Source organism: Janibacter sp. Soil728 (genome assembly GCF_001428305.1).
GTDB lineage: Bacteria > Actinomycetota > Actinomycetes > Actinomycetales > Dermatophilaceae > Janibacter.
On record NZ_LMRZ01000003.1, the window covers coordinates 400,380 to 456,675 of the forward strand.

Here is a 56,296-nt window from a genome sequence, read left to right on the forward strand (position 1 = left end):
CAGCGTCAGCGCGGCGCCGGCCCTCTTCCACGCCGATCGTCCAGCCGGCGCACCACGCGTCGACGTAGTGGTGCCACTGCTCGGCAGGCATGAGCTCGTGCACGTCGAGGGGGTCATTCATGCTGACCCCCTTCGCCGTCGAGGTCGACGTGGCCCACGGGCTGCAGCTGCACCAAGGCGACCGACGCCGGCACACCACGCTTGGCGGCCAGGTCGAGCGCGCGCATGGCGGCCGCGATCGTGAACACGACCTTGCGACGCACACCGCCGTTACGCAGGCCGGTGACGACGAGCAGCGCCATGTCAGACCGCTGCAGGGAAGCATCGAGTGCGCCTAGACTGGACTCAGATCGCGTTGGCCCGTTGATCTTCTGGACGTCCCCTCGGACCCACACCGGGGGGCGTTCGCTTGTCTGCTCAGGCAATGAGACCACCGGCCAGGGACCGCAGCTCGGTCTCGGCGGCAACTGCAGCCTCGGTGGCCTCGCGGGCACGACGTCGGGACTGTGCCGACTTCAGCGCCAGCCGCTTGAAGTGAGCGCTGCGCAGGCTCTTGGCCCGCTGGGGGTCTCCCCCGGCCTGCTCGAGGAACTTCGCATCGAGGGCACGGCGGGCGGGTGCAGTGCGGGCAGAACGGTCCTCGGTGTTGGCCCAGGACATGTCGGCCGCCATCGAGGCGGCCAACCTTCGTTCTGCGTCAGAAACGTCAAAGCGCACGACGGCTCTCCTAAGGGAAAGCCTGCGTGCGCTACTTCACAGGTGTGTTTCGTCGTCTTACGACGCGCTGTGCCTTCAGGGTAGCACTGCGCTCAGACGCCGGTACATCGAGACACGCCCAGACAGTCCACTCTCAGGAACCCTGTAGATCGTGCTCGAGACACTCACGGGCCGGTCCGCCAGCAGTTCGCCACGTCTGTTGCGTCGTCCGACGCCCACCACTTGGCGCGCATCGAAAATCGTGCGACAGGTGCCGCAGCCCATTGGAGCCCACGGCCCCCCAGCTCGGTGGGCATCGACACCGGGCTCAGCCTGCAACTGCTCGGACGACATCGCCCGGGCAGGCACTCTCAGTCGCGGCAATACTGCAGCTAACGCCGACAGGTCGCCATCACGTCGGGCGTTGGCTCGGCGCGTGAACTCGAGAATGGTCGCCACCGTCTCGGCATCTTCGGCCCGTGCCGCCACCTCGAAATCCTCCAACGCGGTCGAAAACACGATGTCGGCAGCGCCCGCCGGCGAATGGTCATAGCCAGCCGTCCACACCAAGACCCCGGTCTCGACTCCAATTCTGCGGCCGCAGCGGCATCGGATCGGACTCCCCGGAGGTGCCGGCTCTGACGCGATCTCTTCGCCCATGAGCTCGTCCCACAGATTCACAGCTCCCCCAGGTTCAATCGCTTGGCTTCGTCGGCGGCACGAGCGGACGCCTGCGCCTTGGTGTATCGCATGAGCATTTGCGGTGATCGCCAGCCAGCCACCGACATGAGACCGCCCTCGGACCCGCCCTTGGCCAGCCAGCGATGGGCTGCGGTGTGGCGCATGCGGTGTGGGTGGAATCCCTGCACGCCTGCGGCCTCCGCGCGCTTGCCCAGCGCGTCGTACAGCCCGGCGTATTGCAGTGGGCCACCACGGGCAGCCAGCCAGAATGTCGAGGTGGTCGAGTCCTTGTGCCTCTGGCGGGCGCGCACGTACTTGCCCAGCCGTGCGGCAGCCTGTGGGGACAGCGGGACCGTGCGGCCCTGTCGTGTCTTCGTCCTCGTAATGCTCAGGCCGGGCGGGTTGTCCTTCCAATGCACGTCGGCAACATCGAGCCCCAGCAACTCCCCCGCACGCATGCCCGTCTCTGCCAGTACATGAATCATCGCCAGGTCGCGCACGTCGATGTAGGCGCGCTCGGCCCCGGCCCCCTTCGGCGTCTGGCAGGCGGCGATCATGGCGGCGATCTGCTCATCCGTCAGCGGCTCGACAAGCTTCTCGTCAACGGCAGGCTGCGGCATGTCCACAAAAGGGTTGCTGTCGATCTCGTCCTCGTCCAGCAGCCACTTGGTGAACTGTCGAACGGCGGTCAGCCGAGATCGCGCGGTATACCCCTGCAGCCCCTGCTCGTCTCGCAGGTAGGCCAGCCAGGCGGACAGCACGCGCCGGCGGATCGGCTCATCGTGACCGTGGGTGCGGCAGAACTCGAGGAACTGGTCGACGCCGCGCCGGTAGGTCACCAGCGTGTTGTCCGACTTGCCCATGCCCCGCAGGTGCACCAACCAGAACTCCACCAGCTCGAGGGCAGCCTCGAGCGTCAGACCGGGTTCTTCAGGTTGCTTCGCCACACCCCTAGCGTACCAATATCTTCACTATGAGCGCTATGCGTGCTAGCGTTCCTCACATCAGGGCTTCACAGCCCCGGAATGACGGGCAATATCGGCTAGTTCCCCTCAGGTCACTGACCGAGGAACTTCTCGAAGCCCTTGGGCAGCTGGCTCGGGTCGAGGTCGGCAGGCGGACCCGCCGGACCGCCCGCGCCTCCCCCACCGAAGGCCGCACCCGCCGGACCGGCCGGGCCGCGACCTGCTGCCCGCTCCGCTGCCTCGTGCTCCTGCTGAGCGCGCTTGGCCGGGTTGCCGGACTTGCCCTTCTTCTTCACCTGCTTGGTCTGCTTCTTGCGACCACCGCCCATGCCGGGCATCCCGGGCATCCCCGGCATGCCACCGCCACGGGCGAGCTGCTTCATCATCTTCTGCGCCTCGCCGAAGCGCTCGAGCAGCTGGTTGATCTCGGAGACGGTCACGCCGGCGCCCTTGGCGATGCGTGAGCGGCGCGAGCCGTTGATCTGCTTGGGGTGCGTGCGCTCGAAGGGGGTCATCGAGCGCACCATCGCCTCGACCCGGTCGAACTCGCGCTCGTCGAGGTTGTCCAGCTGTGCCGACATCTGGCCCATGCCGGGCATCATCTTGAGCATCGACTTCAGCGAGCCCATGCGCTTGAGCGCTGACATCTGCTGGAGGAAGTCGTCGAAGGTGAAGTCCTCCGCCGAGAGGAACTTGCGCTGCATCTCCTCGGCCTCGCCGGCCTCGAAGGCGCGCTCGGCCTGCTCGATGAGGGTGAGGACGTCACCCATGTCGAGGATGCGGCTGGCCATCCGGTCGGGGTGGAAGACCTCGATGTCCTTGGTCTGCTCACCCGTGGAGGCGAACATGATCGGTCGACCCGTGGTCCCGGCCACCGACAGGGCCGCACCACCGCGGGCGTCACCATCGAGCTTGGACAGGACGACACCGGTGAAGTCGACACCCTCGGCGAAGGCCCTGGCCGTCTCGACCGCGGCCTGACCGATCATCGCGTCGATGACGAAGAGGACCTCGTCCGGGTTGATCGCGGCACGGATGTCCGCGGCCTGCTGCATCAGCTCGGCGTCGACCGCCAGGCGACCGGCGGTGTCGACGATGACGACGTCGTGCAGCTGGGACTGTGCGTGCGCGATGCCTGCCCGACTGACGGAGACGGGGTCTCCGAAGGAGCGGGTGCCCTCTCCTGACTCGACGACGGCGTCGTGACCGCCGGTGTTGCCGCGCTCGGGGGCGAAGACGGGGACGCCAGCGCGCTGGCCGGTCACCTCGAGCTGCGTGACGGCATTGGGGCGCTGCAGGTCGGCGGCGACGAGGATGGGCGTGTGGCCCTGCTGCTTGAGCCAGGCGCCGAGCTTGCCGGCGAAGGTCGTCTTGCCGGAGCCCTGGAGGCCGGCGAGCATGATGACGGTCGGCGGACGCTTGGCGAACTGGATGGTCCGCGTGTTGCCGCCGAGGATCGTCACGAGCTCCTCGTTGACGATCTTGATGACCTGCTGGGCCGGGTTGAGGGCCCCGCTCACCTCGGCGCCGGTGGCGCGCTCGCGCACCGCGGAGGTGAACTCCTTGACGACGGGCAGGGCGACATCGGCGTCGATGAGGGCCATCCGGATGTCGCGGACGGTCTTGTTGACGTCGGACTCGGACAGGCGCCCCTTGCCGCGAAGGTTCTTGAAGGTCGCGGTCAGACGGTCGGACAGGCTGGTGAACACCCGGCCTAGGGTACTTGCCCGCGAGCACTGCCCGTGCTCAGGCGGTGTCGCAGGCGTCGATGACGGCCGAGACGGCCCGTCCCACGGCCGCTGGGGCCAGCTCGCGCCCCTGCGCATCCGTGACGTAGAAGGTGTCGAGGGTCTGCCCGGCGAAGGTCGAGATGTGGGCCGAGCGGATCCGCAGCCCCTCCCGCGTCAGGGCCCTCCCGAGGTCGTGCAGCAGGCCAGCCCTGTCGTGCGAGCGCACCTCGAGCACGGTGGCTCCGCTGCCGGCGCTCGGCAGGACGAAGGCGCTGGTGCCGGCGGTGGCGACCGACGACATCGGGTCGTTCCGGCGTGGCGACAGCGCCGTCAGAGCGGCTCGGTCGCCGGCCTCGAGCCGGGTCAGCCCCGCCGCCAGCCGGCTGGTCTCGGGCGCGTCACCGCCCGGGGACTCGACGAACCACTCGTCCACCGCGATGCCCTCGGTGGTGGCCAGCCGGGCCCGACGCACGGTCATGCCGTGGGCGGCGAGGAGTCCGGCGGTGTCGGCGAAGAGCCCCACCCGGTCGCGGCAGTGGACGGTCACCGTCCATCCCCCCGGTCCGGGCTCGACGCGTACGTGCACCCGTCCGGCCGTGACGTCCTCGAGGGCAGTGGGGTCCATGGTCGGTGCAGGGGCCAGCGGTGGAAGGTGTGGCGCACGGCCCGTGAGGCGCTCTCGCACCAGTCCGGTCAGGGAGTCGAGCAGGCTTGCCCGCCAGTCGGTCCACGCCACGGGCCCGGCCGCGCGTGCATCGGCGATCGTCAGCGCCCGCAACAGCTCGAAGGTCTGCGGGTCCTCCCCCACCAGCCGGCACACGGAGTCCACGGTCGCCGGGTCCGACAGGTCCCGGCGGGTGGCGGTCTCGATGAGCGTCAGGTGCTCGCGGACGAGCAGGACGACGGTGGCACGCTCCTCGTCGGGCAGGCCCCATCGCCGCAGCACGAGATCGGCGATGTCGCCCCCGGTGCGTGAGTGGTCCCGGGCTCCAGCGATCTTGCCGATGTCGTGCAGGAGGGCTGCGAGGTGGAGCAGGTCGGCTCGCGCGACATCGCGCCCGACGACCGTGGCCTGCGAGACCGTCTCGAGGAGGTGTCGCTCGACGGTGTGCCGATGGATCGGGTGGTGCTGCGGCCGGCCACGCACCGCCGCCCACTCGGGCAGCCACCGCTCGACCACGCCGACCTGGTCCAGGCCCTCCCAGACGCTCGGCAGACCTCGCCCCGCGGCGAGCAGGTCCGTGAGCAGGTCCCGGTGCTGCTGGCTCCAAGGACGCGATGGGTCGGGGCAGGCAGCGAGGTTGGTGAGCGTCTGCGGCGAGAGCGGCAGCCCGGCACGGGCCGCGACCACCGCAGCACGAAGGGGGAGGGTCGGGTCGGCGCTGGCGAGCCGGGTCGAGCCGAGGACCGCTTCCCCGTCGTGGACGAAGAGTCCGTGGCCGAGCGGTGTCATCGTCGGGCGCCGGGGGCCGACCCGCAGGGTGCGTGCCCGCTGGCTCTGGCCGGCGCGTCGCATGGTCGCCTCGAGCGCCCAGGCGATGGTGCGAGCCGACGTGGAGACGGTGGTGAGCAGCTCGTCGCGATCAGCGAGGCCGAGCAGCGCCGCCACAGCGTCGTGCTCCTCACGCAGCAGACGATCACGCCCGCGTCCGGTCACGACGTGCAGGGCGTCCCGCACGTCGAGGAGCCGCTCGAGCGCCGGGCCCACCGACCCGTGGGGGCGGTCGGTCAGCCACGCCCTGGTCAGGGCGTCGAGCACCGTCACATCACGCAGGCCGCCGAGCGCCTCCTTCAGGTCCGGCTCGACCTGCTGGCTGAGCTCTCCGTGCCGGTGGTGTCGCGCGCGGACGGACTCGACGAACTGCGGCAGCCGGGTCCGTGCGCCCGACCGCCAGTCGTGGGCGACGGTCGCCCGTACCCCGGCGACCAGCTCCTCATCGCCCGCGACGAGCGACAGGTCGAGCAGACCGACCGCAGCCGACAGGTCGTGACGGGCGATGTCCCGGCACTCGCGGCTGGAGCGCACGGAGTGGTCGAGGGAGAGCCCCGAGTCCCAGATCGGGTACCAGAGGCGGTCGGCCATCTCGGTGAGGGACTCCCCCTTCGTGCTGCGACCGTCGTGGACGAGCACCAGATCGAGGTCGCTGAGCGGGCCCGACGTCCCGCGCCCGAGGGAGCCGACGGCCGCGAGCGCGATGCCCTCGTGCTCACCGACGGCACCGGCGTAGAGCTCTCCCAGCCAGGCGCGGGTCGCGTCGGCGATGGCGGCCCGCCGGGCCGGGCCGGCGCCCGGGAGGGTGAACTCCCGGGTGCCGGCGAGGTCGAGGCGGGTGGCCCGCAGGTCGTCTCCGGTCGCTGTCATGAGGCTCCGAGGCTCAGATCGCCTCGACTCCCTTCTCCCCGGTGCGCACGCGCACGACGTCCTCGATCGGGCTGACCCAGACCTTGCCGTCGCCGATGCGCCCCGTGCGGGCAGCGGTCACCACGACAGCGACGACGCCCTCGCTGTCGAGGTCCTCGACGAGGACCTCGAGACGGATCTTCGGCACGAAGTCGACGGTGTACTCCGCTCCCCGGTACACCTCGCTGTGACCACGCTGGCGGCCGAACCCGCTGGCCTCGCTCACGGTCATGCCGGTGATCCCGTACGCCTCGAGCGATTCCTTGACGTCGTCGAGCTGGTGCGGCTTGATGATGGCGGTGACGAGCTTCATGAGGTGGCTCCTTCGGTGATCTCCTCGTGGTGACGTGCATCGTGCTGCAGACCGGCGCCGGACACGCCCACGCGTCCACCTCGGGCGACGAGGTCGTACCCGGACTCCGCGTGCTCGCTGCCGTCGATGCCGGCGACCTCGACATCATCGGCGACGCGCCAACCCATGGCCGCCCTGAGGGCCAGGGCGATGACGAGTGTGAGCACACCGGAGATGATGAGCGAGGCGAGGGCGACGACGACCTGGACGAGCGTCTGGTCGAAGCCTCCTCCGTAGAAGAGCCCGGTGCCGGTCGCGAGCAGTCCGGCGCCGACGGTGCCCCACAGACCGGAGACCAGGTGGACCCCGACCACGTCGAGCGAGTCGTCGTAGCCGAAGCGGAACTTCAACCCCACCGCCAGGGCTGACAGGGCACCGGCGACGAGCCCGAGGACGATCGAGCCGACCGGTGAGAGCGCGCCACAGGCCGGAGTGATCGCCACGAGCCCGGCGACGACACCAGAGGCTGCGCCGATCGACGTCGCGTGACCGTCACGGACCCTCTCCACGGCCAACCAGCCGAGGATGCCCGCGCAGGTGGCCACCGTCGTGTTGACCCAGACGAGGCTGGCGACCCCGTCCGCTGCGAGCTCCGAGCCGGCGTTGAAGCCGAACCACCCGAACCACAGCAGTCCGGCGCCGAGCATGACGAGCGGGACGTTGTGGGGGCGCATCGCGGTGCGCCCGAAGCCGATCCGCTTGCCGACGACCAGGGCGAGGACGAGCCCGGCCATGCCGGCGTTGATGTGCACGACCGTGCCACCGGCGAAGTCGATGGGGGCGACCGTGGCCGCACCGTCGGTGACGCCGAAGAGCTTCGCGGGGATCCCCCCTTCGGCACCGGAGAGCAGGCCGCCTCCCCAGACCATGTGGGCCATGGGGAAGTAGACGACCGTCACCCAGACGGCGGCGAAGACCATCCACGTGGAGAACTTCACGCGGTCGGCGACCGCTCCGGAGATCAGCGCGACCGTGATGATCGCGAAGGTCAGCTGGAAGCCGGCAAAGAGGATCTCAGGGATGTAGACACCGCTGCCGAAGACATCGATCACCGGTGTCCCGTCGGCGCCCACGGTCTTGGTCACCCCCTCGAGGGTGCTCGCCACCCCGCGCAGGCCGAAGGCGTCGAAGGGGTTGGCCATCACCCCCGCGACGTCCGAGCCGCCGAAGGACATCGAGTATCCCCACAGGACGTAGATGACGCCGACGACGCCCATGGAGCCGAAACTCATCATCATCATGTTGAGCACGGACTTGGCGCGCGTCATCCCTCCGTAGAAGAGGGCGAGGCCGGGTGTCATCAGCAGGACGAGGGCCGCGCAGATGATCATGAAGGCAGTCGCTGAGGGGTCGATCGTGGGTGGGCTCGCCGCGAGGGGCGCGATGGCTGGACTCATGTGCCACAGACTGCGAGAGCAGCATTTCATCTCGGGGCGCTCCAGGTTACGTGGGTGTTTCGCTCCCGGGCCGTGGGTTAAGCCTCTGTGACGCGCCCGGGCTGCGGCCGCCAGCCCAGGTGGCATACGGTGAGGCCGCAGACACAACTTCCGGGGGGAACGCCTGTGCGCCCACTCCCGACGTACCAGCAGGGAGAACCATGAGCATGCCGCCCCCCGGCCCCGGGCAGCCGGGACCGCGCCCCCAGGGACCGAGCAACAACCAGCCGCCCTACGGCCAGCCCTACGGTCAGCAGCCGCCGTATGGCCAGCAGCCGTCGTATGGCCAGCAGCCGCCCGGCGGCACGCCCTACGGCGCACCGTACGGCGCACCCGGCGGCGGCGTTCCCCCGCGCAAGGGCGGGGTCCCGGTCTGGGCCTGGGTCGTGGGCGGGATCGCGCTGGTCCTCGTGCTGTGCCTCTGCGGTGGGATCGGCCTCGTCGCCCTGTCGGACGACGACTCGTCGTCATCGTCCACGACGACGTCATCCACATCGACGTCGACGACCGAGTCCCCCACCGAGTCCTCGACCTCCGAGACGACGACTCCCCCGACCTCGAGCGACTCGTCGACGTTCACCGTGCCGCCGGCCACGCCGTCCACGTCGAGTGCGCCCCCGACCCCGGCCGGGTCGAAGGCCAACACCAACACCTCGCTGAAGCTCCCCGCCGACGAGGTCGAGACGCAGATCGCCAACGGGATGAAGGCCTACGGCCACACGAAGTCCGACATCAGCTGCCCCTCCGACCTCGTGCTCGTCGCTGGCCGTAAGGCCTTCTGCACCGCCCCGGTCCCCGGCAAGAGCGGCACGACCTCGACGGTCACCGTCGAGGTCGTCTGGGCCGTCATCGTCGGCTCCGACGCCCGCTACTACCTCAACTTCAACCAGCCGCTGAACTAGTCCCTCTCAGCAGTCACGCACAGGGCCCCGACCGCGTCTGCGGTCGGGGCCCTGTGCGTGAGGCGTGCGGCCGATCAGCCGACGATCGCGTCGACGAAGGCCTCCGGGACGAAGGGAGCCAGGTCGTCCGGGCCCTCACCGAGGCCCACGAGCTTGACCGGAACCCCGAGCTGGCGCTGCACGGCCACGACGATGCCGCCCTTGGCGGTGCCGTCGAGCTTGGTCAGCACGACACCGGTGACGTCGACGGCCTCGGCGAAGACCTTGGCCTGGGCCAGACCGTTCTGCCCCGTGGTCGCGTCGAGCACGAGGAGGACCTCGTCGATCGGGGTCTGCTTCTCGATGACCCGCTTGACCTTGGCCAGCTCGTCCATGAGCCCGACCTTGTTGTGCAGCCGACCCGCGGTGTCGATGATCACCACGTCGACCTCGGCGTCCGCTGCGGCCTTGACCGCGTCGAAGGCCACGGCTGCGGGGTCGGCGCCCTCGCGGTCGCTGCGCACGGTGGGTACGCCCACGCGGGCGCCCCAGGTCTCGAGCTGGTCGGCAGCCGCCGCGCGGAAGGTGTCCGCAGCACCGAGCAGGACGTCTCGGTCGTTGGCCACGAGGACGCGTGCCAGCTTGCCGACGGTCGTCGTCTTGCCGGTGCCGTTGACCCCGACGACGAGGATGCAGGCCGGACGATCGCCGACACGTGAGGCGGCCAGGCCACGGTCCATGGTCGGGTCGACGAGTGCGAGCAGGTCGGAGTAGAGCCAGTCCTTGGCGACCTCGGGGTCCGTGGTGCCGTCGACGGACACGTGGGCACGAAGGGAGTCGACGAGCTCGGTCGTCGGCTCCATGCCGAGGTCGGCGATGAGCAGGGTGTCCTCGACCTCCTCCCAGTCCTCCTCGGAGAGCGTGCCCTGGGAGAGCAGCGCGAGCAGGCCCTTGCCGATCGCTCCGTTGGAACGGGCCAGCCGCGAGCGCAACGCCCGCATCCGGTCGCGGGTGGGAGCAGGGGTGTCGAGCTGCTGCTCCGGCTCGGTCGTGGTCTCTGGTTCGGCCGCGACCTCGGGCTCAGCGGGGGTCGCGGGCTCGGCCGGGACCTCGGCGGGCGCCTCTGCGGGGGCTTCGGCCGGCGGTGCAACAGTCCGGGCCCGCTCGGCGCCCTCGTCCGAGGCAGGCGGGGTGAAGTCCTCGTCTGCCGGCGTCGTGGCCGGCGTCGTCACCGCCTCGGGGGTGGTCTCCTGCTGCTCGGCCGGCGGCTGCTCCCCCTTCGCCTCCTGCGGCGGGGCCTGCGACTGGGTGTGCTCGCTCGGCCGGTCCAGCACGATCGTGCCGCTGCGGTGGTCGGTCGCGCCCTTGGGGCGCTCCGGGGGGCGGTGCTCCTTCGGGAGTTCCTTGGTCTTGCCGCCTCCGCCGCGTAGCAGGCCCACTGCAAGTCCTCCGAGGAGAAGCAGGAGGCCGACGGCGACGGCGATGTACTCGGTCAGTGTGTCGATGCCCATCACGGGGCCATCCTCGCAGGATCACCTGACCGCGACGAACCACCCTCAGGAGCGAAGGGAGGGCACCGGAACCTCGCGCTCGGGGTGGGCCGCGAGGGCGCGCGCCCAGGCGAGCAGCCCCACGACGTCGATGCCGTGCGGGGCTAGGGCGACGTACGGGGCGATGGCGTCGCCGCCACGGGTCGTCACGCTTGTCGCGCCCGCAGTGTTGCCGCGACGTTGGTGGGTGAGCCCGACCGCGAGCTGGGCCAGCCCCTGCCACAGGGCCCGCTCGGGCTCCGGCGCTCCCTTCCACTGCTCCTCGAGGACCTCGTGGGCGTGGAAGGGCATCTCGCGATCGAGGTAGGCCTGGGCATCGGCGATGGCCTCGTCGGGTGTGCGGTCACGGGCCTCGACCCGCTCCACGCCAGGGCTTCCGTGCGGCAGGGGCCGGCCGAGCCCGTCGCGGGGCCGGGCGTTTTCGGCCCGCCCCCGCGCGTCGCGGTCCCGCTCAGGAGTCATCGCGGACTCAGAAGAGCGAGACCCGCTGCTGCGGGTCGAGCCACATCCCGTCGCCCTCACGCGTGTCGAAGGCGGCATGGAAGGCGTCGATGTTGCGCACGGCGTTGGCGCGCACGTCCTGAGGACTGTGCGGGTCGATCGCGAGCAACCGCACGGCCTCCTCCGGGCGGGCGTCGCCGCACCAGACGCGGGCCCAGTTGCTGAAGAAGCGCTGCTCTCCGGTCAAGCCGTCCTCGTCGACCGCCTGTGCCGCCTCGCCGGCGGCGATGAGATAGGCGGCATGACCGATGGCCAGGCCACCGATGTCGCCGATGTTTTCACCCACGGTCAGGGCGCCGTTGACGGTGTGGCCGGGCGCATTGCGCGTCGTCAACCCGTCGAACTGCGCGATGAGGGCGTCGCGCCGCGCCTCGAAGGCGCTGCGGTCCTCCTCGGTCCACCAGTCGCGCAGGTTGCCCTGGCCGTCGAAGGTCGAGCCGGCGTCGTCGAAGCCGTGGCCGATCTCGTGCCCGATGACGGCGCCGATGCCGCCGTAGTTGTCGGCGTCGTCACCCTCGGCATCGAAGAAGGGTGGTTGCAGGATCGCTGCGGGGAAGACGATCTCGTTGAGCCCGGGGTTGTAGTAGGCGTTGACCGTCTGCGGCGTGAGGAACCACTCGTCGCGGTCCACCGGCCCGCCGAGCTTGGCGAGGGCCCGGTCGACCTCGAAGGCAGCCACCCGGCGGACATTGCCGACGAGGTCGTCCTCGTGGATCTCGACGGAGGAGTAGTCGCGCCAGGTGCTCGGGTGCCCCACCTTGGGGGTGAAGGCCTCGAGCTTGGCGATGGCCTGCTGCTGGGTCGCCTCGCTCATCCACTCGGCGGCGGCGAAGGAACGACGGAAGGCCTCGACGAGGTGGTCCACCAGCTCGGCCATCCGCTCGCGCGCGGCCGGCGGGAAGTGCCGAGCGACGTAGAGCTCACCGACGGCCTCACCGAGAGAGGCATCGACGAGAGAGACGCCGCGCTTCCACCGGGCGCGCTGCTGCGGTATGCCGGAGAGGGTGCGCCCGACGAAGTCGAACTCCTCGTCGACGATCCGCGCGTCGAGGTAGGCCGCGTTGGACTGGACGATGCGCAGCCGCAGCCAGTCGCGCCAGGTCGCCAGCTCAGTGGAGTCCAGGGTGCGGGAGAGGCCGCGCAGGAAGTCTGGCTGGCGCACGACGACCTCGGCGAAGGGGGCCTCGCTGCCGAGTCCGGCCGCCCAGGCTCCCCAGTCGATCGCGGGAGCGAGGTCGGTCAGCCCTGCCGCATCGACGAGCGTGTAGGTCTTGACCGGGTCCCGGTTGCTCACCCGGTCCCAGTGGTCCTTGGCGAGCGTGGTCTCGAGGTCGACGACGCGATCGGCAGTCTGCGCAGCGGACTCCTCGTCGAGACCGAGCGCCAGCGAGAAGAGGCGGGTGACGTGCTCACGGTAGGCGGTCAGCGTCGCCGCGTGCTGCTCGTCGCGGTAGTAGGACTCGTCCGGCAGGCCGAGACCGCCCTGCTCGAGATAGAGGACATAGCGCGACGAATCGCGGTCATCGGTGTTGACGAAGGGCATGACGAACCCACTGACGCCCTCGCGCGCCAGCCGGCCGGTCAGGGCGACCAGGTCGGGGACGCTCGTGGCCTCGTCGACGCCTGCGAGGAGATCAGCGATCGGTGCGGTCCCGAGCTGGTCCGCGCGGGCCTCGTCGAGGAAGGACCGGTAGAGGGCGCCGACCTTGCCGGCGACGTGGTCGGCCGCGATCTCGCCCGTCTCGACCTGCTGGGCGACGTCTTCGATGAGGGCACGCACGTCCTCCTCGGCCCGCTCACGCAGGACGTCGAAGGCCCCGTAGCGCCCCCGGTCGGCCGGGATCTCCACGGCCTCGAGCCAGTGGTTGTTGACGTGCCCGAAGAGGTCGTCCTGCGGCCGGACCCGCGGATCGACGGGGCCCTTGAAGGCGGGTGTGCGGTCGGTCACGGAACTCATGAGGCCTGTCGCTTGGTGGGCGTGACCGGCTTGTCCGTGGCGGCGCCCTTGGTGAGCGTGGCGCCCTTGTCGACCGACCGCTTGGACGTGGCGCTGGAGATCAGGTCGGACGTGCGGCTCGCTGCGCCGTCGGCCCCCTCACGCACCTTGACCACGACGCGCTCGCCGCGCGCGGTGAGGACCTCGCGGCCCTCGCGCCTGGCAGGGATGGCGACCAGACTCATGACGGCGACTGACAGGGCGAGGCACAGCAGCAGTCCTACGATCATGGCGGTCATGGCCCCATGGTCCTCTCTCAGGTCAGGCTGCTCAACTCGACCCGCCGTCCGGACCTCGACGGACTGAGGCGGTGGGAGGTCAGGCCGGCTGTGCCTGGCCCTCGGGGGCGACGTCACGCAGTCGCTGGCTGACGACGGTGGTGATGCCGTCACCGCGCATCGATACGCCGTAGAGCGCGTCGGCGACCTCCATCGTCTTCTTCTGGTGGGTGATGACGATCAGCTGACTGGAGTCGCGCAGCTCTTCGAAGAGCATGATGAGTCGGCCGAGGTTGGTGTCGTCGAGCGCTGCCTCCACCTCGTCCATGATGTAGAAGGGCGAGGGCCGCGCCTTGAAGATCGACACGAGCAGAGCCACCGCGACGAGCGAGCGCTCGCCTCCCGAGAGCAGCGAGAGGCGCTTGACCTTCTTGCCCGGCGGGCGCGCCTCGACCTCGATCCCGGTCGTCAGCATGTTGCTGGGGTCGGTGAGGATGAGCCGCCCCTCACCCCCTGGGAAGAGTCGGGAGAAGACCCCTTCGAACTGCTCGGCGGTGTCGGCGAAGGCCTCGGAGAAGACCTGCTCGACCCGCTCGTCGATCTCGGCGACGATCGACAGCAGGTCCTTCTTGGACTGGCGCAGGTCCTCCAGCTGGGTGGTGAGGAAGGTGTGCCGCTCCTCGAGCGCCGCGAACTCCTCCAGCGCCAGCGGGTTGACCCGGCCCAATGCCTTCAGCCCGCGCTCGGCGGTGCGCAGCCGCTTCTCCTGGACCTCACGCACATAGGGCTGCGGCTGCGGGAAGTCCTCGGCCTGCGGGTCCTCGTCGGGACCGGCGACGTGAGGGACGAGCTGGTGCGGGCCGTACTCCTCCATGAGGGCGTCCGGGTCGACCCCCAGCTCCTCGATCGCCTTGCTCTGCAGCTGCTCGATCCGCGCGATCTGCTGGGCCCGGGCGACCTCGTCGCGGTGCACCTCGTCGGTCAGCTCACGCAGGGAGTCCTGCTGCCCGGTCAGCTCGGTGCGCAGGCCACGCAGGGCCTCGTCGCGCTCCACACGGGCGGCCTCCCCCGTGTCGCGCTGCTGGGCAGCCACGACGGACGCAGCGGTGATGCGCTCTGCCGACCAGCGGGCAGCGGTCTCGACGGCGGCAGCCACCTCGGCCTCGCGGCGGCGACGCTCCCGGCGGGCCCGCAGTCGCTCCCGCGCGGCGATCTCGTTGCGGGCTGCGCCCTCGAGCGACTCCGCCCGACCGTGCAGCGACCGGGCTCGCTCTTCCTTGGTCCGAAGGGCGAGACGCACCTCGGTCTCCGCGGTGCGGGCAGATCTCGCCTCCAGCTCGAGACGCTCACGGTCGTCGGCCGACTCGTCGCTCTCGTCCTCCGTCGGCGCCGCGGACGCATCCTGAAGTCGTTGCTCGAGCTCGGCGAACTCGGCCCTGTCGGTCTCCAGCGCGGTGGAGACGTCGGCAATCTTGGCCCGGGTGCGCTCGGCCTCGGCTCGCGCCGTGCGGGTCGTGGTGCCCAGACCGCCCAGCTGCTCGGCGACGGCTGCCATCCGGGCATCGGACTCGTGCAGCGCCTCCATGGCGCCGTCCAGGATCTCGCGTCGCTCCGCGAGTACGTTGCGGGCCGTCGTGAGGGCGAAGGTCGACTCCTCGCTGCGCCGCGTGGCGTCCTGCAGCGTCGAGCGGGTCTCGTCGACGGCGGCCTGCAGCTCGAGCAGGCTGGGAGCGGCGCTCGACCCGCCGCGCACGAAGCCGGGTCCGTAGACGTCACCGTCGCGGGTGACCGCGGTCAGGTGGCCGACCTGGGCCAGGAGGGCCAGGGCTGCGGGTGTGTCCGCGACGATGGCGACGCGCTCGAGGACCTGGTCGACCGCGGGGCGCACCCCGTCGGGCGCCTCGACCACGTCGAGAGCCCACACCGCACCGTCCGGCAGGCCGGGCCAGGTCGACCGGTCGGAGGGTCGGGCAGTGGCCCCGACGACGAGGGTCGCCCGGCCGGAGTCGTCCGCGCGCAGCCGCTCGACCGCGCGGGCCGCAGCGTCGATGCTGCCCACGGCGAGCGCATTGCCCGCCTGGTCCAGAGCCGCGGCGACGGCGGCCTCGTGGCCACCGCTCACCGTGACGAGCTCGGCGACGGAGCCGAGGATCTCGTGCTCGCCGTCGGCTGCCTCGCGCAGCGCCTCGACCCCGTCCTTGCGGCGCAGGCTCAGCTCCAGGGCCTCGAGGCGGGCCTGTGCCGACTGACGGTCACGGTCAGCGGTGCGACCGGCCTCGACGATCCGCTCGACCTCTTCGGCGGCAGCGTCGTGCGCGTCGGTCGCGCGCTCGTAGACCTCGTCGAGGCCCTCTTCGCTCCCTTCCTCGTCGGCGATCGTGCCCTCGAGGCGGTGGAACTCGCGCTCGGCCTCGCTGGCCCGGGCGAGCGCCGTGGCGACGCTCTCCTCGAGCCGACCGACCTCGGCCTCGCGGGCCTCGATGCGCGAACGGCGGGCGCCGACCTGGCCAGCCAGCCGAGCCAGTCCTTCACGACGGTCGGCGGCACGCTGCGCCAGGGCAGCGATGCGCTGCTGCTCGGCGGTGAAGGCCTTCTCCAGTCCTTCGCGAGCGGCAACGGCCTCGGCAAGCTCCTCGGTGATCCGGGCGATCTCGGCGCGCAGCGCCTCCTCGTCCGCCCGGGCCTGGGCTGCCTGCGCCCGCAGCGCCTCGGGATCGCGGCCACTCGTCGTCTCGACCTCTTCGTCCTGCCCGAGCAGACGCACCCGCTCCGCGGCCAGGGACGCGGTCGCTGCCAGCCGGTCGGCCAGCGAGGCCAGACGCACGGCCCGCTGCTGGGCGGCCGCCAGGTCGGCGGCTGCAGCGGCGCCCGCCTCCTCGTGCTCGGTGATACGGGTACGGGCGGCAAGGACCGCCTGCTCCAAGGCCTTGCGCCGCTCGAGCATGGCCTGCTCGTCGGCGACCTCCTGCTCGAGGGCGGACGTCATCCGCACCAGGTCGTCGGCGAGCAGCCGGTAGCGCGCGTCACGGGCATCGGCCTGGATGACGACGGCCTTGCGGGCGGTCTCCGCCTGACGACCGAGCGGGCCGAGCTGGCGACGGATCTCGGTGGTCAGGTCGGCGACCCGGGAGAGGTTGGCCTCCATCCCGTCGAGCTTGCGGATCGCCTTCTCCTTGCGCTTGCGGTGCTTGAGGACACCCGCGGCCTCCTCGATGAACCCGCGCCGCTCCTCCGGGGTCGCGCGCAGGACCGCGTCGAGCTGACCCTGGCCGACGATGACGTGCATCTCGCGACCGATACCGGAGTCGGAGAGCAGCTCCTGGATGTCGAGCAGCCGGCAGGAGGTGCCGTTGATCGCGTACTCCGAACCGCCGTTGCGGAACATCGTGCGACTGATCGTCACCTCGGAGTAGTCGATCGGCAACGCCCCGTCGGTGTTGTCGATCGTCATCGTCACCTCGGCGCGTCCCAGCGCCGCCCGGCCGGTCGTCCCGGCGAAGATGACGTCCTCCATCTTGCCGCCGCGCAGGGTCTTGGCCCCCTGCTCCCCCATCACCCAGGCGAGCGCGTCCACGACATTGGACTTGCCCGAGCCGTTGGGGCCGACAATGCACGTGATCCCGGGCTCGAGCCGCATGTGGGTCGACGAGGCGAACGACTTGAAGCCCTTGAGGGTGAGGCTCTTGACGTACACGAGCGGGACGCTCCTCGGGCTGACGGCGGGCGATCCGGGCCACTCTACGGTGCCTGGCTCGCTCGGGGCCCGATGTTGCGCTGGCCGGGTGGGCTGCCGCCCGGCGACCTACCCGCAGGTGGCCGGCGCGGATCGGCGACGGAGCGGAGCTCGGGTGGGTCGGCGCGAATCAAGCCGAAGTCGAGAACGAGATCGGCACCACGGGACGACGAAGGACTTCGGCCCAGCGCCGACCCACCCGGGCTCCGCGACACCCAGCCCGACCCAGCGGGTCGTTCGGGACCCAGCCGGCCCTTCGGGACCAGGAGCGTCAGGCGGTCAGGACGATCGGGTCGCCGTCGGTGATGGCGATGGTGTGCTCGCTGTGGGCACCGCGGGAGCCGTCGGCGCTGCGCAGGGTCCAGCCGTCGGGGTCGGTGAAGATCTCGTCGGTGGTGGCGAGGAACCACGGCTCGATGGCGATCGTCAGGCCGGGCCGCAGCGGGATGCCGCGCCCGGGACGACCGTCGTTGGAGATGTGCGGATCGCCGTGCATCTCCCGGCCGACACCGTGGCCACCGAAGTCGGTGTTGATCGAGTAGCCCTCTGCGCGAGCGATGCCGGCGATGGCGGCGCCGATGTCACCGATCTTCTTGCCGGGACGCGCGATCTCGATCGCGGCAGCGAGCGCCCGTTCGGTGGTGTCGATGAGGCGCAGGTCCTCGGGGTCGGGGGTGCCGACGACGAAGGAGCGTGCGGCGTCGCAGACCCAGCCGCCGACGGACACGGCGAAGTCGACCGACAGCAGGTCGCCGTCGCGCAGGCGGTAGTCGTGCGGGAGTCCGTGCAGGACCGCGTCGTTGACCGAGGTGCACAGCACCTTGCCGAAGGGGCTCGCCCCGAAGGAGGGGTGGTAGTCGATGTAGCAGGAGCTCCCGCCGGCCGCACGGATCATGTCGTGGGCCAGTGCGTCGAGCTCGAGGAGGTTGGTGCCGACCTTCGCGGTCTCGGTGAGCCGCTGGAGGACGTCGCTCACCAGGCGTCCTGCGGGCCGCATGGCCTCGATCTCTTGGGGGGTCTTCAGCTCGATCATGGGATCACGCTATGCGATCTACTCACGTCCCCGGCAGGCCCGTCGGCAATCCGTCGATGCTCGAGGCATTGCGCTCACGGTGGTAGGCGCGCAACCCCTCCTCACCCTTCTTCTCCGCCCACCGTGGCATCAAGTCACGCTGACCCTCGAGCTCATAGAGCGGCACGCCGTATCCGCAAGACGTCTGCACGAGGTCGATGTCGACGTCGAAGATGGTCCGCGCTCCAAGCATCGGAGGGAAGAGATCCAGCAGCCGGTTCCAGTCCGGGTCGCCTTCGTGCACTGCACGAGCAGCGCCGTACAGCCGGAGAATGAGTGGCTCGCGCACGAAGGAGCAGAACATGAGCGTCATTCTCGGGTTGCTGAGCACATGAGCTGCCGACTCGTTGCCGCTGCCGGTCCCGTTCAGCCACACGACCCGGTTCGGTGACAGAACCCGCAAAGAATCGAGACCCTTGGGTGAGACATTGACCCGTCCGTCCGCTGCCGCTGTGGCCACGAAGAACATCGCTTGCTCCTCGAGAACACCGCGGAGGCGATCCGAGATCTCGGAGTACTGAGTTGCCATGGCCGCATTGTCCACGATCGACGGCTCGCGGCCTCGTCCGTACACTCCGAGCGAAACTCAGGAATCTGCGGAGCCGACCTGGCGCCCCGCGATCTGCTCGTGGTGGTGGATGACCTCGGCGATGACGAAGTTCAGGAACTTCTCCGCGAAGACCGGGTCGAGGCCCGCGTCGCGGGCCAGGTCGCGTAGCCGGGCGATCTGGCGCTCCTCGCGGGCGGGGTCGGCCGGCGGCAGGTCGATGCCGGCCTTGAGCACGCCCACGCTCTGCGTGGCCTTGAAGCGCTCGGCCAGCAGGTGGATCAGGGCCGCGTCGATGTTGTCGATGGACTGGCGCAGCCGCAGCAGCTCGGGATGTGTCTCGCTCACCCGTCAAGGCTAGGTCACGCCCGGAACTCCCCCGGTCGGGGCTGGTCGGCGGGGTCGAGCAGGCTCCCGTCCTCCCAGGCGAAGCGCCCGTCCTCGTCCGTCGAGCTCGACGAGCTCGCCCGGCACCAGGTCGCGTCCCGCGTGCACCCACCCGGACACGGCGTTGAGGACGCCGCAGGCCAGGTCGGGCGACAACCCGAAGACCAGGAGCTCCGGGTGCCCCACGCCGTGCAGCCCGGTGGTGTAGGCGAAGGGGGTCCTCTCCGTCGCCAGGTCGTCGTCACACGCATCGGCGGGCACCGCAGCACACGTGGCGCACTCGCAGTCCCCACCCACGTAGGTGTTCCACACCCCGAACTCGCGGATGGCCATCGCCATCCGTTGACGAGTCTGGTCCCTGAATGCGGTGAGCGCCGCCTCGGTGTCCATGTCTCCCCCTTCGACCGTCGACCACGGCGGTCGACCTGCTGACGACGCTATCGACGAGGGCGGTCGGCGGTCCGCGGTTTTCCACAAGGAGGCTCACCTCTCGACGAAGCCGGCGGCTGCTCCCTTCGCGCTGGAGTCCTGCCGGACCACGGTGGTGACGCTGCCGGGTCGGCGGGTGGTGGAGGGCTGCTCGCGCAACAGCTCCTCGAGGCGATCCAGTGCCGAAGGGGGGCCCTCCGCCACGACCTCGACCCTCCCGTCATCCATGTTGCGGGCATGGCCGACCAGGCCCAGCTCGAGTGCCCGGGCGCGTGTCCACCACCGAAAGCCCACCCCCTGGACCCGCCCTCGGACGAACAAGGTCGCGCGCGTCGTGCTGCTCATGCCCGCGAAACTACCGGCCCTCCGGTGCGCCTCCCCCACCGCGGTCCCCCCAGTGCATAGCGTCAACCCCGTGGGTCAGCCAACTGCCACCGCCGACATCGAGGTCACCTCGAAGCCCGCTGCGGCCACCCCCGACGCCAGCACCACACGTGCCCGGCGCACCCCTCGCGGGCACCTCGCCGGACTCGACGGCCTGCGTGCCCTCGCCGTCATCGCGGTGGTCATCTTCCACCTCGACCCCTCGTGGCTGCCCGGAGGCTTCTTGGGCGTCGACGTCTTCTTCGTCATCTCCGGCTTCCTCATCACGACGCTCCTCGTGCGGGAGAGACGCGAGAGCGGCCGCGTCGACCTGCGCGGCTTCTGGACCCGTCGGGCCCGCAGGCTGCTGCCGGCGCTCCTCGTCGTCGTCCCGGCGGCGATCCTCATCGCCCGCACCGTCGAGGCCGATCTGCTCGTCGGGGTGCGTCGCCAGGCGCTCGGTGCACTGACCTTCTCCACCAACTGGCTCGAGATCGCCCAGGGCAGCAACTACTTCGCCGCCAGCTCACCGCAGCTGTTCATGAACTTCTGGAGCCTCGCGGTCGAGGAGCAGTTCTACCTCTTCTGGCCGCTCGTGATGCTCGGTCTGCTGGCGCTCCATCGCCGCTTCGCCCTCACCGAGGGCGTGCTCGCCACGATCGTGCTGGGCGTCGGTGTCGCCTCGGCCGTCTCGATGGCCCTCACCTACGACGCCACCAACGCCACCCGCGCGTACTACGGCACCGACACCCACCTCTTCGGCCTGATGCTCGGGGCGGCCCTCGCGATCGTGTGGACCGGCCCCCTTCGCGCCTACACGACCTCGCCCCGGTGGTGCACCCACCGCCGCTGGTTCGTCGGTGGGGCGATGGCCACCATCGTGGCCCTCTTCGTCCTGGCGGGCGAGGAGCACGCGTGGACCTTCGCACTCGGCATCCCGCTCGTCTCCGTGGCCACCGCCGTCCTCCTGCTCGCCGCCGTGGAGCGGCCCGGCAGGTTGCGCGCCGTGCTCGAGCTGCCGCCCCTGGCGTGGATCGGTCAGCGCTCCTACGGCATCTACCTGTGGCACTGGCCGGTCATCCTCATCGTCGCCCAGGACATCCCGACCAACGCGGGCACCTCGGCCTTCGTGTGGACCCGGGTGTGGGCGATCGTCGTGACCCTGGCCGTGGCGGACCTGTCCTTCCGCTTCGTCGAGACACCGGTACGACGGCTCGGCTTCCGCAAGACCGGTCGCCGGATCCTCGGGGCCTTCGCCCTCCTGCACTCCGTGCGGACCCGCCGGATCGTCCTCGGCGGCGCCGTCACCGCGGCCCTGGTCCTCGGCGTCGTCCTCGTCACTGCACCGGACACCACGACGACGCAGCGGACCATCGAGCAGAACCAAGCGCGCGCAGCGGCCCCGCGCAAGACCGAGCCCGCCCCGACCTTCTCCGGCACCGCGAGCTTCACGATGCCCACGGGCAACCAGATCGACGTCTTCGGTGACTCCATGGTCGTCGGGTCGGTCCCCGCGCTCGAGTACTACTTCCCCGGCATCCAGATCGACGCCCGCTCCAACCGTCGCTGGAGCGACGGTCTGGCTGCCGTGGATGCGGCCGGCACCTCCTTGCGCCGGGCCGTGGTCCTCGCCTTCGGGACCAACGCCGGCACCGACCCCGAGACCGTCGAGAAGATCCTCGCCGAGATCGGAGACGATCACATGGTCGTCATCGTCAACCTGCACGCTGACCGTCTCTCACGCATCGACGACGACAACGCGGCGCTGAAGAAGATCGCCGCCAAGCACCCCAATGTCGCTCTCGCCGACTGGGACTCGGCCGTGGACGCCTCCGACCTGCAGGCCGACGGGATCCACCCTTCGCTCGGTGGTGCCCACACCTACGCGGCGACCATCCGTCAGGCCTTCGCCGACCTGAGCAAGAAGCACACCGGCAAGACCGTCACGCTCAAGGAGCTCCCCCGCCCCTGACGCGCTGCCTGCTCAGGAGCGCGCTGCGCGCGGCCGGACCTGGCAGCGAGGGCAGCTGGTGGAGCTGCGGTTCATGAACTGCTCCCGACGCATCGTCGTGCCGCACCGAGAGCACGGGCGACCCTCCTGCCCGTACGCGGACAGTGACCGGTCGAAGTAGCCCGAGGCACCGTTGACGTTGACGTACAACGCGTCGAAGCTCGTCCCGCCCTGGGCCAGCGCCTGCGCCATGACCTCGCGTGCGTGATCGAGCAGTCGGCCGATGGCCGGCTTCGTCAGGTCGCTCGCCAGCCGCTCACCGTGCACCGAGGCGCGCCACAGGGCTTCGTCGGCATAGATGTTGCCGATGCCCGAGACGACGGTCTGGTTGAGCAGCACCCGCTTGATCCCACTACGGCGTCGCTTGACATCGCGCACGACCGCCTCGCGGTCGTAGTCGGGGTCGAAGGGGTCGAGCGCGATGTGCGCGATGCTCGAGGGCACGCCGTCCGAGACATCGGCGAGGGCGAAGCCTCCGAAGGTGCGCTGGTCGACGAAGCGCAGCTCGCTCCCTTCGTCGGCGAAGCGGACCCGCGCGTGGGTGTGCTTGGCCAAGGGGTCGTCGCGGTCGGTGACGAGCATCTGGCCGCTCATGCCGAGATGGACGATGAGCCCCTCGTCGGGCACCGCCTCGGGTGCCTCCGCCAGGGACAGCCACAGGTACTTGCCGCGGCGGTGCGCCCCGGTGATCGTGCGACCGGCCAGACGGTCCTCGAGGTCTCGCGGGCCGGGCTCGTGACGACGGGCCACCCGGTGCCCGCTCAGGGTCAGCGTCTGGATGGTCCGCCCACTCACGTGGTCGGCCAGACCCAGGCGGACGACCTCGACCTCGGGCAGCTCAGGCATGTCGCGACCGGGTCACGTCAGGCGGAGGCGGCCGGGCGGTCAGCGGTGAGGGCGGCATAGGCGTCGGCCGCGGCCTCCTGCTCGGCGATCTTCTTGGTCCGACCGCTGCCGTGACCGCGGGGCACCTCGGCGATGACCGCCTCGGCGGTGAAGGTCTTGTCGTGGTCGGGGCCCTCGTCGCTGGTGCGGTAGTGGACGCCCCCGAGCTCTTGGGCCGCCGCGACCTCCTGGAGCGAGGTCTTCCAGTCCAGGCCTGCGCCGAGGGTCGCCGAGCTCCTCATCAGCGGTCCGAGGAGGGAGTGGACGAGCAGCTCGGCGGCGTCGAAGCCGCGAGGCCTGGGGGTGGACAGGTAGACCGCCCCGATGACCGCCTCGACGGTGTCGGCGAGGATCGAGTTCTTGTCTCGACCGCCCGTCGTCTCCTCACCACGACCGAGGCTGACGAAGGCACCCAGGTCGATCGTGCGGCCGACCTGCGCCAGCGCGCGCATGTTGACCACCGCGGCACGCAGCTTGGCCAGCTCCCCCTCGGTGAGGTCGGGGTGCGTGGTGTGCAGGTGGTCGGTGACGACGAGACCGAGCACGGAGTCCCCGAGGAACTCCAGCCGCTCGTTGTGCGGCAGACCGCCGTGCTCGTAGGAGTACGAGCGGTGTGTGAGGGCACGCGTGAGCAGCGGCTCGTCGACGGGCTCCCCTGTCACCTCGGTGAGGTATCGGGAGAGCTCCTCGACGGGCCGCTGCTGCGATGAGGTCCTGTCGCTCATTGCGACAGGAAACTCAGGCCTGGTGCTCGGTACGATCTGCGGTCGCGTAGTAGCGACCCTTGTACGTCCCACAGCTCGGGCAGGCCTGGTGGGCCGGCGCCGGCGACTTGCACTGGGGGCAGGTCGACAGCGCGGTGGGCGTCGCCTTCCAGTTCGCGCGGCGGCTACGGGTGTTGGAGCGCGACATCTTCCGCTTCGGGACGGCCACGTCAGTTCCTCTTCTCTTCGTTGTCCACATCCCCCGACGACGACGCAAGAGGCGCAAGCGCCTCGAGTGCCGCCCACCGGGGGTCGATCAGCTCATGGTGGTGGTCCGGGTCGTCCTCGAGCCTGGCTCCACACTCGGAGCACAGTCCCGGGCAGTCATCCCGGCACACCGGTTGGAACGGCAGGTTCGGCAGCACCGCGTCCCTCAGCACCGTCTCGAGGTTGATCTCCTCGTCCACGATCTGGTGCTCGTCCTGCTCGTCAGCCTCCGCATCCACCTCGCGGTGGTGCTTTGCCCGATCCGGCCACACGAACAGCTCCTGGAAGCGATTGTTGACCGGAAGGTCGAGATCGTCCAAGCACCGTACGCAGGGTCCGATTGCCGAGGCAGAGACCGTTCCTGTCACCAGCACACCCTCGTGCACGGACTCCATCCGCACCCGCAGCTCCATCATCTGGCCCTGCGGGATGGACAGCACGTCCGTACCGAAATCAGCTGGCGCCTCGGCCTGGAAGTCCACTTCGTGCATCGACCCGGGTCTGCGGCCGACGTTCTTGGCATCGAGCACCAAGGACGAGGCGGGGGCGTTGCGCTTCATGGCTCCAGTTTCCGAAGAGATCGGTCAACGACACGACGACGTAGACCGACGCCCAAGACTACCGGCGATTCCCCGTCGCCCCAAACCGGCCGGAGGGAGCCGCCTCAGGGCCGCTGCAGCCGCTCGCCCAACGCAGCGCGCACCTCGTCGGAGACGAGACCGGTGACGTCTCCGCCGAAGCGGGCGACCTCCTTGACCAGGGACGAGGAGACGTACTCGTGGCGCGGATCTCCGGGGATGAAGAGGGTCTCGACACCCGTGAGGTGACGGTTCATCAGCGCCATCGGCCACTCGTAGGAGAAGTCGGTCTCACCGCGCAGCCCCTTGAGCAGGACCTGCGCGTCGAGCTCGGTGCACACGTCGACGATCAGGCGGTTGGCGAAGGCCTCGACCCGGACGTTGTCGAGGTCGGCGACCTGGTCACGGATGAAACCGCCCCGCTCGTCGACGGTGAAGGTGCCCTGCTTGGCCGGGTTGTGCAGGATCGCGACGACGACCTCGTCGAAGAGCGCGGCGGCCCGCCGGAAGACATCGATGTGCCCGATGGTCACCGGGTCGTAGGACCCCGGGCAGACGGCGCGGGTCACTCGTCGGGCTGGTCGTCGTTGGGAAGCAGACCGTCGTCGTAGGCCTTCTTGACGATGGCCTCGACATTGTCGAGCGAACCGGCACCGCTATCGAGCAGCTCGTTGCGCTTGGCCAGCCACTTCGTGCCGAGCTCCTGACGCAGCTTGTCGGAGGCGTCCTCTCGAGCGGGGTTGAGGATCGACAGCTCCTCCTCACCGATGTGGTGGTTGAGAACCTCCGCGACGCCCTCGAGCGCGTCCTCGAACTTCTGCGTGTCCGTGCCCTTGGCCTGGAGCAGCGTGAGCAGTGCCTCGTTGGTGGCGGCGTGCTCCTCCTCGCCGTGCTCCTCCTCCTCGCCGTCGATGACCTTCTTCGACTTCAGCTTGGGGTAGACATCGCCCTCCTCGGCCTCGCTGTGGGCGACGAGCAGGTCGGCGAAGGCAGCACGGGCCGCGTCCCGGTCGGCGCTCTCGTCGCGCATCGCGCGCATGAGCTCCTCGAGGAGGCGGTGGTCGTCGGTGATCAGGTCAACGATGTCCCCAGAGGTGGGCTGCGGGATCGAGTAGTCGGTCATGGGTCATTCCTACCCGATCCCGACCTCCGCGACACCCTCTCGTCCCGAGTCAGATCTGGTAGTCGGGCCCGACCTGCGTGGCGAACCACAGGACGGTCTCCCCGTAGGACTTCGACCCCTCGGCGACGATGCCGTCGGGCCAGGTCGGCTCGGGCGACCGGGAGGACCGCTCGATGACGATCACCGGCTCCTGCGCGAGCCACTGGTGGGCCAGCAGCATCTCGAGGACGGCTGCCAGCGACTCCTCGGTCACGTCGTATGGCGGGTCGGCCAGGACGAGGTCGTATCGCAGGGAGGCGGGCCGGTTGAGCGCCTGCTCCACCGAGCACGACTGCAGTCGGGCGCCAGCCACACCGAGGTCGGAGATGTTGGCGCGGATCGTCGCCGAGGCTCCCCGGTCGGACTCGACGAGCAGCACGCTGGCCGCGCCGCGGCTGGCGGCCTCGAGCCCGAGCGCCCCGGATCCGGCGTAGAGATCCATGACGTGCGCCCCGTCGAGGACGTCGCGCGACTCGAGTGCTGAGAAGAGCGCCTCACGCACGCGGTCGGTCGTGGGCCGGGTGCCGTCGCCCGTGGGCGTGCGCAGTCGCCGCCCGCCGGCCTCGCCGCTGATGATCCGAGTCACGCGTCCATGATGCGCCATCACCTCGTGGAGGATCCACCCGGGGAGTTGCCGGCCGGAGCACGGGGCGAAGGGAGCGGTCAGCCCTTTTCGAGGTAGGCGGCCTGCTCCGCGTCGAGCCAGTGGTCGATCGTCTCGCGCAGATCGGGGTGCGCGGCGAGCTCGGGGTCCTCGGCCAGGATCGCCTGGGCGTCCTCGCGAGCCTCCTCGATGATCGCGCCGTCCTGCAGCACCGACAGATGCTGCAGCTGGCTGCGCACGCCGTGCTGGGCGGTGCCCAGCACATCCCCCTCGCGTCGCTGCTCGAGGTCGAGCTGGGCGAGGTGGAAGCCGTCCGTGGTGTCCGCGACGGCCGTCAGCCGCTCGGCGGCGCTCTCGCTCTCGGTCGCCGTCACGAGCAGGCAGATCCCCGGATCGCCGCCACGTCCGACGCGACCACGCAGCTGGTGCAGCTGGGAGACCCCGAAGCGGTCGGCGTCGAGGATGACCATCGTCGAGGCATTGGGCACGTCGACACCCACCTCGATGACCGTCGTGGAGACGAGGACGTCGACGTCGCCGGAGTGGAACCTGGCCATCACCGCGTCCTTGTCCTCCGGGGCCATCTTCCCGTGGAGCACCTCGAGGGTCAGTCCATGCAGTGCGGGGTGGGCCCGCAGGGTCTCGATGACCTCCTCGACGGCCGCCAGCGGCCGCTCGGGCCGCACGGTCTCGTCGCTCTCGAGACGCTCCCCGTCGTCGTGCTCGTCGTCGGCGACACCCTCGGTCACGAGGTCGATGCCGTCGAGGTCGTCCTCGTCGCCACCGATGCGCGGGCAGACGACATAGGCCTGCCGACCGGCGGCGACCTCCTCGGCGACTCGCTGCCAGACCCGGTCGACCCATCCGGGCCGGTACACGGGCACGACATGCGTCGTGATCGGTTGGCGTCCTCGCGGAAGCTCGCGCAGGGTCGACGTCTCCATGTCGCCGAAGACGGTCATCGCTACCGTGCGCGGGATCGGCGTGGCGGTCATGACGAGCAGGTGCGGAGGCGTGACTCCCTTGGCCCGCAAGGCGTCTCGCTGCTCGACACCGAAGCGGTGCTGCTCGTCGACGACCACCAGGGCCAGGTCGGCGAAGGTCACCTTGTCCTCGAGGAGTGCGTGCGTGCCGATGACGATGCCCGCGTCGCCGGAGGCGATCTCGAGCATCGCCTCGCGGCGGCGGGCGGTCGACATCGAGCCAGTGAGCAGGGCGACGCGGGTGGCGTGCTCGTCGCCGCCGAGCATCCCCCCTTCGGCCAGGTCACCGAGCATGGAGCGGATGGAGGTGGCGTGCTGCGACGCGAGGACCTCCGTCGGAGCGAGCAGGGCAGCCTGGCCACCCGCGTCGACGGCGGCGAGCATCGCCCGCAGCGCGACGATCGTCTTGCCGGAGCCGACCTCACCCTGCAGCAGCCGGTGCATCGGCGTGGGCCGGGCCATCTCGGCGAGGACCTCGCGGCCGACCTGCTCCTGCCCTGCGGTCAGGTCGAAGGGCAGCCGCTCGTCGAAGGCAGCGAGCAGTCCGCCCTCGCGCGGGGTCCGCCCCTGCGTGACCACGGAAGCCGCCGCGAGGCGGCGCTGGCCGAGGATGCACTGCAGGACGAAGGCCTCCTCGTACCGCAGGCGGCGCTTGCCCGAGGCGACATCACTGTCGTCCCGGGGTGCGTGGATGGCACGAAGGGCGCCGCCCCGGTCGAGCAGACCCCGGCGAGCACGCACCGCCTCGGGGATCGCGTCGGCGACGTCGTCGAGCTGACCCAGCACCAGCCTCACGCACCGCGTGATGGTCCACGGATGGACGCCCGGGACATGCCGGTAGATCGGGATGAGACCACTGTGGTCGGCGTCGCCGAGCTCGCCGAGTGCCGCCGCCTCCTCGAGCGTCGCGTAGCCGGGGTGGGCGAGCTGGCGCTGACGGTTGAACTCGGAGACCGTCCCGGCGAAGAGGAACTCACGCCCGGGGAGCAGCTTGTGCTCGTGACCCCGGGCATCGAAGAAGGTGACCCGCATCCGGGAGCTGCCGTCGGTGATGACGACCTCGAGCATCCGGCCGCGGCGCTTGGCCATCGGCCGTGCGTTGGCGGTCTCGACGCGGGCGACGGCCACGAGGAAGTCCCCGACCCGCGGGTCGCCCAGGTCGGCCTCGGCCGTGCGGTAGCGGCGTGGCCAGAAGTCGAGCAGCTCCCCGACGGTCTCGATCTGGCGGTGCTTGGCCAGCTTGCCCGCTGCCTGACCGCCGAGCAGGCCCTTGAGCCGGGTGGACTCCCCGGCCACTACTCCGCCCCGAGGAGCAGCAGGTAGTGCGGCTGCCCGCCGTCGAGGACCTCGACCTCGATGCCGGCGCGACGGGACTCGACCTGCTCGGTGATCGACTCGACCAGCCCGTCGGGTGCGCCCTCACCGACGACGAGGGTGACCAGCTCGGTGTCGGTGGAGATGATGCCGTCGAGGACCTCGAGGGTGACCTGCTCGGCGTCCGATCCGACGATGGTGATGTCACCGCTGACGACGCCCAGCACGTCGCCGACCTCGCAGAGGCCACCGCTGGTCAGGCCGGCCTTGACGGCGACGGTCACCGCGCCGTGCCGGGTGGCCGCCGCGGTGTGCGTCATCGCCAGGACGTTGTGCTGCGTGGACGCGCCCGGGTCGAAGACGGCGAGTGCGGCCAACCCCTGGACCGCCGTGCCAGAGGTGATCACGTGCACCACCTGCCCCTCCTGCTCGGCTGCGTGGGCTGCGGCGTCGGCGGCCATCCGGGTGTCCCGGTCGTTGGGCAGGAGGATGACCTCTTCGCTGCCGGCCGCCCGGACCGCAGCGAGGATCTCGCCGGCCGAGGCCCGGTGGCCCGGCCCTGACGCCAGGGTGATCGCGCCGGACTCCTGGAGGGCGGCGGCGATCCCCGGACCCGCGGCGCACGCGACGATGGTGACCCCGCTCCGTGGCCGCTGCACCAGGGTCTCGAGCAGGGTCACGGCGACACGCTGGGGTGCTGCATGCTCGAGCCCGGCCGCGAGGGCCGAGCCGATGTCGGCGGTGTGCACGTGGACGTGGCACAGGTCCTCGGCCGTGGACACCACGACGCTGTCCCCGATCTCGTCCAGGCGCAGACGCAGACGGCTCACCCCGTCGTCGCTCACGTCGTGCAGCAGGTACATGACCTCGTAGGCGGGACCCTCGTGGCTCGGTGGTGGAGCGCCCTCGGCGCGCTCACGCGACCAGTCGGCGCGTCGCTCGAGGGAGGGGTTGAGTGTGAACTCGTCGACGGCGAACCGAGAGGGCGTCCCGAGCTCGTGGACGACCTGGTCGAGCGCCTCGACGAAGAGCAGGTACCCGGCACCGCCGGCATCGACGACCCCGGCATCAGCGAGGACCTGCAGCTGCTCGGGGGTGCGGGTCAGGGCGGTGCGCGCGGCCTCGACGCCAGCGCGGGTCAGGTCACCGAGGGTGCCGTCCTCGGCTCGTACGCGCGCCATCGCCAGCGCGGTCGCGTCGGCGACGCTGAGGATCGTGCCCTCCTGCGGACGCACCACACTCTCGCGAGCGCGAATGGCCCCCTGCTGCACTGCCCGGACGACCGCGTCTGCGTCGATGACCTCGAGGTTGCCGGCCGTGACCACCTCGCTCACGCCGCGGATCATCTGGCTGAGGATGACGCCGGAGTTGCCGCGGGCGGACATCAGGGCCGACCGGGAGAGGGCGGCTGTCTCGACCGGCAGCGGCACCGTCCCGAAGATCCCCAACCGCTCCTGCTCCGTGCGGGCGGTGTCGAGGGCCTGGTCGAGGGTGAGGTACATGTTGGTACCGGTGTCGCCGTCGGGGACGGGGTAGACGTTGAGCGCGTCGATCTCAGCCCGTCGCGCGGCAAGGGCCGCTCGGGTCACGACGACCCACCGACGGACTGACTCTGCGTCGAGGACCTCCAGCACGCGCTCAGGTTAGTGGACGACGGCGACATCGCGGGCGAAGGACCTCTCTCCGGCCGAGGCACGATGGCGGTCCCGGCACCGTTTTGGCCCTGCGGCACGACCTCGGCTAGTCTGTACCGGTTGCCCGGTGACGCGCCCCCTTCGGGTGGAGCGATCGAGCGACATCATTCACTGACTGACGAACACAGGAGAAACCCGTGGCTGCCAACTGCGACGTCTGCGGCAAGGGACCGTCCTTCGGACACTCCATCTCGCACTCGCACCGCCGCACCAAGCGTCGCTGGAACCCCAACATCCAGCGCGTGCGCGCCAAGGTGGGCGATGCCGGGGTGACCCCGAAGCGTCTCAATGTCTGCACTTCGTGCCTCAAGGCCGGCAAGGTCAAGCGCTGACCCGAGCCTGACAAGAAGCCGCCGCTCCCCTTCCAGGGGACGGCGGCTTTTTCGTCCCCACGAGCCCAAGACCCTGCATTGCCCTATGGCAATGCAGGGTCCCCTGTATTGCCATAGGGGAATGCTTGCGTTCCCTGGTCTGCATTGCCATAGGGCAATGCAGACGAACGGTCATGGGGGCGAAGGGGGTCAGGGCCGGAAGTGGTCCCAGCCGGTGACCAGGGGGACCTGGCCGTCGACGACGACAGCGGGCTCCCCTTCGGCGCACACGCCCAGGACGTCCCACTCCTGCGGCACCGCACCCGCGGGGAAGGTGGCCGCGAGCGAGTGCTCCTCGCCACCGGAGAGGACCTGACGCAGGGCGTCGGCCTCCCCCAGCGCCTCGGTGAGCGCGCCGGCAGACGCTCGCGCCAGCGCCGCTCCCGACAGCTCCATCCGCACGCCGCTCGCCCGGGCGACCCGACCCAGGTCGCGCACGAGCCCGTCGGAGATGTCGATCATCGAGGTGGCCCCGGCGTCGGCCGCGAGCGGTCCCTGCTCGACGGGTGGCGCTCCCGCGGTGCGGTGCACCAGGCACAGCTCATGGACGGCCCGGTCGGCCGGCTCCGGCTCGCCGTCGGCGTGAGTGCGCCCGCGGCCCTCGAGCAGCAGCTGCAGCCCTCCCCCGGAGCGACCGAGCCCGCCGCAGACCGCCACGACGTCCCCGGGGCGGGCCCCGTCCCGGCGCACGGGCGCACGTCCCCCGAGATCACCCGTCGCCGTGATCGCCACGAGGACCGTGCCCTCGCCGGCCGACGACAGGTCGCCGCCGACCACCGGGGCGCCGGCCTCCCGGGCCGCCTCGGCGATCCCCTCGGCGAGGTCGAGGACCCACGCGAGCTCCGTGCTCGGGTCCGCCGCGAGCGCGACGAGCAGGCCGGTGGGCACGGCGCCCATGGCCGCGATGTCGGCGACATTCTGAGCGACCACCTTGCGTCCGACGTCATGACCGGACGACCAGTCGTCCCGCCAGTCGCGGTCGCGGACCATCGAGTCCGTCGTGAGCACGACCGCGCCCGAGGGTGACCCGAGCACGGCAGCGTCGTCGCCGGGCCCGAGGACGAGGCGGGCCACCCCCTTCGTCCCGTCGAAGATCGGGAAGAGGCGGGCGAGCAGATCCCCTTCGGACAGGTCGGACAGGCGGGTGGGGGCCATCGGTCACGCTCCGCTCGGACGAAGGGGGGTCAGCACCGCACGGTAGCCTCCCGGCCGTGCCCTCCTCACGCCGACCTCGTGCCGCACTCGCCGGCGTCCTGTCCCTCCCCCTGCTCCTCGCCGGCTGCGGTGGGTCCGTCGAGGTGGGAATGCCACCAGCGGCCGACAGCCCGTCGTGCGCGGCCGCGGCGAAGCACTGGCCGACCGACCTGTCCGGGCTGACGCCCCGTGAGACCAGCCCGAGCAGCCCGGCGATCAAGGCCTGGGGCGATCCTGCGGTCGTCGCCCGCTGCGGCATGCCGGCGATGCCGCCCACCAAGGAGCAGTGTGTCGTCGTCGACGGCATCGGGTGGATCGCCGAGGACCTCGGTGACGGTGCCCGCCTGACGAGCTTCGGTCGCGATCCCGCGATCGAGGTCATCGTGCCGAGCGAGCACGGACCCGGCCCGCTGCTCCTGCCCGCCTTCTCGGCGGCGGTCAAGGAGCTGCCGACCAACGACTACTCCTGCAGCTGAGGGATCAGCGCAGGCCGACGGGCCGCTCGAGAGCGAGCTGGATGAGCTCGTCGACGAGCTCGGGGTAGGACACGCCGCTGGCCTCCCACATCCGCGGGTACATCGAGTGCGGGGTGAACCCGGGCATCGTGTTGATCTCGTTGATGACCACGTCGCCGTCCTCGGTGACGAAGCAGTCGACCCGCGACAGGCCCTCGCAGGCCAGCGACTCGAAGGCCTCGGCCGCCAGGCGACGCACCTCGTCGGAGACGGCCTGGGGCAGGTCGGCCGGGCAGGACAGGACGACGGAGGCCTCGTCGAGGTACTTGGCCTCGAAGTCGTAGAAGTCGTGCCCGTGACCGGACTCGACGACGATCTCGCCCGGCATGGAGGTCCGCGGGGCGTCGAGGCCACGTCCCTGCAGGACGGCGCACTCGATCTCGCGACCGACGATGCCCGACTCGATGATGATCTTGAGGTCGTGCTCGCGCGCGGCCACGATCGCCGCCTCGAGCCCTTCGGGGCCATCGACCTTGGACACACCCATCGAGGACCCGGCGCGGCAGGGCTTGACGAAGACGGGGTATGTCAAGGCGCCGACCGCGTCCATCGCCGCCGTCTTGTCACGACGCCACTGGGTGTCGGTGATGACCGTGTAGGGCCCGACGGGCAGGCCGGCTCCCTCGAAGACGACCTTCATGTAGTGCTTGTCCATACCGGCGGCGGAGGCAAGCACCCCCGAGCCGACGTAGCGGATGTCGGTGAGCTCGAGCATGCCCTGCAGGGTGCCGTCCTCGCCGTAGGGGCCGTGCAGCAGCGGGAAGACGACATCGACCTCGCCGAGGGCCTCGAGCGCCTCGCCCGGACGGTGGACGGAGAGCGAGGACTGCCCCACGCGCGTGGGGAGGATGACCTCGGTCCCGGTGTCGGTCACCTCGGGCGTGCTGCCCGGGGTGAGCATGAGCGCATCGGGGTCGTCGGCGGCAAGGACCCAGGCACCGTCGCGCGTGATGCCCACCGGCACGACGTCGTAGGTGTTGCGGTCGATCGCCCGCAGGACGCCTGCGGCGGTGGCGCACGAGACGGCGTGCTCGGAGGACCGGCCACCGAAGACGACGGCGACGCGGGGCTTGCGGCTGGGATGGCTGCTCATCGGGGGAAGACTAACGTCTAGCCTCACAAGCATGGAGCAGCACGAGCACGACGCGCAGACCGACCTGTCCCCCCGCACCAAGGTCGTGGCCCTCGGCCGCCCGCAGCGTGCGCCCGGGGCGTCGCTGAACCCCCCGGTCACCTTCACCTCGACGTACATCCAGGACGGGCCGGTCAACTACGCGCGTGTCGACAACCCGACGTGGACCCCCTTCGAGGTGGCCGTCGGTGAGCTCGAAGGAGGGCGAGCCCTCCTCTTCGCCTCCGGCATGGCTGCCGTGCACGCCGCCCTCGCCCTCGTCCCCACGGGCGGGACGGTCGTCGCCCCTGCGGCGGCCTACAACGGCGTCGTCGTCTCTCTCACCGCGGCGCAGGCCGATGGACGCGTGACCGTGCGTTGGGTCGACGTCACCGACAGCGATGCGGTGCTCGCGGCGCTGCCGGGTGCCGACCTGCTCTGGCTCGAGTCGCCCTCCAACCCGCTGCTCGAGCTCGCCGACATCCCCGGCCTGACCGCTGCGGCCCACGAGGCAGGCGCTCTGGTCGTGGTCGACAACACCTTCGCCACGCCCCTGCTGCAGCGACCGCTGCAGGACGGTGTCGACGTGGTCGTGCACTCGGCGACGAAGTACCTCGCCGGGCATTCCGACGTCATCCTCGGGCTGACCGTCACCGCCGACACCGACGGTGGGCGCGAGCTGCACACCCGACTCACCCGCCACCGCACGCTCGCCGGGGCGATCGCCGGGCCCATGGAGGCCTGGCTGGCGCTGCGTGGGTTGCGCACCCTCTCCCTTCGCCTGGAGCGCGCGTGCGCCAATGCCGCCGACCTGGCCGAGCGGCTGGGCACGCACCCGCGGATCTCGCGCGTGCGCTACCCCGGGTGGGGGGCGATCGTCTCCGTGGAGGTCGCCGGTGACGGTGATGGCGCAGCGGCTGCCGAGGCCCTGACCGAGGGCACCCGCATCTGGTCGCCGTCGACGAGCCTGGGCGGCGTCGAGTCGCAGCTGGAGCGCCGTCGGCGTCAGCCCGGCGAGCCGGAGGCCGTGCCGGTCAACCTCGTGCGGCTGTCCGTCGGCGTCGAGGACGTCGACGACCTGTGGACCGACCTGCGCCAGGCCCTGGACGCGATCGGCTGACCCCGTCGAGAAGGGAGCGTGCGCCGAGGAGGGTCACTCCGCCTCGTGCTTGCGGGCGCGGGCGAGCAGCACGCCGACCATGTCCTGGGGCGAGACGCCTTCGTGCACCACGCGGTTGACCTGCTCGGTGATCGGCACGTCGACGCCGTGAGCCCGGGCCAGATCGAGGATCGAGGCGCACGACTTCACACCCTCGGCCGTCTGCTTGGTCTGCTCGGTGACCTCGGCGACGGACATGCCCTCGCCGAGCTTGACCCCGAAGGAGTGGTTGCGCGAGAGCGGCGACATGCACGTGGCGATGAGGTCACCGACGCCCGCCAGCCCGGACATCGTGCGCGGGTCGGCGCCCAGCGCCATCGCCAGACGCGTCGTCTCTGCCAGGCCACGCGTGATGATCGTCGCCTTGGTGTTGTCGCCGAAGCCCAGGCCCGCGGCCATGCCCACCGCGAGCGCGATGACGTTCTTGACCGCGCCGCCGAGCTCCGCACCGATGACATCGGTCGAGGTGTAGGGCCGGAAGAAGTCGGTCGAGCACGCGGCCGCGACCTTGTCGGCCGCCGCGAGGTCCGGGCAGGCGACCACGCTGGCAGCCGGCTGCCGCCGCACGATCTCCTTGGAGAGGTTGGGACCGCTCACGACCGCGATGCGCTCGATGGGGACTCCCGCGACCTCGTGGATCACCTCGCTCATCCGCTTGGTCGTCCCGAGCTCGATGCCCTTCATCAGGGAGACGACGATCTTGTCGTCACCGAGCAGGGGCGCCCAGTCGGCGAGGTTGGTGCGCAGGGACTGGGAGGGCACCGACAGGATGACCATCTCGGCGCCGTCGGTCACCTCGCCGGGGTCGGTCGACGCGCTGATACCCGGAGGGAGTTCCACCCCTGGCAGGTAGTCCTCGTTGACGCCGGAGTTGATCTGGGCGACCAGCTCAGGACGACGCCCCCACACCCGGACGTCGTTGCCGCCATGAGCGAGGATCGTGGCGAAGGCGGTGCCCCAGCTCCCGGCGCCAAAGACTGCGATGTGACTCATGTGTCGTCTCCTGATCGGTAATTGCCCGTGACCCGCAGGCCATGGGCTGCGGGGTCGAATCGTGTGGTCGGAGCGCGTTGTCCACGCAGCCCCTCGAGCTCGTGCGTGATGGCGGCCATGATGCGGTCGGTCGCGGTGGCGACGGCGGCGGGGGTCTCGGGAGCCTCGGTACCGGTCAGGTCGCCCAGCTCGACCGGCGCACCGAACCGGATCTGCATGAGGGTGCGGTGCCGGGAGAGCCGGGGTCGCCCGGCGTAGCGCGGCAGCAGGTCCTGGGGTCCCCACTGGGCGACCGGGATCACCGGGGCCCCGGACTGCAGGGCCAGGCGGGCCGCCCCGGTCTTGCCCCGCATGGGCCACAGGTCGGGGTCGCGCGTGAGCGAGCCCTCGGGGTAGACCACGACGCACTCCCCCGCCTCGAGCGCGCTCACCGCGTGGGTCAGTGCCTCGCCCGCCCGGTCGGTCTCACGATCGACGCGCACCTGCTTGGCATGACGCAGGACCCAGCCGACCACGGGGGTCTCGAAGAGGCTGCCCTTGGCCAGGAAGACCGGGCTGTAGCCGCGGTCGTACAGGACGTGCGCCCACGGGAAGGGGTCGATGTACGACAGGTGGTTGGGAGTGAGGACGAAGCCGCCCTGCGTCGGGACGTGCTCGATGCCCGTGACCTCGTAGCGCGCCACGGCCCGCATCCCCGCACGCAGGATCCCGGCTGCCACTCGGTACATGACCGGGGTGGGGGTGCGGTGGACGACCATGTCACCTCTTCTGCGCTCGCCCGTGAGTCCCTCGACTCCGGCTACCTCTGTGGGCCCTCACACTAAGCCACGGATACGCTCGGCTTCGTGCAAGCCACCGTCTTCTCCCACGCTCCGGACAGCCCCACCGTCGTCGTCACCGACGACGGTCTGCGGCTGCAGGCGCAGCCCCACGTCTTCGCCGCGAGTGGCCTGCGTTTCGTGCGCCCCGGCCAGCGGGTGAGCATCACCGTCGAGGACGGCGTGGTCACCCGGCTGTGGATCGTCGGCATCGGCGACGGCGAGACGATCGGCTGACCCTTCGAGACGGTTGCTGCGCAACCGCCTCAGGGACCGAGACAGCAAGGGGCCGGTGACCGCGATGGTCACCGGCCCCTCCTCAGGTCGACTCAGCTGTCGCTGGACTCGGCCTTCTTCGGCGTGGACTTCTTCGCCGGCGTCGACTTCTTGGCCGGGGTGGCCTTCTTGGCGCTCGACGCCTTCTTCGCCGGAGTGGCCTTCTTGGCCGTGGACGCCGCCGCGGTCGTCTTCTTGGCCGGCGTCGCCCTCGTCCCCGTCTTCTTCGCCGTCGATGCCTTCTTGGCCGTCGATGTCTTCTTCGCAGGCGCGGCCTTCGTGGCCGTGGACTTCGTGGCCGTCGACTTCTTGGCAGGAGCCTTCTTGGCCGGCGACTTCTTTGCCGGGCGCTTCTTCGCGGGAGCAGCCGCCGCCGGGGACTTCTTCGACTTCCGCCCCGGGATGGCACTCTCGGCGATGCCGAGGGCGGTCCCGGCGACAGAGGTCACGGTGCCGGCTGCGGCACGCGCGGCGGCCGGAGCGGCCTTGGGCAGCGAGCGCGGGTCTGCGACATAGCCCTTGAAGCTCGTCCCTGCCTTGAATCGCGGCACCGACGTCTTCTTGATCTTGACGACCTCACCCGTGCGCGGGTTGCGGCCGGTGCGGGCGGCCCGGGCCGCCTTCTCGAAGGTGCCGAATCCCGTGATGGCGACGCGGCCCCCCTTGGCGACCTCGCGGACGATCGTGTCGAGCACGACCTCCAACGCTTCCTGGGCGGCCTTGCGGCTACCGAGCCTCTCCTCGAGAGCCTTGACGAGTTCTGCCTTGTTCACGGTCACTCCCGTAGCGGTACGGCGCCGGTCATCCTCCGGCAAGGACAGCCGAGTCGTGCACCCGACCTGTTCTGACGGTAGGGGTGTCAGCTGGCCCCGTGTGTGATTTGGGCCTCCCCATTTCTTTGCGCCGCAAGCCCGTTCGTCGGGCCGACGTCGACCACAGCAACGCAGTGGAGCGAACTTGCTTGCGCCCCAACGGTTTTGACGATCGACCGCGCGTGCAACCGCCCACCGCACGACGAAGGGGGTGCCGCAGCACCCCCTTCGTCCTCACCGGCGCGAGGGCCGGTCGTCGCGATCACGCAGAGTGCGTGACCGGCTTCCAGCTCGGACGTGTCGACTCGAAGTCGGTGACGTCCTGCTCGTGACGCATCGTCAGACCGATGTCGTCCAGGCCCTCGAGGAGACGCCAGCGGGTGTAGTCGTCGACGACGAATGCGCAGACGATGTCACCGGCGGTGACGGTCTTGGCCGTGAGGTCGACGGTGATCTCTCCGCCGGGGGTGTTGTCCAGGTACTTCCACAGCAGCTCGACGTCGTCCTGGCTGACCTGTGCGGCGAGCAGCCCCTGCTTGCCGGAGTTGCCCCGGAAGATGTCGGCGAAGCGCGACGAGATGACGACCCTGAAGCCGTAGTCCTTCAGCGCCCAGACGGCGTGCTCGCGGGAGGAACCGGTGCCGAAGTCGGGGCCGACGACGAGCACCGAGCCGTCGCGATAGGCCGGCTGGTTGAGGACGAAGGTCTCGTCATTTCGCCAGGCGGCGAAGAGCCCGTCCTCGAAGCCGGTCCGCGAGACCCGCTTGAGGTAGACGGCCGGGATGATCTGGTCGGTGTCGACATTGCTGCGGCGCAGCGGGACTCCGATACCGGTGTGGGTGGTGAAGTTCTCCATGATTCCTCAGGCTCCTTCCATCAGCTCGAGATCGGCAGGGCTCGACAGGGTGCCGCGCACCGCGGTGGCGGCAGCGACGAGCGGGCTGACCAGGTGGGTGCGTCCGCCCTTGCCCTGACGGCCCTCGAAGTTGCGGTTGCTCGTGGACGCCGAGCGCTCCCCCGGCGCGAGCGTGTCGGGGTTCATGCCCAGACACATCGAGCAGCCGGGCAGGCGCCACTCGGCACCCGCAGCGGTGAAGACCTGGTCCAGGCCCTCGGCCTCGGCCTGCAGGCGCACGCGGGCCGAGCCGGGCACGACCAGCATGCGCACGGAGTCGGCGACCTGACGGCCCTTGATGACCTCCGCGACGGCGCGCAGGTCCTCGATGCGGCCGTTGGTGCACGAGCCGACGAAGACGGTGTCGACCGCGACCTCGCGCAGCGGGGTGCCGGCGGTCAGGCCCATGTACTCCAGCGCCTTGGCGGCGTTGGCGCGCTCGTTCTCGTCCGCCATCGCCTCGGGGTCCGGGACGGCGTCGCCGAGCGGCGAGCCCTGCGCGGGGTTGGTCCCCCACGTGACGAAGGGGGTGAGCGTCGAGGCGTCGATGTCGACCTCGGCGTCGAAGACCGCGTCGTCGTCCGAGCGCAGCGTGCGCCAGTGCTCGACGGCCGCGTCCCAGTCGGCACCTGCCGGGGCGTGGTCGCGGCCCTTGAGGTAGTCGAAGGTCGTGTCGTCGGGGGCGATCATCCCGGCGCGGGCGCCGGCCTCGATCGACATGTTGCACACGGTCATCCGGGCTTCCATCGACAGCGCCTCGATGGCCTCGCCGCGGTACTCCAGGACATAGCCCTGGCCGCCGCCGGTGCCGATCTTGGCGATGACCGCGAGGATGACGTCCTTGGCCGTGACACCGGGCTGCAGCTCACCGGTCACGTTGATCGCCATGGTCCTGAAGGGGTTGAGCGATAGCGTCTGCGTGGCGAGCACGTGCTCGACCTCGCTCGTGCCGATGCCGAAGGCGAGCGCCCCGAAGGCGCCGTGCGTGCTGGTGTGGCTGTCGCCGCAGACGACGGTCATGCCCGGCTGCGTCAGACCCAGCTGGGGGCCGACGACGTGGACGATGCCCTGCTCGGCGTCACCCATGGGGTAGAGGCGCACGCCGAACTCGGCGCAGTTGTCGCGGAGGGTCTCGACCTGGATCTTGCTCACCGGGTCGGTGATCGGCCCGGGGGTCGTCGGGACGTTGTGGTCCTCGGTCGCGAGGGTGAGGTCGGGCCGGCGGACCGGTCGGCCGGCGATGCGCAGCCCCTCGAAGGCCTGCGGACTCGTCACCTCGTGCAGGAGGTGCAGGTCGATGTAGAGGAGGTCGGGCTCCCCGTCGACGTGTCGGACGACGTGCTCGCCCCAGACCTTCTCGGCCAGCGTTCCAGCCATGTCTCTCTTCCCATCCATGCGAGGTGCCACGATGAGGGCACGGTGTGTCACCGATGACATTTCCACGTCCGGGACGCCTCGGATCTTGCGTCTCACGACATGAGATGTCAGTATCACTCCATGGACAACGGTAGTGGAGTTGGCGTTCTGGACAAGGCCGCCATCGTTTTGGGTGCCCTCGAAGCAGGCCCCTCGACCCTCGCGCAGCTCGTCGCGGCAACCGGTCTGGCGCGCCCCACGGCGCACCGACTGGCCGTGGCCCTCGAGCACCATCGGCTCGTGGCGCGTGACATGCAAGGGCGTTTCGTCCTCGGGCCACGCCTGGGCGAGCTCGCAGCGTCGGCCGGCGAGGACAAGCTGCTCGTCGCGGCCAACCCCGTGCTCGGCGCGCTGCGCGACCACACCAACGAGTCCGCCCAGCTCTTCCGCCGGCAGGGCGAGCACCGCGTCTGCGTCTCGGCCGCCGAGCGCCCCGTGGGCCTGCGCGACTCGATCCCCGTCGGCGCGACCATGACCATGCACGCGGGGTCGGCCGCCCAGGTCCTGCTCGCGTGGGAGGAGCCCGACCGCCTCCACCGCGGCCTGCAGGAGGCCGCCTTCACCGCGACCATGCTCTCGGGCGTGCGGCGTCGCGGGTGGGCGCAGAGCGTCGGCGAGCGCGAGGCCGGCGTGGCATCCGTCTCGGCCCCGGTCCGCTCCCCCAGCGGCCGGGTCATCGCGGCCGTGTCCATCTCGGGCCCGATCGAGCGCCTGTCCCGTCAGCCCGGCCGCCTGCACGCCGCGACCGTCATCGCCGGCGCCAACAAGCTCACCGAGGTCCTGGCCAAGCATGCCAAGGCCGCCGAGGCCGCGGACCGCGACACCGAGTGACGAAGGGGGGCTCCCCCCTTCGCCGAGCCGCTCGCCACCACCCCTCCCGTGCACCCACGGCACTCAGGCCATGTGGGACCCGGCGTCCGCCGACCAAGCCGTGGCCAACGGCACGAGGTCGGCGATCTCGACGCTGCGCAGACCCGCGCGGGTCGGCAGGATGACGCGGATGCCCGGGTAGTGGTCGAAGAGCACCTGACGGTCCCGACCGCAGGGGCCCACGGGACCACGACCCCGTGGTTGCCGACGGCCACGATGTGCGTGATCTGCGTGGCGCCGCCGGCCCTGGCTGACCCGAGGGCCACCAGCTCGGCGCAGGGCCCGCCGGTGAAGTGGAAGAGGTTGACCCCCACGAAGCTGCGGCCGTCCGCGGCGAGCACGGCGGCACCCATGGTGTGGACGCCGTCCTCGTCGGGGCCTGCGTCAGTCGTGGCGTCGATGGTCCGACGGGCCAGGTCGACCAGCTCGACCTCGGGCTCCGTCAGCTCACGGGCGGAAGGGCAAGCAGGCAGCGACATGGGGCGAGCGTAGAGGGCGAGCCCCCTTCGTTCGGCTGTCCTGGCGAGCGCCCGGCGTCGAACTGCGCACCCGGCGTCGAAGCGCTGGGTTGGCTGGCGTTCTGTTGTCGGCCAACCCAGCGCAACGACGCCGGGCATGTAGACGGACCGGGCTGGGACACGACAAAGGCCCCCGTTCCGAAGAACGGGGGCCTTGCTCGATGTAGCCCCGACGGGATTCGAACCCGCGCTACCGCCGTGAGAGGGCGGCGTGCTAGGCCGCTACACAACGGGGCCCTATGCACTTCCCAGACCGGCGAACCGGCTGGGCAACGGAGAGAACCTTACCCGGAGGAAGGTCACTTTCCTAAATCGAGTGGCGAACCACTTGATTCGCTGGGGTACCAGGACTCGAACCTAGAACAACTGAACCAGAATCAGCCGTGTTGCCAATTACACCATACCCCAAGGGGGTATCACGGCCCCTTCGGAGCGAACTCCGCGCGGGCTGTGAACCGAGTGATGATGCTACCCGTCATCACCCGCCACCCCAAATCGTGCTCAGCCGATCGACGCACGCAGCGACCGCAGCCGCGCCAGGGTCGCGGGCTGACCCAGGATCTCCATCGACTCGAAGAGCGGCGGGCTGATCCGCGCGCCCGACACCGCGGTACGAAGGGGGCCGAAGGCCAGCTTGGGCTTGATCCCCAGGCCCTCGACGATCGCCGCGCGCAGCGTCGCCTCGATCTGCTCGGCATGCCACTCGTTGCCGTCGCGGCTCTCCTGCGAGAGCACCCCGGCGGGCACGTGCAGACCCTCGAGCGTGGTGATCGCCGCGTCGAGCACCTCGCCGGCGTTGTCCTTGAGCCCGGCGCGCGCGTCGTCGTCGATCCGAAGCGACGCGTCCTCGGTGTAGAAGGGACGCACCATGGCCGAGGCCTCGGTGAGCAGGACGATCCGGGTCTGGATGAGCTCGGCGACCGACTTCAGCCGGGCCAGCTCCCCCAGCGAGGGGTTGTCACCGAGCACGCCGTCGGCCTGCAGGTACGGCAGGAGCCGCGACGTGAAGTCCTCGAGCTCCAGACCGCGGATCCAGGCGCCGTTGAGCCACTCGAGCTTCTTGAGGTCGAAGATCGGGCCGACGGTGTTGACCTTGCTCCAGGCGAAGTCGCGGCTGAACTCCTCGACGGTGAACTTCTCGACGTCCTGGCCGTCCTCCCCCTTCGCCGGCGGGTAGGCCAGCAGGCCCAGGAAGTTGACGACGGCCTCGGGCAGGAAACCCTGTTCCTTGAACCAGGTCAGGCGCGCCTCGGGGTTCTTGCGCTTGGAGATCTTGGACTTGTTCTGGTTGCGCAGCAGGGGCATGTGGGCGAACTTCGGCGCCTGCAGACCCAGCCACTGGTAGAGCAGCACGTGCTTGGGCGTGGAGGAGATCCACTCCTCGCCGCGCACGACGTGGGTGATGCCCATCTCGTGATCGTCGACGACGACGGCCATGTGATAGGTCGGGAAGCCGTCGGCCTTGAGGATCACCTGGTCGTCGGGACGCGGCGCGGAGACGGTGCCGCGGATGACGTCCTCGAAGGTCGTCGGGGCGTCGTCGGGCACGAGCATCCGCACGACCGGCGTCTCGTTGTAGCCCTCGAGCTGGGCCCGCTCCTCCTGCGTCTTGCCGACGCACAGGCGGTCGTAGCCGGTGGGCAGCTTGAGCTTCTGCTGCTTCTCGCGCATCGCCGTGAGGCGCTCGGTGGAGCACCAGCAGTAGTAGGCGTGGCCGTCCTCGACGAGCTTGTCGACGTAGGGACGGTAGGTCTCCAGCCGCTCGCTCTGGCGGTACGGCGCGAAGGGGCCACCGACGTCCGGGCCCTCGTCCCAGGTCAGCCCGAGCCACCCGAGGGTGTCGTAGAGCTGCTGCTCGCTCGTCTCGTTGAACCGCACCCGGTCGGTGTCCTCGATGCGCAGGATGAAGCTGCCACCCTGCTGCCGGGCGAAGGCGAGGTTGAACAGCGCCATGTAGGCGGTGCCGACGTGCGGGTCACCGGTGGGTGACGGCGCGACGCGCAGGCGAGGGGCGGAGGCGGGTGCGGGGGTGTCTGCGGAGGGGCTGCTCATGATGGCTCGATGCTATCGCTCGCCCTTCCGCCGGCAGGAACCCTCTGCGATGCTGCACCGATGGCCACCCCACTCGTCACGGTCGAGACCGCCGACACCGTCACCACCATCACCATCGAGCAGCCCCAGACGCGCAACGCCCTGTCGCTGCCCGTCATGGAGGCCGTCATCGAGGCCCTCGAGGAGGTGGCGAGTCGCACCGACGTCCACGCGGTCGTCCTCGCGACGGCAGGTCACGTCTTCTCGTCGGGTCACAACCTCGCCGAGGTCCATGCCGCGGACGTGCAGGAGCAACAGCGGATCTTCTCGGTCTGCTCGCGGATGATGCTCCTGATCCAGCAGATCCCCCAACCGGTCATCGCCCGCGTCCAGGGCGTCGCCACCGCCGCCGGGTGCCAGCTCGTGGCCTCGTGCGACCTGGCCGTGGCCGCTGAGTCCGCGCGCTTTGCCACCCCCGGCGTGCGCATCGGGCTCTTCTGCTCCACCCCCATGGTCGCCCTCTCCCGCGCCGTCCCTCGCAAGCAGGCCATGCGCATGCTGCTGACCGGGGAGATGGTCCCGGCCGACCGGGCCCTGACGATGGGTCTGGTCTCGGACGTCGTCCCGGACGAGGACCTGGTCACCGCGACCGACGAGCTGGCCCGCACCGTCGCCGGCGCGTCATCGGCCACCGTGGCCATCGGCAAGCGCGCCTTCTACGACCAGATCGAGCTGCCGATCGAGGCGGCCTACGAGCAGATGACCCAGGTCATGGTCGACAACTCCTTCACCCCCGACGCCCGCGAGGGCATCGGGGCCTTCCTCGACAAGCGCCAGCCCCGGTGGCAGCACCGCACGCAGTGAGCTGAACCGGCCGCGCGCAGCAGGCGGGGGCTGCCCCCTTCGCCCTCAGGTCGTGCGCGGGGCGTACATGATCAGGGCGACACCCACGAGGCAGACGAGGGCGCCCGAGACATCCCAGCGGTCGGGCCGGAAGCCGTCGACGACCATGCCCCACAGCAAGGAACCGGCGACGAAGACCCCGCCGTAGGCCGCGAGGATGCGACCGAAGTTGGCGTCGGGCTGCAACGTCGCGACCGCGCCGTAGAGGCCGAGCGCGATGACACCGGCGCCGATCCACAGCCAGCCGCGGTGCTCGCGGATGCCCTGCCAGATCAACCACGCGCCGCCGATCTCGAGCAGCGCCGCGAGGACGAAGAGCGGGACCGAGCGGGCGACGTCCACGACTACCCCGCGTTGACGAAGGGGTTGGACAACGTGCCGATCGCGTCGATCTCGATGTCGACGCGCTGGCCGGCCACGACCGGGCCGACGCCCGCCGGGGTGCCGGTGAGGATGACATCGCCGGGCAGCAGGGTGAAGGCCTTGGAGCAGTGGCTGATGAGGTGGGCGACGCCGTGGACCATGTCGGACGTGTGGCCGTCCTGGACGACCTCGCCGTCGCGGCGGGTGACGAGCGAGACGTCCTGCGGGTCGAGGTCGGTCTCGATCCACGGGCCGAGCGGGCAGAAGGTGTCCATGCCCTTGGCCCGCGCCCACTGGCCGTCGCCGCGCTGCAGGTCGCGGGCGGAGACGTCGTTGGCGATCGTGTAGCCGAAGATGACCTTCTTGGCCTCCTCCGGCTCGATGTCCTTGCACATCCGGCCGATGATGACCGCGAGCTCGCCCTCGTAGTGGACCTCGGAGGTGAGCGTGGTCGGGATGACGACCGGGTCGCCGGGCCCGATGACCGCGGTGTTGGGGATGAGGAACATCATCGGCTCGTCGGGGACGTCGTTGCCCATCTCGGCGGCGTGGTCGGCGTAGTTGCGGCCGATGCCGATGACCTTGCTGCGGGGGATGACGGGAGCCAGCAGACGCACCTCGTCGATGGTCGTGACCTTGCCGGTCAGCTCGATGCGTTGGTAGAACGGGTCCCCGCTCACCTCGGCGATCTTCTTGCCGTCTGCGTCGACGAGCCCGTAGACCGGGTCGTCACCTTCGGTATATCTCGCGATGCGCACGAACCCCACACTAGGCGACTGCCTACGCTGTCTGCGATGCCCTCCACGACCCTCACTCGCGATGAGTGGATGACGCGTGCGCGTGCCCACGAGGACGCGGTCGACGAGCTGACCGCCGGTCACCGTGATCGTCGCTCCCGCGGCGAGCGCCACCCGGTCGAGGACTTCCTCTTCGAGTACTACGCCCACCGCCCCACCCACCTGCGACGGTGGCACCCCGGCCCCGGGGTCGTGCTGCAGGACGCCGCCGACCGGTACGAAGGGAGGTCCGGCTACGTCGTCGACGAGGCGGGCTCGGCTCGGCTGGACGTGGCCGGTTTCCTGGGGCGAAGGGAGCGTGCCGTCACCTTCGTCAGGGAGCTGCTCACCGCGACGCTGTCACGGCCGGGGACCCACGACTGCTTCGGCCTGCACGAGTGGGCGATGGTCTACGGCCTCCAGCCGGGCGAGCAGCGACACGAACAGCTCCCCCTTCGCCTCGACCAGGCCCAGACCGATGCCGTCGTGGAGTCCCACCGGATCAGGTGCAGCCATGCGGACGCGTACCGCTTCTTCACACCGGCAGCGGCGGAGCTCAACTCCCTTCGCCCCACGCGTGATGACCAGCTGGAGCACGAGCAGCCGGCCTGCCTGCACGCGGGGATGGACACCTACAAGTGGGCCTTCAAGCTCGCCCCGGCGGTGCCGTCGGAGATCACGCTCGACGCCTTCCGGCACGCGCTGCGCATCCGCAGGCTCGACATGCAGGCCTCTCCCTACGACGTCTCGGGCTTCGACCTGGACCCCGTCGCGATCGAGACGACGCAGGGCAAGGCGCAGTACGTCGCCCGCCAGCGGGAGCTGATGGTGACGTCCAACTCCCTTCGCCGGCGGATCCTCGAGGTCTGCGAGCTCCTCCTCCTCCCCTCCTGACCCCCTCCCTTTGCATTGCCCTATGGCAATGCAAGCTTTCGTGCATTCCCCTATGGCAATGCAAGCTTTCGTGCATTGCCATAGGGCAATGCGGGTCCGAGGGCGCGATGGGGTCGGGTAGTGCCACGCTGGGGTGGTGGACACGCCTCTGGAGACGCAGCCTCGTCGCTTCTACGACGGCGGACCGTCGGGGGGCCAGCCCGACCCGACCTCTCCCCCGCTCATCGTCCTCGAGCGCACGCTCGACATGGACGTCGACGAGTTCCGGATGGGCCGACGTCTGGGCTACCGCGATCGTGAGCTCGGGCAGCTGCTCGTGCCGGTGGACACGGCGACCTACACAACCGACCTGACGTCGGTGCCGTCGATCTTCCTCTGGCTCGTCCCCCGCACCGGCCGACATCTGCCCGCGGCGCTGCTGCACGACGGCCTCGTCCGCGGATCCTTCACCGCTGCGCCCGACGTGACGATCGATCGTGAGCGCGCCGACCTCGTCTTCCGAGCAGCCATGGCCGACACCGGCACCGGGCTCATCCGGCGATGGCTGATGTGGACCGCCGTGACCCTCGGCACGATCTTCCAGGGCCGCGGCACGAGTTGGTCGTCGGGCGAACGCCGGCGGTGGCGGCTGACCGCCGGCGTCACGCTCCTGCTGACCGCGGTCCTTGGCGTGCTCGCGACCTTCGACCTCTTCGACATCCGGGTGCCGATCGTCGGCGGGGTGCCCTGGATGGGCGAACACGCGTGGTGGGTGGAGCTGATGACCGGCGCCCTGGGGGCGATCGTCATCCCCATCCTGCTCGGTCTGACGTGGGGGCGCTTCCGGGCCGCCGGCGTCATCGCCGGGGTCGCCCTCGCAGTGCTGCTGCACATCACCGTGGCCATCGCACTGCTGACCGCTGCCTACCGGGTGGCCGAGCGGATCGTCACTCGGCCACCAAGCGAGAGCGACGCCTAGCCTCGCGTGCCCGTGCGCGCTCCCGTGTCCGACGCGGGGATCACCCGCACCCATGAGCTCTGGTTGACCGCGCTCGGACCGCCCGCGGAGGCGACGACCCCAAACTCGAAGCCACGTGCCCGCAGGCTGTCGATGGCCTCGGGCAGGTACTCCATCTGAGGCCTCGAGCACGAGTCCACCTCGTTGCCGTCGTGCAGGAGCAGGAGTGCCTGGTCCACGGCGTTGTCGTTGAGGTAGCGCACCACACCCTCGGGGCCGGGACAGGTGAAGTCACCGGCCCCTGTCTGCCAGTGCCACAGGACACCGCCCCACATCTGGTTCTCGCGGATGACGGTGTTGCCCTCCTGGGTCTCGTCGCCGTACGGATAGCGGAAGAGCACCGGGGAGGTCCCCGTCACCCGACGCACCACAGCATTGGTGCGCAGAATCTGCCGTCGTGTCTGGTGGGCATCGAGGTCGCTGAAGTTCGGATGGGACCAGCTGTGGTTGCCGATCACGTGCCCCTCCCGCTGGAGACGCCGCAGCGTGGCCGGCCTCCGCTGCGCCCTCTCCCCCACGACGAAGAAGGTCGCCTGGACGCCCTTGTCCGCCAGTACGTCGAGGATCTCGTCGGTCATGGCGGTGGGTCCGTCGTCGAAGGTCAGGGCGATGAGTCCGGCCGACCCCGGTGCGGGGGACTGCGCCACCTGTGCGTCCGCGCGAGCCGACGTACCTCCGGCAGCACAGGCAGAGCCGGCGCCGAGGGCCAGTGCAGCGAGCGCACCAGCCACGACTGCCCGCCTCACGGTTCCATCGCTCGGATGGTCCGGACGGTGATCCGGTAAAGCAGGAAGGTGGTGAAGATCAGGGCGAAGATCAGGAGGACCCAGTAGGCGGTGCTGAGACCCGCGAGGGTCAACGACCCCGAGGTGACCGCTGCGGCCTGAGTGGTTCCAGAGCCGGATGAACCTGCGTACATGTGGCGAAATCCCTACCAATCTTGAGAGGTGGAACGGAAACTGCCGACAACGGCCACGGCCGTGCAGCACTCGAGGAAGACTCCGTAGACGTCCTCGACGATCAGGAGTGCACTCAGGAGGACGTCCTCCCAGGCGCGGCCCGGGACACGCCAGGCGGAGGTGACCCTGTCGACCCACATGACGACCAGAGGGATGAGCCCGATGAGCGACATGGCCAGCCCGAGCCCCAGGTAGATGAGGGCGATGACATAGGCCACCCAGAGCAGCCGGAGCAGCGACGACGCCCCGAACAGGAAGTACGCGAGGATGTCCCGGCGGGTGGCCGGGGTCCAGCCGCGCTTGCGGCACTCGTCCACACCCCCACGCCCCCACCGCAGCCGCTGCCGCCACAGCTGACCGAAGGTGGCCGGGGTGTCGGTCAGGACGTGCGCACCGGGCGCGGCGCCGACGGTGTGGCCGAGGGTCTTGATGTCGAGGGTCAACGCGTAGTCCTCGATGAGACTCTTGCTGTCCCACGGGAGCCCGCCCCGCACTCGCGTGGAGACCTCCCTCAGGACATCGGCGCGATAGAGACTCGCCGCCCCCGACACGACCTGCACCTTCCAGCGCCGCAGATCTCGGCCGTCGTCGTAGCGCGCGTACTCAAGCCGCTGCAGCCGCCAGGCCAAGCCACGGGTCGCTGAGTCCTTGGCCCAGTACCGGGCGCACACGGCTCCCCTGTCCGGGTCGGCGGACAGAGCCTCGACCAAGCCTTCCAGTGCGGTCGGGACGAGGACCGTGTCCGCGTCCATCGTCAGGACGTAGTCGGCGTCGCGGGCGTGGCGCCACCACGCCTGGTTCAGCGCCCCGGCCTTGCGGGCCGTGTTGCCGAGCGTCTCCATCACGGTCACCGGGTACTGCTGCGCAATGGTCAGGGTCTCGTCGGTCGAGTTGTCGACCGCGATGACGATCCGGTGCGGACGATGAGTCTGACCGAGGAGGGACTCGATCGTCGCGGCGATCTGACCCTCCTCGTTGTGCGCAGGCACGAGGACCACAACGCGCACCACCCACCCCCTCAAACATCGTTCTCTTACGAGAACGATGTTCTCTCACGAGCAAGGGCATGTCACCCGCACGCTCACGTGGGCGGGTCGAGTCAGTCGGCGACGCTCCACAGGCGCACGGGCTCTCCCGGGAGGGCCTCCTCCGGCTGGAGGGGTACGTCCACACCGCGTGGGAAGCTCAGCGCGGCCTGCACCATCCCCTCGAGGACCGGGGCCAGCCACGGCGTGGGCGCCGACTGCGCATCCGTGAATATCTCCACCAGCCACTGGTGGGCATCGGGGTCGTACCCGCCACACGCGAAGATGCCCTCGAAGCCAGCAGCTGCGAGGTACAAGCGTTCCTGGACATCACCCCGGGTCAGATCCGTGTGCATGGCCAAGCCCTCCGCGGCATCGGCGCTGGCACGGTAGGACGCGAGCTCGAAGTCCTCCGGCTCCGGCAGTGGGTCCACCGCCCCTCGGCCACTCGGACGCCTCCCCTGCCGGACATTGACCACGACGCCCTCCTCGACCCGGCCCACCCACCAGAGCGCGCCATTGATGGCGCCGCGGGAGCGTTCGGCGACCAGTGCCAAGCGATGGCTCATCCGCTCGGAGGGCATGGCATCGAGCTCTCCGAAGACATCGGCGACCAGACGGACCAGCTCGTCCGGGACCGGGGCGCCAGCTCCCGGCGACGCCGCGCGTACCCCAGAGGGTTCGAGGTCACGGGAGGCCCGCGCCAGCTGGAGTGCCGCGGCTGCGGCCTCCTCCGGGGACCGAGGATGGACCGGCGGCTCTGTGATCTCGATCGAACCCCAGGTGATGTCGACGGGGTCGCCCATGCCACGCACCGCCTCACGCACACCAGCCACCTTGGCCTCGAGGGAGTCCGACGGTCGCCCGGCTGCGACGATGCCGAACTCGTCCCCACCGAGCTCGGCCACCACGACGTCCCCCCACGAGCGCGTCCGGTCGATGAGCAGCGCAGCCATTCGTCCCCGGACCTCATCCGCCGCCTCCCAGCCCAGTCCGCCGCCGTCCTGCCGCAGCCAGTGGATCCGGGCCACGACGAGCTGCAGGGGGCGCTGCACCAGCGAGCCCGAGATGAGGGCTGCAGCGTGGGCATGGAAGGCATGCGCATCCGCGAGCGCACTCTGCGGACCCTCGACGTCCCGGCGAGCGAGCACCGGAGCCATCGCTGCCACGAGGACCTGCCCCAGGGCGATCTCGTCGGGGGTGAACGCGGCCTGCTCACGCGTCACCAGTACAGCGCCCCACGTCCGCAGCCCCACCACCACGGGAAGGACGAGAGCATGGGGCGCACCCATCCACTCGAGGAGGAGGCGCTCGCCCTCGGCCAGCGTGCCGCCGACCGAACCCGCCCAGGCCTCTCCGTCGAGGAGGACCTCCTCCAGCTGCGGGTGCTGCGTGAGAGAAATGGCGTCACCACCCTCCCGTCCGGTCCCCCGCTCGCGCGCGCGGCCGCTGGTGAGCACCACACGCAGGCGCTGTGCGGCCCCTTCGAGCTCAGCGAGCTGCACGGTCCGGGCTTCCAGTGCGGAGCACAGGTGTGCGGACATGGTCGTGGCCGTGGGCGCACCCGAGGGTGCCGACCATTCTGCGCGCAGGTCCTCAGCGACCGCTCGCACCACTGGACCAAGGTTGTCCATTGCGCCCCCCTGCCTTGTCAGACGACGCCGCAGGTTAGCCCGGCGGTGGGGAGACCGCCACATCGAGTTCACATCCCGAAGTCCTGGACTATCCGGTCGCCTTCGCCACCATCGTCGGCCTGACGACGAAGCCCATCGCCGTCATGATGGCCAGTGAGTAGTCGCTGAAGTACTCCGCCGGGTCCTCCACCGAGCCCTCCCAGCCCTCCCAGCCGAGACGAACCTCCAGCGCAATGTGCCCGGTGATGGCAGCGATGGCCGACCTCGCCAGCGACACCGCCTCGGCGCTGGCCGCGCCGCTCGTCACCTTCGTGTGCACCACAGGGAGCCCTGCCTGCTGCGGATCCAGCTGACCCGCCTGGATGGCCTTCTCGCAGATCTCGGCCCACATCGCCAGGGACTCCCGAACTGCCTCGACGACCTCCCGAGGGCGTGGGTTCATCACCGTCGGCGAGACGAGGAGCGCATGCTCGGCCTCGTGTGTGAGAGACCAGCGGCGCAGCGCCAGTGTGCTGAGGTACCAGGTCGTCGCGAACTCCTCGTCGGGAGCCTGGGCGCCAGCCGCGCGGATCTCGGCGAGCGCCTCGGCGTAGGCGTCCGCTGCCAACAGGCCCAACAGCGCGTTGTGGTCGGCCACGTACCGGTAGAGACCGGACGGGGTGATGTCGACGGCCCGAGCGACGGCCCGCATGGTCACCCCGGAGGGACCGTGGGCCCGCAGCTCTGCGCGAGCCGCGTCCTTGATCTCCTCGAGAACCTGTCGGTGCAGTCGCTCGCGCCGAGCGGCGCCGATACCGCTGGACTCGGAGCGCCCGCCACTCATCTGGACCACCTTTCACGAGGCTCGCACTCACGTCACCGCGAGAACACTGTTTCCGAATGAGATAGCCTGTCCATTCGGGCCCCAGGGGACTCCACGACACCGTGACCAACTAGAGGATTCGTTCATGTCTTGACGTGGACCCTAGTGGAGATCCGAGCGGTCGAGGCATGAGGGGCAGAGACGAGGTGCACTTGCGATCGATCCTGGTGACCGGGGCCCAGAGCTCCACAGGACGGCAGATCATTGCCGCATTGGGCACGGCCGGCCATCTCACCCATGCCGTCGACGGTGCCCCGGGGATGGACGCGAGCAGGCTGTCATGGGTCACACACCGCAGACATGGCTGCCCGGCACCAACGTCGGCCGAGAGGATCCCGGCGCTGCTCAAGCTGTGCCTCCGGCACCACATCGACACCGTGATCCCCACGCTCGGTGAGGAGCTGGCCGACATGGCTGCCGCGTCGGCGATGTTCGCCGCGCATGACGTGCAGGTCGCCGTTCCGGACCCCCGCGGTCTGGCCATGATCGCCGACGGTCTCTACGCCCTTCGCGCACTCGACGCCCGGTCGATCCCGACTGTCTGGTCGTCGCTCCCCAGCGAGCTGGCCGACGGCACATCGCCCGGCCCACCTCACACACGCAGGACGCTGCTCGTGCCCCGCCAGCCGTGGAGCACCGACTCCGCGGTCAGCATCTTCGACGCCGACGACTTCGACTTCGCCCTCATCGGTGACGACCACCTGGTCTGCTCCTTCGAGCCCCCGATCTGGAGGATCACGCTGCACCTCTCCGCCGATGGCAGCGCCGCCACGGCCACGGCGTGCCGACTCGAGGGCGCGCCCGTGCCCCCTTCGAGCACTCAGGCGGCCCTTGCGCACATCCGGGATGCCGCCCGCGCCCTCTCCCTCACGGGACCGATCGAGGTGACCGTCGTCGGCGGAACCCGAGACCCACGGATCCTCGACATCACCCCCGGGGTGGGGCCCGTCCACGCGCAGCACGAGGACCTCTTGAGCGCCATCCTCACCCGCCAGCCGGCCGCCTGAGCACGAGCAGCCCCAGGTGCAGCTCGAGCCGGTCGCGGCCACGGGAGAGGTCGAGGCCGGTGATCGCCTCGATGCGACGCAACCGGGCGTAGACGCTCTGCCGGTGCAGACCGAGCCGGGCCGAGGTCGCGGCCACCGAGCAGCCAGCCTCGAGATGGACCCAGGCGGTCTCGATGAGCTCCGGTGCGGCAGCGAGCAGCTCCGCGACGGCAGGGGTGCGCACGGCGTCGAGCAACTCGTCGCCGGCGGTGCCGCCGAGGAGCCGCTCGATCCCCAGCGAGGACCACGGGTGGATCCGCGCAGCGACCGGCAGGGACGGCAGGTCGGGGCTCGTCGGGCGGACGACACGGAGGGCGGCCCTCCCTTCGCGCAGTGATCGGGCCACCTCCGCGAGAGGCGCGAGATCACCCACCCCGGCCACGACGTGCTCGTCGACGATCCGTCCGATGGCACCCAGCGCAGCCTCGGCTGCGGCCTGGACCTCGGCGTCGGTGGTCGCCGGGACGACCAGGACGAGGTCACCCGAGCGCTCGGCGACTCCGATGCGTCGAGGCAGGCCCCCGGGGCCGTGGACCTCCTCCGCACGCAGCCGCACTCCCGGCGCCGCCCCGAGGACGACGACCCCGGCCCGGGTGGCGGGATCGACCGCCAGCTCGTCGGCCAGCTCACGCGCGGGCCCGCGACGGGCACTCGGCTCGGCATCGAGCAGGTCGAGGACGAGGCGCTCGGTCTCACGGCGACGAGAGGCGAGCCGGGCGAGGTGCTCCCCCGCCTGGTCGGCGAGCACGCCTGCGGCGCGGACCCGCTCGAGCGACAGGCCCTCGGGCGGCTCGACCGCCCACAGGTAGCCCTGGACGACACCACGCCAGCGGGCCGGTAGGCACAGTCGGGCCGCGGTCCCCCGATCCGCATCGGCCGGGATGTGCACCGGGCCGATCGCCCGGGCGATGCCGAAGCTCTCGAACCACTCGCGGGTGCGCGGGTGCGCCCCGCGGGAGAGGACGGTCTCGGCCCGCACGCTGTCGACATCGCCCGCGTGCGCGGCGAAGGCGAGCAGGCGAAAGCGCCGGTCCTCCAAGGTCACGGGAGCGAGGAGGATCGCGGATGCCTCGTCGACGAGGTCCTGCACATCGGCCATCAGACAAATGTATGCCACGCCGTCGTGGTTCATGGACATCTGTCTGTGGCGATGGCCACGACCGGCACCTACCGTCGAAGACATGACGACCACCTCTGCGCCGACCGACCCGAGCACCGCAGCCTTCGCCCCCTTCGTCGAGGGTGCGATCACTCTCGCCGAGCGGTGGTCCGCGGCCGCCCACGCCGGCGAGACCAAGCGTGAGGCGCAGACGACGGGTCAGCTGGCCGCCCTGCTGTCCGACCACGCCGGGCTCGACCTCGCGGTCTTCTTCGTCGACCGCGTCGCCCGCCCCGAGGACAACACGGTCGCCGCGACGGCCCTCAACCGGATCACCGCGTCGGACTCCGCATCCTTCCTCGGCACCCTCGACCGCGGCCTCCTCGGTCTCGGCGCCCGCGCGGCGAAGATCGCCCCCAAGGTCGTCGTGCCCGCCGCCCGCGCCCGGATGAAGCAGATGGTCGGCCACCTCATCGTCGACGCTCGTGACCCCAAGCTGGCCAAGCACCTCGCGAGCGCCCGTGAGGACGGCTTCCGCCTCAACATCAACCTGCTCGGCGAGGCCGTCCTCGGTGAGGGCGAGGCGGCCTCACGCACCGAACGCACCCGCGAGATCCTTCAGCGCCCCGACGTCGACTACGCATCGATCAAGGTCTCCTCCCTCGTCAGCCAGATCAGCACCTGGGACACCGACGGCACCGTGGAGCGCTGCCTGACCCGCCTGCGCCCGCTCTACGAGACCGCCAAGGCATCCACCCCGCACGCCTTCGTCAACCTCGACATGGAGGAGTACCGCGACCTCGAGATGACGATGGAGGTCTTCATGACCCTGTTGTCCGAGCCGCAGTTCCACGACCTCGAGGCCGGCATCGTCCTGCAGGCCTACCTGCCCGACGCACTGCCCGCGATGGAGCGACTCATCGAGTTCGCCGTCGGGCGCCGCGATGCCGGCGGCGCGCCGATCAAGATCCGCCTCGTCAAGGGTGCCAACCTCGCGATGGAGCGCGTCGAGGCGGTCATGCACGGCTGGGAGCAGGCGCCGTACACGACCAAGGCCGATGTCGATGCCAACTACCTGCGCTGCATCGAGCGCGCACTGCGCCCCGAGCTCGCGGGTGCCCTGCGGCTGGGCGTGGCCTCGCACAACCTCTACGACGTCGCCGCCGCGCACCTGCTCGCCCAGGACCGTGGGGTCCAGGACGCCCTCGACATCGAGATGCTGCAGGGCATGTCGCCCGCGCAGGCCCGCGCCGTCCGCGACGAGGTCGGCACGGTGATCCTCTACACGCCGGTCGTCGCCCCCCAGGACTTCGACGCCGCCGTCTCCTACCTCGTGCGCCGCCTCGAGGAGACCGCCTCGCCGGAGAACTACATCCACGCCTCCTTCGCCGACGATCCCGCAGCCATGACCGACCAGGAGCGTCGATTCCGCGCGAGCGTCGAGGACATCGGGTCCGTCCCCGTCGGGCCGCGCCGCTCCGCCGAGCGCGCCCCGATCGGTGACACCTTCGACAACACCCCCGACTCCGACCCGGCCCTGCCCGGCCACCGCGAGTGGGCCACCCGCGCCGTCACCGCCGCGCGGCCCGAGCCGACCTCGCCCCACCTGAGCATCACCGAGGCCGTCGACGACGTCGTCGACATCGCCCGCACCGCGCACAAGAGCTGGGCGGCGCGTCCCGCGGCGGAGCGAGCAGAGCTGCTGCGCAGGGCTGCTCGTGAGATCGACGCTCGTCGCGAGCCGCTCCTCGCGGTCATGGCGGCCGAGGCCGGCAAGACCATCGCCGAGTCCGACCCGGAGATCTCCGAGGCCGTCGACTTCGCCCGCTACTACGCCGACCGGGCCCTCGAGCTCGAGGACGGGCCCATGGCCGACGGGGCGAGCTTCACCCCCTTCGCCCTGACGTTGGTGACGCCGCCGTGGAACTTCCCCGTCGCCATCCCCATCGGTGGGGTCCTCGCGGCGCTCGCCGCCGGCTCAGCCGTCATCATCAAGCCGGCGCCGCAGACCCCGGTGTGCGTCGAGGTCACCGTCGACGCACTCCACGCAGCGGGCATCCCCCGCGACGCGCTGCAGGTCGTGCGCACCGAGGAGGACGAGGTCGGTCAGCACCTCGTCGCCCACCCCGGCGTCGACGCCGTCGTGCTCACCGGTGCCAGCGAGACCGCTCGCCTCTTCGCCGGGTGGCGGGCCGGCCGCACGGAGGGTGCCCGCGTCCTCGGGGAGACCTCGGGCAAGAACTCCCTCGTCATCACCCCCTCCGCCGACATCGACCTGGCGGTCGCCGACCTCGTCTCCTCCGCCTTCGGCCACGCCGGGCAGAAGTGCTCGGCCGCCTCGCTCGGCATCCTCGTCGGCTCGATCGCGGACTCCCCGCGTTTCCGCCGCCAGCTCGTCGACGCCGTCGAGTCGATCGCCGTCGGCTGGCCGAGCGCCCTCGGCACCCGGATGGGACCGATCATCGAGGCGCCGAGCGGCAAGCTGCTGCGGTCACTCACGACGCTCGAGCCCGGCGAGACCTGGCTGGTCGAGCCCCGTCAGCTCGACGACACCGGCCGGCTGTGGTCGCCGGGCGTCAAGGACGGGGTGCGCCCCGGGTCCTTCTTCCACCTCACCGA

The 56,296-nt window shown here is 70.4% G+C and carries 56 protein-coding genes and 2 tRNA genes (2 of these 58 only partly in view); 12 read left to right on the forward strand and 46 right to left on the reverse strand.

The window, feature by feature from the left end:
* From ASG73_RS06095 to ASG73_RS06130, 8 genes are all read right to left on the reverse strand, one after another.
* Nucleotides 1-121: the 5' portion of a hypothetical protein gene (locus tag ASG73_RS06095; RefSeq protein WP_055992346.1), read on the reverse strand. It extends 134 nt beyond the left edge of the window; the window shows 121 of its 255 coding nt (coding positions 1-121); it begins with the start codon at nt 119-121; the stop codon falls past the left edge of the window.
* Nucleotides 114-302, reverse strand: coding sequence for a hypothetical protein (locus ASG73_RS06100; RefSeq protein ID WP_055992349.1), 189 nt, complete (start codon nt 300-302; stop codon nt 114-116). The genes ASG73_RS06095 and ASG73_RS06100 overlap by 8 nt, the downstream gene beginning before the upstream one ends.
* A 115-nt stretch (nt 303-417) precedes the next feature.
* Nucleotides 418-717, reverse strand: coding sequence for a hypothetical protein (locus tag ASG73_RS06105; protein ID WP_235499372.1), 300 nt, complete (start codon nt 715-717; stop codon nt 418-420).
* Between the two features lie 656 nt (nt 718-1,373).
* Entirely contained in the window at nt 1,374-2,324 is a 951-nt protein-coding gene (locus ASG73_RS06110) for a tyrosine-type recombinase/integrase (protein WP_055992355.1), read from the reverse strand.
* 110 nt (nt 2,325-2,434) lie between these two features.
* Nucleotides 2,435-4,051, reverse strand: coding sequence for a signal recognition particle protein (gene ffh, locus ASG73_RS06115; protein ID WP_055992358.1), 1,617 nt, complete (start codon nt 4,049-4,051; stop codon nt 2,435-2,437).
* 37 nt (nt 4,052-4,088) lie between these two features.
* Nucleotides 4,089-6,434, reverse strand: a complete 2,346-nt coding sequence (locus tag ASG73_RS06120; RefSeq protein WP_055992362.1) for a [protein-PII] uridylyltransferase — start codon at nt 6,432-6,434, stop codon at nt 4,089-4,091.
* A 13-nt stretch (nt 6,435-6,447) separates the two neighbouring features.
* Nucleotides 6,448-6,786, reverse strand: a complete 339-nt coding sequence (locus tag ASG73_RS06125; RefSeq protein ID WP_055992365.1) for a P-II family nitrogen regulator — start codon at nt 6,784-6,786, stop codon at nt 6,448-6,450.
* Complete coding sequence (locus ASG73_RS06130; protein WP_055992368.1) at nt 6,783-8,222, reverse strand: ammonium transporter; 1,440 nt, start codon at nt 8,220-8,222, stop codon at nt 6,783-6,785. Before ASG73_RS06130 ends, ASG73_RS06125 begins: the two co-directional genes overlap by 4 nt.
* 200 nt (nt 8,223-8,422) lie before the next feature.
* Between ASG73_RS06130 and ASG73_RS17840 the strand changes: the two genes are divergently transcribed.
* Nucleotides 8,423-9,163 (forward strand): DUF4333 domain-containing protein, encoded by a 741-nt coding sequence (locus ASG73_RS17840; protein WP_055992371.1) that lies wholly within the window; start codon nt 8,423-8,425, stop codon nt 9,161-9,163.
* Nucleotides 9,164-9,237: 74 nt separating this feature from the next.
* Here ASG73_RS17840 and ftsY read toward each other — a convergent pair whose 3' ends face one another.
* From ftsY to ASG73_RS06185, 10 genes are all read right to left on the reverse strand, one after another.
* Nucleotides 9,238-10,653: a signal recognition particle-docking protein FtsY gene (ftsY, locus tag ASG73_RS06140; RefSeq protein ID WP_055992374.1), complete on the reverse strand. Its 1,416-nt coding sequence runs from the start codon at nt 10,651-10,653 to the stop codon at nt 9,238-9,240.
* Nucleotides 10,654-10,698: 45 nt separating this feature from the next.
* Nucleotides 10,699-11,154 (reverse strand): DUF309 domain-containing protein, encoded by a 456-nt coding sequence (locus tag ASG73_RS06145; protein ID WP_055992377.1) that lies wholly within the window; start codon nt 11,152-11,154, stop codon nt 10,699-10,701.
* Between the two features lie 7 nt (nt 11,155-11,161).
* A complete protein-coding gene (locus tag ASG73_RS06150) occupies nt 11,162-13,150 on the reverse strand; it encodes a M13 family metallopeptidase (protein ID WP_055992380.1) in 1,989 nt (662 codons plus the stop codon).
* Nucleotides 13,147-13,428 carry a hypothetical protein gene (locus ASG73_RS06155; protein ID WP_055992383.1) on the reverse strand — a complete coding sequence of 94 codons (282 nt, stop codon included), beginning with the start codon at nt 13,426-13,428 and terminating at the stop codon, nt 13,147-13,149. The genes ASG73_RS06150 and ASG73_RS06155 overlap by 4 nt, the downstream gene beginning before the upstream one ends.
* A 79-nt stretch (nt 13,429-13,507) precedes the next feature.
* Complete coding sequence (gene smc / locus ASG73_RS06160) at nt 13,508-17,101, reverse strand: chromosome segregation protein SMC (RefSeq protein ID WP_055992386.1); 3,594 nt, start codon at nt 17,099-17,101, stop codon at nt 13,508-13,510.
* Nucleotides 17,102-17,411: 310 nt separating this feature from the next.
* Nucleotides 17,412-18,173, reverse strand: a complete 762-nt coding sequence (gene map / locus ASG73_RS06165; RefSeq protein ID WP_055992389.1) for a type I methionyl aminopeptidase — start codon at nt 18,171-18,173, stop codon at nt 17,412-17,414.
* Nucleotides 18,174-18,195: 22 nt separating this feature from the next.
* The gene (locus ASG73_RS06170) at nt 18,196-18,756 is read right to left on the reverse strand and encodes a pyridoxamine 5'-phosphate oxidase family protein (RefSeq protein ID WP_235499373.1); all 561 of its coding nucleotides are present in this window, start codon (nt 18,754-18,756) and stop codon (nt 18,196-18,198) included.
* Nucleotides 18,757-18,798: 42 nt separating this feature from the next.
* Nucleotides 18,799-19,107, reverse strand: coding sequence for a chorismate mutase (locus ASG73_RS06175; protein ID WP_055992392.1), 309 nt, complete (start codon nt 19,105-19,107; stop codon nt 18,799-18,801).
* 9 nt (nt 19,108-19,116) lie between these two features.
* The gene (locus tag ASG73_RS06180; protein ID WP_055992395.1) at nt 19,117-19,536 is read right to left on the reverse strand and encodes a DUF4262 domain-containing protein; all 420 of its coding nucleotides are present in this window, start codon (nt 19,534-19,536) and stop codon (nt 19,117-19,119) included.
* A 93-nt stretch (nt 19,537-19,629) separates the two neighbouring features.
* Nucleotides 19,630-19,920, reverse strand: coding sequence for an acylphosphatase (locus tag ASG73_RS06185; protein ID WP_055992801.1), 291 nt, complete (start codon nt 19,918-19,920; stop codon nt 19,630-19,632).
* A 70-nt stretch (nt 19,921-19,990) separates the two neighbouring features.
* Between ASG73_RS06185 and ASG73_RS06190 the strand changes: the two genes are divergently transcribed.
* Complete coding sequence (locus ASG73_RS06190; RefSeq protein WP_055992398.1) at nt 19,991-21,910, forward strand: acyltransferase family protein; 1,920 nt, start codon at nt 19,991-19,993, stop codon at nt 21,908-21,910.
* A 12-nt stretch (nt 21,911-21,922) separates the two neighbouring features.
* Here the strand turns inward: ASG73_RS06190 and mutM are convergent, their stop codons facing one another.
* From mutM to ASG73_RS06235, 9 genes are all read right to left on the reverse strand, one after another.
* Nucleotides 21,923-22,795, reverse strand: coding sequence for a bifunctional DNA-formamidopyrimidine glycosylase/DNA-(apurinic or apyrimidinic site) lyase (mutM, locus tag ASG73_RS06195; RefSeq protein ID WP_055992401.1), 873 nt, complete (start codon nt 22,793-22,795; stop codon nt 21,923-21,925).
* A gap of 17 nt (nt 22,796-22,812) precedes the next feature.
* Nucleotides 22,813-23,559 (reverse strand): ribonuclease III, encoded by a 747-nt coding sequence (rnc, locus tag ASG73_RS06200; protein ID WP_055992404.1) that lies wholly within the window; start codon nt 23,557-23,559, stop codon nt 22,813-22,815.
* Between the two features lie 13 nt (nt 23,560-23,572).
* Nucleotides 23,573-23,767, reverse strand: coding sequence for a 50S ribosomal protein L32 (rpmF, locus tag ASG73_RS06205; protein WP_007927847.1), 195 nt, complete (start codon nt 23,765-23,767; stop codon nt 23,573-23,575).
* A gap of 1 nt (nt 23,768) precedes the next feature.
* On the reverse strand, nt 23,769-24,365 hold the full coding sequence (locus ASG73_RS06210) for a YceD family protein (protein ID WP_055992407.1): 597 nt from the start codon (nt 24,363-24,365) through the stop codon (nt 23,769-23,771).
* A gap of 104 nt (nt 24,366-24,469) precedes the next feature.
* Nucleotides 24,470-24,952, reverse strand: a complete 483-nt coding sequence (gene coaD, locus ASG73_RS06215) for a pantetheine-phosphate adenylyltransferase (protein WP_055992410.1) — start codon at nt 24,950-24,952, stop codon at nt 24,470-24,472.
* The gene (locus ASG73_RS06220) at nt 24,949-25,506 is read right to left on the reverse strand and encodes a hemerythrin domain-containing protein (RefSeq protein WP_055992413.1); all 558 of its coding nucleotides are present in this window, start codon (nt 25,504-25,506) and stop codon (nt 24,949-24,951) included. Before ASG73_RS06220 ends, coaD begins: the two co-directional genes overlap by 4 nt.
* A 49-nt stretch (nt 25,507-25,555) precedes the next feature.
* On the reverse strand, nt 25,556-26,131 hold the full coding sequence (gene rsmD, locus ASG73_RS06225; RefSeq protein ID WP_055992416.1) for a 16S rRNA (guanine(966)-N(2))-methyltransferase RsmD: 576 nt from the start codon (nt 26,129-26,131) through the stop codon (nt 25,556-25,558).
* 77 nt (nt 26,132-26,208) lie between these two features.
* Nucleotides 26,209-28,428, reverse strand: a complete 2,220-nt coding sequence (locus ASG73_RS06230; protein ID WP_055992418.1) for an ATP-dependent DNA helicase RecG — start codon at nt 28,426-28,428, stop codon at nt 26,209-26,211.
* A complete protein-coding gene (locus ASG73_RS06235; protein ID WP_055992421.1) occupies nt 28,428-30,080 on the reverse strand; it encodes a DAK2 domain-containing protein in 1,653 nt (550 codons plus the stop codon). The genes ASG73_RS06230 and ASG73_RS06235 overlap by 1 nt, the downstream gene beginning before the upstream one ends.
* 197 nt (nt 30,081-30,277) lie before the next feature.
* On the opposite strand from ASG73_RS06235, the gene rpmB reads away from it, so the two are divergent.
* Nucleotides 30,278-30,472: a 50S ribosomal protein L28 gene (gene rpmB / locus ASG73_RS06240; RefSeq protein ID WP_007927862.1), complete on the forward strand. Its 195-nt coding sequence runs from the start codon at nt 30,278-30,280 to the stop codon at nt 30,470-30,472.
* Nucleotides 30,473-30,661: 189 nt separating this feature from the next.
* Here the strand turns inward: rpmB and thiL are convergent, their stop codons facing one another.
* Nucleotides 30,662-31,666 carry a thiamine-phosphate kinase gene (gene thiL / locus ASG73_RS06245; protein WP_055992423.1) on the reverse strand — a complete coding sequence of 335 codons (1,005 nt, stop codon included), beginning with the start codon at nt 31,664-31,666 and terminating at the stop codon, nt 30,662-30,664.
* Between the two features lie 56 nt (nt 31,667-31,722).
* Here thiL and ASG73_RS06250 point away from each other — a divergent pair, with 56 nt between their 5' ends.
* Nucleotides 31,723-32,181: a DUF3515 family protein gene (locus ASG73_RS06250; protein WP_055992426.1), complete on the forward strand. Its 459-nt coding sequence runs from the start codon at nt 31,723-31,725 to the stop codon at nt 32,179-32,181.
* Between the two features lie 4 nt (nt 32,182-32,185).
* Here the strand turns inward: ASG73_RS06250 and ASG73_RS06255 are convergent, their stop codons facing one another.
* Nucleotides 32,186-33,313 carry a D-alanine--D-alanine ligase family protein gene (locus ASG73_RS06255; protein WP_055992429.1) on the reverse strand — a complete coding sequence of 376 codons (1,128 nt, stop codon included), beginning with the start codon at nt 33,311-33,313 and terminating at the stop codon, nt 32,186-32,188.
* 31 nt (nt 33,314-33,344) lie between these two features.
* Between ASG73_RS06255 and ASG73_RS06260 the strand changes: the two genes are divergently transcribed.
* Nucleotides 33,345-34,451: a trans-sulfuration enzyme family protein gene (locus tag ASG73_RS06260; RefSeq protein WP_055992432.1), complete on the forward strand. Its 1,107-nt coding sequence runs from the start codon at nt 33,345-33,347 to the stop codon at nt 34,449-34,451.
* 33 nt (nt 34,452-34,484) lie between these two features.
* On the opposite strand, the gene ASG73_RS06265 is transcribed toward ASG73_RS06260, so the two are convergent.
* The gene (locus tag ASG73_RS06265; RefSeq protein ID WP_055992436.1) at nt 34,485-35,483 is read right to left on the reverse strand and encodes an NAD(P)H-dependent glycerol-3-phosphate dehydrogenase; all 999 of its coding nucleotides are present in this window, start codon (nt 35,481-35,483) and stop codon (nt 34,485-34,487) included.
* Nucleotides 35,480-36,241 carry a lysophospholipid acyltransferase family protein gene (locus ASG73_RS06270; RefSeq protein WP_055992439.1) on the reverse strand — a complete coding sequence of 254 codons (762 nt, stop codon included), beginning with the start codon at nt 36,239-36,241 and terminating at the stop codon, nt 35,480-35,482. The genes ASG73_RS06265 and ASG73_RS06270 overlap by 4 nt, the downstream gene beginning before the upstream one ends.
* Before the next feature lie 87 nt (nt 36,242-36,328).
* On the opposite strand from ASG73_RS06270, the gene ASG73_RS06275 reads away from it, so the two are divergent.
* Entirely contained in the window at nt 36,329-36,538 is a 210-nt protein-coding gene (locus tag ASG73_RS06275) for a hypothetical protein (RefSeq protein ID WP_055992443.1), read from the forward strand.
* A 92-nt stretch (nt 36,539-36,630) separates the two neighbouring features.
* Here the strand turns inward: ASG73_RS06275 and ASG73_RS06280 are convergent, their stop codons facing one another.
* The 3 genes from ASG73_RS06280 to leuC all read right to left on the reverse strand — a co-directional run bounded on the left by ASG73_RS06280 (nt 36,631) and on the right by leuC (nt 39,661).
* The gene (locus tag ASG73_RS06280; protein WP_055992804.1) at nt 36,631-37,350 is read right to left on the reverse strand and encodes an HU family DNA-binding protein; all 720 of its coding nucleotides are present in this window, start codon (nt 37,348-37,350) and stop codon (nt 36,631-36,633) included.
* Nucleotides 37,351-37,651: 301 nt separating this feature from the next.
* Nucleotides 37,652-38,245, reverse strand: a complete 594-nt coding sequence (leuD, locus tag ASG73_RS06285; protein WP_055992446.1) for a 3-isopropylmalate dehydratase small subunit — start codon at nt 38,243-38,245, stop codon at nt 37,652-37,654.
* A 6-nt stretch (nt 38,246-38,251) separates the two neighbouring features.
* Nucleotides 38,252-39,661, reverse strand: coding sequence for a 3-isopropylmalate dehydratase large subunit (gene leuC, locus ASG73_RS06290; RefSeq protein WP_055992449.1), 1,410 nt, complete (start codon nt 39,659-39,661; stop codon nt 38,252-38,254).
* 120 nt (nt 39,662-39,781) lie between these two features.
* Here leuC and ASG73_RS06295 point away from each other — a divergent pair, with 120 nt between their 5' ends.
* The gene (locus ASG73_RS06295) at nt 39,782-40,531 is read left to right on the forward strand and encodes an IclR family transcriptional regulator (protein WP_055992452.1); all 750 of its coding nucleotides are present in this window, start codon (nt 39,782-39,784) and stop codon (nt 40,529-40,531) included.
* A 63-nt stretch (nt 40,532-40,594) separates the two neighbouring features.
* On the opposite strand, the gene ASG73_RS18485 is transcribed toward ASG73_RS06295, so the two are convergent.
* The 4 genes from ASG73_RS18485 to gltX all read right to left on the reverse strand — a co-directional run bounded on the left by ASG73_RS18485 (nt 40,595) and on the right by gltX (nt 43,140).
* Nucleotides 40,595-40,726 (reverse strand): hypothetical protein, encoded by a 132-nt coding sequence (locus ASG73_RS18485; RefSeq protein WP_268766352.1) that lies wholly within the window; start codon nt 40,724-40,726, stop codon nt 40,595-40,597.
* A gap of 526 nt (nt 40,727-41,252) precedes the next feature.
* Nucleotides 41,253-41,325: transfer RNA gene (locus ASG73_RS06305), tRNA-Glu, on the reverse strand.
* A gap of 99 nt (nt 41,326-41,424) precedes the next feature.
* Nucleotides 41,425-41,496, reverse strand: a tRNA-Gln gene (locus ASG73_RS06310).
* A gap of 93 nt (nt 41,497-41,589) precedes the next feature.
* Nucleotides 41,590-43,140, reverse strand: coding sequence for a glutamate--tRNA ligase (gene gltX / locus ASG73_RS06315; protein WP_055992458.1), 1,551 nt, complete (start codon nt 43,138-43,140; stop codon nt 41,590-41,592).
* A 60-nt stretch (nt 43,141-43,200) separates the two neighbouring features.
* Here gltX and ASG73_RS06320 point away from each other — a divergent pair, with 60 nt between their 5' ends.
* Nucleotides 43,201-43,983, forward strand: coding sequence for an enoyl-CoA hydratase (locus ASG73_RS06320; RefSeq protein ID WP_055992461.1), 783 nt, complete (start codon nt 43,201-43,203; stop codon nt 43,981-43,983).
* A 45-nt stretch (nt 43,984-44,028) separates the two neighbouring features.
* Here the strand turns inward: ASG73_RS06320 and ASG73_RS06325 are convergent, their stop codons facing one another.
* Together ASG73_RS06325 and ASG73_RS06330 are read right to left on the reverse strand one after the other, a co-directional pair.
* Nucleotides 44,029-44,364 (reverse strand): YnfA family protein, encoded by a 336-nt coding sequence (locus ASG73_RS06325; RefSeq protein WP_055992464.1) that lies wholly within the window; start codon nt 44,362-44,364, stop codon nt 44,029-44,031.
* A gap of 2 nt (nt 44,365-44,366) precedes the next feature.
* A complete protein-coding gene (locus ASG73_RS06330) occupies nt 44,367-45,143 on the reverse strand; it encodes a fumarylacetoacetate hydrolase family protein (RefSeq protein WP_055992807.1) in 777 nt (258 codons plus the stop codon).
* 36 nt (nt 45,144-45,179) lie between these two features.
* Between ASG73_RS06330 and ASG73_RS06335 the strand changes: the two genes are divergently transcribed.
* Both ASG73_RS06335 and ASG73_RS06340 read left to right on the forward strand, forming a co-directional pair.
* Nucleotides 45,180-46,055, forward strand: a complete 876-nt coding sequence (locus ASG73_RS06335) for a hypothetical protein (RefSeq protein WP_055992467.1) — start codon at nt 45,180-45,182, stop codon at nt 46,053-46,055.
* Between the two features lie 136 nt (nt 46,056-46,191).
* Nucleotides 46,192-47,013 carry a DUF1353 domain-containing protein gene (locus tag ASG73_RS06340; RefSeq protein ID WP_055992470.1) on the forward strand — a complete coding sequence of 274 codons (822 nt, stop codon included), beginning with the start codon at nt 46,192-46,194 and terminating at the stop codon, nt 47,011-47,013.
* Here the strand turns inward: ASG73_RS06340 and ASG73_RS06345 are convergent.
* The 5 genes from ASG73_RS06345 to ASG73_RS06360 all read right to left on the reverse strand — a co-directional run bounded on the left by ASG73_RS06345 (nt 47,010) and on the right by ASG73_RS06360 (nt 51,493).
* Nucleotides 47,010-47,798, reverse strand: coding sequence for a polysaccharide deacetylase family protein (locus ASG73_RS06345; RefSeq protein ID WP_156466164.1), 789 nt, complete (start codon nt 47,796-47,798; stop codon nt 47,010-47,012). The two genes, ASG73_RS06340 and ASG73_RS06345, sit on opposite strands and share 4 nt — an antisense overlap.
* A complete protein-coding gene (locus ASG73_RS17845; protein ID WP_156466165.1) occupies nt 47,795-47,971 on the reverse strand; it encodes a hypothetical protein in 177 nt (58 codons plus the stop codon). Before ASG73_RS17845 ends, ASG73_RS06345 begins: the two co-directional genes overlap by 4 nt.
* A gap of 12 nt (nt 47,972-47,983) precedes the next feature.
* Nucleotides 47,984-49,018: a glycosyltransferase family 2 protein gene (locus ASG73_RS06350; RefSeq protein ID WP_162253965.1), complete on the reverse strand. Its 1,035-nt coding sequence runs from the start codon at nt 49,016-49,018 to the stop codon at nt 47,984-47,986.
* A 92-nt stretch (nt 49,019-49,110) separates the two neighbouring features.
* Nucleotides 49,111-50,580, reverse strand: coding sequence for a hypothetical protein (locus tag ASG73_RS06355; RefSeq protein WP_156466166.1), 1,470 nt, complete (start codon nt 50,578-50,580; stop codon nt 49,111-49,113).
* Between the two features lie 178 nt (nt 50,581-50,758).
* Entirely contained in the window at nt 50,759-51,493 is a 735-nt protein-coding gene (locus tag ASG73_RS06360) for a TetR/AcrR family transcriptional regulator (protein WP_055992483.1), read from the reverse strand.
* A gap of 191 nt (nt 51,494-51,684) precedes the next feature.
* Between ASG73_RS06360 and ASG73_RS06365 the strand changes: the two genes are divergently transcribed.
* A complete protein-coding gene (locus ASG73_RS06365; RefSeq protein WP_156466167.1) occupies nt 51,685-52,539 on the forward strand; it encodes a hypothetical protein in 855 nt (284 codons plus the stop codon).
* On the opposite strand, the gene ASG73_RS06370 is transcribed toward ASG73_RS06365, so the two are convergent.
* The gene (locus ASG73_RS06370; RefSeq protein WP_055992489.1) at nt 52,517-53,677 is read right to left on the reverse strand and encodes a PucR family transcriptional regulator; all 1,161 of its coding nucleotides are present in this window, start codon (nt 53,675-53,677) and stop codon (nt 52,517-52,519) included. The two genes, ASG73_RS06365 and ASG73_RS06370, sit on opposite strands and share 23 nt — an antisense overlap.
* A gap of 82 nt (nt 53,678-53,759) precedes the next feature.
* Here ASG73_RS06370 and ASG73_RS06375 point away from each other — a divergent pair, with 82 nt between their 5' ends.
* On the forward strand, nt 53,760-56,296 hold the 5' portion of the coding sequence (locus ASG73_RS06375) for a bifunctional proline dehydrogenase/L-glutamate gamma-semialdehyde dehydrogenase (RefSeq protein ID WP_055992492.1). The gene runs 886 nt beyond the window's last position; only the first 2,537 of its 3,423 coding nucleotides appear in the window; it begins with the start codon at nt 53,760-53,762; its stop codon lies off the right edge, out of view.

Bases quoted from the DNA above. Each gene is read 5' to 3' on its own strand.
- ASG73_RS06335 (WP_055992467.1), top strand. From the start codon at position 45,180: ATGCCCTCCACGACCCTCACTCGCGATGAGTGGATGACGCGTGCGCGT.
- ASG73_RS06370 (WP_055992489.1), bottom strand. From the start codon at position 53,677: ATGGCCGATGTGCAGGACCTCGTCGACGAGGCATCCGCGATCCTCCTC.
- ASG73_RS06145 (WP_055992377.1), bottom strand. From the start codon at position 11,154: ATGACTCCTGAGCGGGACCGCGACGCGCGGGGGCGGGCCGAAAACGCC.
- ASG73_RS06150 (WP_055992380.1), bottom strand. From the start codon at position 13,150: ATGAGTTCCGTGACCGACCGCACACCCGCCTTCAAGGGCCCCGTCGAT.
- leuD (WP_055992446.1), bottom strand. From the start codon at position 38,245: ATGGAGAACTTCACCACCCACACCGGTATCGGAGTCCCGCTGCGCCGC.
- rnc (WP_055992404.1), bottom strand. From the start codon at position 23,559: ATGAGCGACAGGACCTCATCGCAGCAGCGGCCCGTCGAGGAGCTCTCC.
- ASG73_RS06100 (WP_055992349.1), bottom strand. From the start codon at position 302: ATGGCGCTGCTCGTCGTCACCGGCCTGCGTAACGGCGGTGTGCGTCGC.
- ASG73_RS06120 (WP_055992362.1), bottom strand. From the start codon at position 6,434: ATGACAGCGACCGGAGACGACCTGCGGGCCACCCGCCTCGACCTCGCC.
- thiL (WP_055992423.1), bottom strand. From the start codon at position 31,666: ATGGCCCCCACCCGCCTGTCCGACCTGTCCGAAGGGGATCTGCTCGCC.
- ftsY (WP_055992374.1), bottom strand. From the start codon at position 10,653: ATGGGCATCGACACACTGACCGAGTACATCGCCGTCGCCGTCGGCCTC.
- ASG73_RS06360 (WP_055992483.1), bottom strand. From the start codon at position 51,493: ATGAGTGGCGGGCGCTCCGAGTCCAGCGGTATCGGCGCCGCTCGGCGC.
- ASG73_RS06355 (WP_156466166.1), bottom strand. From the start codon at position 50,580: ATGTCCGCACACCTGTGCTCCGCACTGGAAGCCCGGACCGTGCAGCTC.
- ASG73_RS06265 (WP_055992436.1), bottom strand. From the start codon at position 35,483: ATGAGTCACATCGCAGTCTTTGGCGCCGGGAGCTGGGGCACCGCCTTC.
- ASG73_RS06210 (WP_055992407.1), bottom strand. From the start codon at position 24,365: ATGAAGCGCAACGCCCCCGCCTCGTCCTTGGTGCTCGATGCCAAGAAC.
- ASG73_RS06130 (WP_055992368.1), bottom strand. From the start codon at position 8,222: ATGAGTCCAGCCATCGCGCCCCTCGCGGCGAGCCCACCCACGATCGAC.
- ASG73_RS06180 (WP_055992395.1), bottom strand. From the start codon at position 19,536: ATGGACACCGAGGCGGCGCTCACCGCATTCAGGGACCAGACTCGTCAA.
- gltX (WP_055992458.1), bottom strand. From the start codon at position 43,140: ATGAGCAGCCCCTCCGCAGACACCCCCGCACCCGCCTCCGCCCCTCGC.
- ASG73_RS06255 (WP_055992429.1), bottom strand. From the start codon at position 33,313: ATGAGCAGCCATCCCAGCCGCAAGCCCCGCGTCGCCGTCGTCTTCGGT.
- ASG73_RS06270 (WP_055992439.1), bottom strand. From the start codon at position 36,241: ATGGTCGTCCACCGCACCCCCACCCCGGTCATGTACCGAGTGGCAGCC.
- ASG73_RS06220 (WP_055992413.1), bottom strand. From the start codon at position 25,506: ATGACCGACTACTCGATCCCGCAGCCCACCTCTGGGGACATCGTTGAC.
- map (WP_055992389.1), bottom strand. From the start codon at position 18,173: ATGATCGAGCTGAAGACCCCCCAAGAGATCGAGGCCATGCGGCCCGCA.
- ASG73_RS06155 (WP_055992383.1), bottom strand. From the start codon at position 13,428: ATGACCGCCATGATCGTAGGACTGCTGCTGTGCCTCGCCCTGTCAGTC.
- mutM (WP_055992401.1), bottom strand. From the start codon at position 22,795: ATGCCTGAGCTGCCCGAGGTCGAGGTCGTCCGCCTGGGTCTGGCCGAC.
- ASG73_RS06295 (WP_055992452.1), top strand. From the start codon at position 39,782: ATGGACAACGGTAGTGGAGTTGGCGTTCTGGACAAGGCCGCCATCGTT.
- ASG73_RS06260 (WP_055992432.1), top strand. From the start codon at position 33,345: ATGGAGCAGCACGAGCACGACGCGCAGACCGACCTGTCCCCCCGCACC.
- ASG73_RS17840 (WP_055992371.1), top strand. From the start codon at position 8,423: ATGAGCATGCCGCCCCCCGGCCCCGGGCAGCCGGGACCGCGCCCCCAG.
- ASG73_RS17845 (WP_156466165.1), bottom strand. From the start codon at position 47,971: ATGTACGCAGGTTCATCCGGCTCTGGAACCACTCAGGCCGCAGCGGTC.
- ASG73_RS06320 (WP_055992461.1), top strand. From the start codon at position 43,201: ATGGCCACCCCACTCGTCACGGTCGAGACCGCCGACACCGTCACCACC.
- leuC (WP_055992449.1), bottom strand. From the start codon at position 39,661: ATGGCTGGAACGCTGGCCGAGAAGGTCTGGGGCGAGCACGTCGTCCGA.
- ASG73_RS06125 (WP_055992365.1), bottom strand. From the start codon at position 6,786: ATGAAGCTCGTCACCGCCATCATCAAGCCGCACCAGCTCGACGACGTC.
- ASG73_RS06185 (WP_055992801.1), bottom strand. From the start codon at position 19,920: ATGAGCAGCACGACGCGCGCGACCTTGTTCGTCCGAGGGCGGGTCCAG.